The following is a 55,748-nucleotide window of genomic DNA, read 5'->3' as shown; positions in this document are numbered from 1 at the left end:
CCAGTGGTTGAAAAAGATCCACGTTTTCCAGAAGGTGTAAATGTTGAATTTGTAGAGATTATGAATGAATCGGAAATGCATTTCCGCGTTTGGGAAAGGGGTTCAGGTGTAACGCAAGCTTGTGGAACCGGTGCTTGTGCAGCAGTTGTTTCTTCTGTTTTAAATAATCTTACGCAAAAAAATACTCCCACAATTGTTCATTTAGCAGGTGGAGACTTAACTATTACATGGAAAGAAAACAACCATGTACTAATGAAAGGTCCAGCAGTTGTGATTTGCGATGGAGTTTATTACTATTAAGAACTGAAAGCAGAGTAGTTGTTCATCATTTACTCACAGCGTATACTTATAGGAAAAAGGAGGTCATCTAATTATGAGTCAAGATATCCTAGAAATTACAGAAGCGGCTAGCTTTCAAATAAAAGATATGATGAAAGAACATGAAGAAGAGAATGCTTACCTTCGCGTAACGATTAATGGAGGAGGCTGTTCAGGTTTATCATACGGAATGGGCTTCGCACACGAAGTTAGTGAAAACGATATGCAGTTTGAACAACATGGCATTCAAATTCTTGTTGATAAAGAAAGTGCCCCAATTTTAAAAGGAGTTAAGATTGATTATAAGCAGTCTATGCTTGGTGGAGGATTTACAATTGATAATCCGAATGCCATTGCATCATGCGGCTGTGGATCTTCATTCCGCACGGCAGCGAACGCTGGTACACCGGAAGAGTGTTAAGCGATATATCAACGTTTTAAGCTACCGAGATATTATTTCGGCAAGCTAATCGGAAGCATGGACGATGGTTGTGTATTACGTTTGAAATATGCGAGAACTCAATCGCATACAAGCGTATTAACAACCCCAGTTTCCTATTCGAAGGATTGAAAATAACGACTTTCTTAACGGTGAAAAACACATCGTTAGGGAGGTCGTTTTTTTTATGGCGTTAAAGAAGCGAAAGAGAAGAAGTCCAGTAAGAGAGCGCATTGGTTCGAAAGAGTACCCGCAATTAACGTTAGAGCAAGGACTCGATATGGTTATCGCCGGTAAGAAAATAGAAGGCGTTAGAGAAAGAACGCTAAGAGACTACATAAAGACTTGGCGATACTTTACCGACTGGCTCGCAGATAACTATCCGGAAGTAGCACTGATGGAAGAAGTAACGGCGGAGATGGTTCGCAACTACGTTAATTACCTCAAATACGAAGCTAAAAAATATGATGGCCATAAGTATATTGACTGCGATAAACAAGGAGTAGGATTAGCAGAAACGACGATTAACATTAGGTTGCGCGTATATCGAGCATTATTTAACTACTTAGAGCGTGAAGAACTAATCGAAGTCAATCCGATGGATAAAGTAAAGCTACTGCGCCATGACTTAGACCTAACGAATTGCTTTACGGAAGAAGAGATAAAGAAGATATTAATGCAGCCGAATCAAAAAGATTTTGTAGGATTTCGTGACTTCGTTGCTATGAACTTACTACTGGATAGTGGGTTGCGTATAGGAGAGCTTATTAATTTACGTATTTCTGATATCGACTTTCAGACTCGCTTTATAACGTTGATTGGCGAGAAGAATAAGAATCGAAAGCCTCGTTTGGTACCGATATCAGCTTATGTATCGAAGTTATTAATGCAATTAGTTACCGAAAACCAAACGCACTTTAAATTAGATCGTATATTCCTTTCGTGCTTTGGTGAGCCGATTAGTGAAAATCACTTCAATAAACGTTTGAAATATTACGCTGATAAAGCCGGAGTAGCAGGTAAGAAGGTTACAGCGCATGTTTATCGCCATACATGGGCCAAAAACATGATTTTAAACGGTTGTGACGCCTTTACATTACAGAAAATGGGCGGTTGGGCTGATATACGTACCATGCGCCGTTATATCCAAATGGATACGGAAGAGATGCGTAGGAGCCACGATGATTACTCACCGATTAATGGCATTCGCCAAAGACGTAACTGAACCGAAAAAAGACAAAAAAAGAGGACACCTGCACAAAGCAGACGCCCATCTAATCGCTAATTAAATGGTATCGAAAAAAGCGTAAAAAGTCAACGCTTATTCAAATGCGTCCAAAAGTGCTTGTATGTGTCCCAAACGGGGGAATATATGATGTTAAATGCAGCTAATTATAGCGAAATGAAGCAATTGCAATCGTTCGCTAACGTAAATGAAATGAACGAAGCTATTCGCGGCTTTCTATATACATACAAGCACGAACTAACGCCGTCAGCTATTCGTATTCTTAAAACGTTATCTCGTTACGCATGTAAAATCGTTGGCGTAGCGTTCTTAAAGGTGGAAACTATCGCTAACTTAACGGAATGCAGTAAGCGTACGGTACAACGCGCATTAAAAGTGCTGGCATCTTACGGTGTCATTGAGCGGAAATCAACTATTCGAGCGAAAGGAGGATCGGGCCACAACGTATATGTGATCCGAACTGTGGACGGCTGTGTCACTCCGCCTGTCACTGCGGAAATGTCGCCCCGTGAAGATGCGCCAAAGCCTGCCGTATCAAGCGTTGAACAAGCGAAAGGTAGCTCCGAAACAGAGATTTCTAAAACATTGCCTTCTAAGAGAATTAATAAACGAATTAACGTTAAAGAGGTCGAGTTAGACGAATCATTTACGCCTTCTAATGTACCGGAAGCTTTCGTAGACGCCACTGCGCCTTTTTATGGATCGGCCGATACTATTTATCGTTTATGGAATCGAGTATTAGTTGCCTATAAAAAGAGCGAAGTGACTCTGCCGTTAGAAGAGACGGAAGTGTTAGCAGATGTTATACAGGCGTTTAAAGAGACTATTTTCGCTAAGAAGTTGAGTAAGATACGTAATACATTCGAAGGATATTTTTATCGCATAGTGGAGGCAAAGCTGGCGGTGTGGAAGCGCAGGGAAAATCCGTTGTTTAATTGGCTAAATAACGTGTAATCTTTCGTTGGTTTATTTCGCAAAAGAGTCCGCAACTATATAGCGTATTACTCCGTCAGTACGTTTATGTACGTACTCGTAAGTATAGCTAGTTATAGCTACGGACTCTCCATGTTATTTATTTTTTAGATTTTCATTTGTTGGACTCTGTAAATGGTTTTATAAGCAACCAGTAAAGCTGATAATTCTAGTTTTATATCTAAACCTAAATTCTTATTTTGGTAAGCGTATTCGATTAATATCATTTGCTCCTTAGCACATTCAGTATAACTAATTTTCCCATCTTCGTAAGTAGTATCGATTAAGGTCCCAAACCGTTTAATTCGTTCACTTAGCGTTGATTGAGGAATTTTTAGTTCTTCTGAAAGCTGTTTTTGATTGTACATTTTTTTCTCCTTAATGGGAGAGTCCGTAAACCAATATTATTTTAACGTTTTTGTAGTCGCATTTCAATTTTAAGCTATCTACTTACCGGAAGTGAGAGTTCGATAGAATTTGAGACGTACTTATTTTACGCATCATATAGAAGAAACTCGATCTATAACGTGATATTACGTCGAACTGAATCGGACGATATCTTCCGGTTTTATAGTACGTTTAACCAGCCGAGCCAGTGTTACGCGCGACCCTCAAAATGCTTTGACATTACGTTAAGCCTATACAGTCGTACATATAGAAGGAACGTGTATTTAGCGCTAGATCGTACGTTAGTTAGCGTAAGGAATTATCAGCCTCACGTGCCTGGGACGGAAGGGGTCTTTGGAACTCAGGGGGTTTATGCAGTATTTTATTCATTACGAAGGACGATCGGTAACATTATACGGGTAAGAAACCGCGTCATATCAAGCATGCATAAATAATGTATAGCGTATAATTCTTCGGAAGTTAACAAACGTTGATGTATCAAGGGTTATTCTAAGTGCTAGTTTACATAAGATATGTTACAGGAACTGATAATGTATATCAAATACATTGATAATGAATGGGCGGGGTAGGCATAAATGGAAACCTTCCACCTAAGCTGCGACATTTTCTTACGAAATTTTAAAACTCAGGGCGTTAAGGTAGGGGGGCGGCTCTATAATCGTAATTATCCTTGCCTACCGTATCTTAAATGCGGATATCTAAAAAACACTTTGATCCTTCGATTCTATCACATTTTAAAATAGTCTTCTGGCACGTCTTTACCAAGCTTTTTTAATCCTCTGCGCACCTTTGCGAGCGTTGAATGTTTAGGTTTGTACTCTTTATCGTTACATAACCTCGAAATCGTTCCACGACTAAGCTGCGCCTTTTCTTCTAATTCAATCTGAGAAATGCCTTCACGATCTAACCAACTACCGAATTCTGTTCGCTTCTTACCTAATCCGAATAAGTTAAACATCCTTATCACCTCGTTAATAGGCTTGACCGAAATGTCATTTTTTAAACCGAGCGCAAATTAATGACATAACGGACAAACGGGCGAGAATACCATTCACTAAGCGAGTCAAAATACGTTTCACAATACGCATAGAACAGCCCGTTTCTCTCTTCGTATGAAATTTCGCGGCTAGTATTTTAAAACGTCTCTAGAAATCCTTTTCTACCAACGTCTGAAGCCATTTTGAATCGTTCTATTTGCAAGAAACTATCTTATCAGATATTAAGATTCGGAGGTGGTGTTGTGATATTCGAAATACTATCGTCAATTGCAATGAGTAGCGTCTTAGCTTCAACCTACGTCTATCAACACGGAGGAGGTAATGATGCGAAGAGGATAGAGCGAATTGCAGCGAACGCGGGTCTTGTTGCGCAGGATGGGCAAAAAATTAGAATTCACCGTAGAACTAGAGGCGCCGGTTATACGGAGTATGTCTATCAAATGCCGCAGGGAATGTCGGTAAATCAATTTAAAGAGAAGCTAGATCGTTTTCAAGACGGCTTAAATATCAAACGAAGATTAATAAATGTATCTTTCGAAGATATAAGGTCTGTCCAGTTGAACAAAGACCTTTTGACGCAGGTTCGTAGCTTATTTGAGAGAAAGCGAAGCGCGCAAAAGGAAATTGAGCTAACTTTCGACGGTATGCTACGATTCAAAGTCTATACTGAAGCGTTAACCGATCATTTTTCTTATACGGAATCCTTATCACGTAAGTTGAACGGTTGGCAGATACCGGTTGGGATTAATCGCGCTGGAAAACTAATTAAACATGATTTCGAAGCAACGCCGCATTTAGCGCTTGGAGGCGCCACACGCTACGGAAAGTCGAACTTTCTTAACGCTCTGATTAGCTCGTTGATATCTACGCAAGCCAATAACGTCAGCTTTACGTTAATTGATCTAAAAGGCGGGGTTGAATTTGGCGGTTATGAAAATGTTAATCAAGTAAAGCACATCGCATACGAACCTGAAGAAGCTCTAGTAGCGTTAGAACAGGCGTATAAAGATATGCGGACCATGCAGGAAACGTTGCGGAAATTGAATAAGCGTAAGGTCCAAGATACGCATATTACCGGACGACACTTTATTCTTATCGATGAGGTAGGAGAATTGAATCCGCAAGAGGCTGTAACGAAGGAAGAACGGCAGATTAAAGAACAATGTCAAAAGTACATGAGTCAGATTGCGAGGTTAGGCGCAGGTTTAGGCTTTAGACAGGTTTTGGCGACTCAGTATCCGACTGGCGATGTTATCCCACGACAATGTAAGCAGAATAGTGAAGCGAAATTGTGCTTTCGTGTAAGAAATGCGGTAGCAAGTCGTGTTGTGCTGGACGAAGAAGGAGCGGAAAAGTTGCCGTTAATCAAAGGAAGAGCAATATATCAAACGGATCAAACTAATATCGTGCAGACGCCATTTATTGACGATAGCTTCATTCAAAATACTATTGGTCCGTATATTAACATCACATCGCGAAAGGAGCCGTATGCAAATGCAGAAAGCCATCAAGAAGGAACAACGTCAAATCGAGATCTGCTTATCATTGAAGAGGTGTGATTATCTCAGTCGTTCACAGCTGCAGGCTATTCACAATTTAGGCAGTCCTCGAAATACATCGCGTGTGCTAAAGGACATGAGTCGATACGTAACTTATTTTCGCGACGGTGAAGCGATTTACTATTTAACGAAAGAGGGCCGAGAACTAGTTAACGCTAAGAAAGTCCGTAAAAAAACACTTCAGGCACGCCATTTTATCATGCGAAATAGCTTGTACATTGCGTATGGCTGTCCCGAGACATGGAAAAACGAAGTGAAACTTGAACTTCCTAACCGAGTAAAAGCCATTTGTGACGCTTTATTCTCACATGAGGGTCGTTATTACATTATAGAAGTAGATCACACTCAAACAATGTTGGCTAATAAAACGAAAATGAGTAAGTATCGCAAACTGATTGATCTCGGGGTATTCGATAGGGAACCAGCGTTTATTTGGATTACAACGACAGAATATAGAAGTAGGAAGCTAGAAGAGCTATGCGAAGGCCTTGACGTAAAGGTATTTACAATATCGGATTTCATCTAATGAAGAGGGGAAGCGGTATAAATGTTTAATCGCAAAGTTGAAACGGTAGGGACCATCAGTGAATTCATACGAAAGAGGGACTCGGCTGGCATAGTGAAGCAAATTAAAAAGGGAACAAGAGCTTACCAAGTAAAGCATGCATTGATCGCGCTGGCAGGCGTAACGACCATAGGATTGTCAGGTGTAAGCTCTTCTAATCATGCATATGCCGCAGGACCAGGCGAGTATGTCAAAAACCATGCAAAAGAGCAGATCGTAGATGCGCTAATGCCTCTAGTCGACATAATTCAAGCGTTGTCTTACCCTATTGCGTTAGTAATGCTGTCGTCTGGTGGCTTAATGTTTATGATAAATCAAAAAGATAAGGGGATATCATTAATACAAAATGCATCTTTAGGTTATGTATTAGTTCAGTTAATGCCAACTTTTATGAAGATTATTGTAGGGGTCGGTAATAGTATTGGTTTGATAATACCACTAGCGATTATCTAATTAAGAAGGCGCCCAAAAGGCGCTTTTATTTTGTTTCCGAAGTATCTAGCTCGATTAGCTCACCGATGTTTTGAATTTCTAACGCTGTTGCAATGATTTCTAAGTATTTTCGATTGATTAAGTTCGTGCTCTTATTATTATACATATCTGATACTGTAGCTGCGCGAAGAGTTTCGCCGGTCTTTTCTTTTATTAAAGCTAACAACTCTTTTTGCGTGTGAATACCACGGCTTTCCATAGCTTCAGCTAATTTAACATGAATCTTGTACATGACTTCACCTCTTAAGTAAATTATAAACTAAAAGTATTTTTGCGTAAATACGAAAAAGCGTATTGACGAATAAAAAAAGCTAGTCTATAATCAAATTAACTATATACGAAAAAGCGTATATTCGTAATATAAATAAAAGGCGGATGGTTTGAATGGTGAAAAACGTAAAAATTAAATGGCAGTTAGAAGGAGAAACAACATATGAAGAGGTAAAAGTTTTGTTCATAGAAAACGACGTTATCTTGTATCCGGATGTTGACGGAGGGTTGTTACTGCAGCGAGTAGCAAAGAGTTTGGATGGATCCTATGTCTTCTTAGATGAACTAGCTCATTTAAATGATTACAACGAAGATAAAGGTGTCAGAAGTTTGAAGATGGAAGAAATCGAAGATCTTTCGGCAGTGGGGATGTTTAAACTTATAGCGAAATTAGCAGGCGATGCCTTATGAAACAACGCTACTTGTACGTTTATGACGATAGCACCGAGCTAATAAAGCGGGATGTAGTTCGATTAGGCGACGAACTGTACCTGGCGAAAGGTTATGAAGGGTTGACCGTTCATAAAGTTTTGCGTAGAACGGCGGACGGTACGGTAAAAGATTGGAAAACTGTAATCGAAACACACTTGTTTGGGCCCGAGCTATTGGACGGAATGGACCTGAGTTTTATAGCGGAAATGTCAGTGGCAGATCTTTTCGCTGAATTAGCGCATAAAAAAAGAACCAACGGAGGCAACCGTTAGTTCCAGACGAAATATTACTTAGCAATACATTAACATTTAATGGGATTTAGGTCAACGGAAATCAAAAAGCTGGCAGATATCGTATATATGTAGTGACCAGGCGCACAACGGCAATTGTAGCGCTTTTTTTTGCGTTCTTTTTTGTACAACGGAGCAAATAACAGTCTTATATCAATTATAACGTCCACTTTTGCGACCTAACGCTTTATATAAAGTGTAGGCGAAATGTCCACTTTTAAAAACTCGCGGATATTATTCTGTAGAACATCCACTTTCGGAGTAGCGTCCGTTATTTGTGGTAGGCGTTGTACAAATTCCGGTTGGGAATCGTCTTTTACACTATAGCGATTGTGCAAAGCGAATTTATGTTTCGTAATATCAGTTAACGGGTGCGCGGCTGCAATACTCTTCGGCATATTATCCGATGACAATACGCTGGCAATGCCGGCTTTATATAAAAACTACTAACGAAAAGGAGCTGCTAATTTATGAAGAAACCGTTTAGTAAAAAGAAAGACGCTTATCAACGAAATTTTATTAAGTTACCGTCTGATTTATCGCACTATATCAATCACCGAAAAGTTAAAGCGGAAATGTTTTATCTGTACGCCTTAATTATCGACTATTACAACGAAGATGAATTCGGATATGCCTTTCCTAACAAAGATACGTTGGCGTTAAAGTACGGAAAGACAACGCGGACAACAGGCGATCATTTAAGCATTCTACGCGATATAGGGTTAATCGAAATAATTGAAGGGACAATTCACGGAAACGCTTATGTACCGTATGAACCTTTAACTTCGGAAGAATTTTACGAAAGGTATCCTGACGCATGGGATAACTATTTAGAGTCATTACGAAAGTTAGAGGAGTCGCGAAAGCAGGCGAGTGCACGTATGGCAAGGTATCGAGATAAAGATTAAATATGTTACGGAAAATTAAAGCGTAACGTACGGAAGAAAACAGCATAATGTTATGCCGTTATTTATACGCTAACTAGATTTATATAACGAGATTTAATAACGAGATTTAAAATGATACTGCCCCCTTTAAAACCGTAAGGAGACAGAGTCATTAAAAGATACTGTATTCGTAAACTCATACAGCTCTTCGTAATTCTAACGAATTACTTGAGTATAGTACTTGTCGAAGAATTCTTTTATTAAAAGATAAAAGATTAAGAGCATAGGGAACCGGCCTCGCGCCACGCCCGAATTAGGAGGACACAAAATGAATCAATATAAATGTATTTTTTCACTACGAGTAGCAAGGCACTTGATTAAGCAAGGGTTTAACTTAGTGGGAATTGAACCTGCACGAAAACAAAGGAAAGGACTAGTTTTTGTCTTTGAAAACACGAATGAGCTGCAATCTGAACTTGAAGGATTATTTGGAGCCGATAACGCGTGATTTAAGTCGAAAAATAGCCTTTCTAATAGGGGATTTAGAAATATAACTTCTCTTCCGAGTACCTTACTATTCGAAGTGATTCTAAGCATCTAAAACACCTATCTAATAGAGAGGAAGCTGCCAATGTTAAATAACACATATCGAGATCCAGGAAAAGGTGCAATTAGCTACGCGGATCAAATTTTCGTAGGAAAAACACGTGATGAAATTTCGGCTTTGTTACCAGCTTTTCTAAATGGAGACTTAAACGAACCAAATCAGAAGAGAATTAAGCGTTGTGACTACTGCAATTACTGGTTTTATGACGAAAGCTTACGAAATACGAAGCGGACTTGCTGTGACGACTGCAAAACATCATATAAAACGTTACAAACTGCAAAAAGGCGTGCGGAAAAAGCACTGTTTAATCCAAAACCTAAAAAAGAAAGGCTACAAGATTTATACCTTTGGTGGCTGGAGTACCCCTTTTGGGCGAACGAGTATGCAATGTTGAAAATAGGTTGGAAGTTTGAAAGGCCGATGAGCTTGTCAAGATTGGATTATATTCACAACGGAAAAGACGGTTACGGTACAGGCAATAAGCGTAAAACAAAAAGATTACCGGACTACCATGGAGATAAACTAGATGAATTTTAAATGGCGACAAAAAGGTATAGGTAGAGGGAGTTCTTAACCGGATTCCCTTATAAATAATAAAAATACCTATCTTTAAATTTATAGCGTTGGCCAGGAGGTAGCAAACATTGAAAATTGGAGAAGTAATTGATGTTTATGAGCATTGGGGCAACAATTCTGAAACGGTCCGAAAAGCAATTCTTTATCGTGATGGGACAATTGAATACCTGCCGGAACCCGAGTACGAAGAAGAAGAGGAAGAAATTATCGAAGAGGAGGAGTGGTATTGATGGGTTTTTATCCGAAAGAAGAACAGGAAACGCTATTATTATACGATGCTGTGCAAAAACAGTGGAAATTCCGTTGCACATCAAAGCAACATATCGACCAATTAACGAAAGTTGGCGAGGTTACTAGGGCGTACACAGACGATGATGGAATGGTTATTGACATCGAAGGCTATTTAGCGCCAAGTCAGGTGCGGTTGTATAATGTTCCGTCCGAAAAACAGCAGGACCATTTAGCTAAAATGAGAGCAAGACGTTTGAACGATTAGATAGACATTTTTAAGCGCTTTTGACGATCGGAGACTAATAGTATTAAAGACGACACTAAGGCGCCAAATTCGACTATCTAATAAGCCTTTTTTAGACTGAAATCTAATAAAAATGAAAAGGGGAATTAACTATGAAAACAAATATTATCCAAGCCAATGAAATCTTAAACGAATCAAGCGGGAGATATAGGGAACTAACTCAGCGATTCACGTCTGAATCTAGTAAAATCAGACAGGATATCAAGTTATCAGATGAAGGCAAACGTCTGTTACTCGATAGTTTGAAGGAAGATTACAAAGACGAAGTTAAGCGTTTGAAGACTCAAGTTGAGTGTGAATATCTCGAGGCGTTACAAAAAGCGAAGGCGGATTCGGAAAGGGTTTTAGAAAAAACGTTAGCAAAACCAAGCGAAAAAGAACTTTCGAAGTATGCCGAAGCTGTAAACGAACTTAAAACAAACGTATTACTTGCTTTAAATCCGGGCGCAGCACAGGAGACGGTCACAAAATTCGCTGCTGGAATTAATGATCCGTATATCGCAAACCAATTCAAGCAGGAATTCGGCAACATTATCGGGCCAATTATCGTAAATGCAGGCGCTTCAGCTCCTGGAATCAAACAAACATTAGCAAAAACATACGAACACTTGTCGACCGGTTTTATGACGGACGAAGCTCTAGAAGCGAGGCATTCTTTAGAGCAAGTTGAGCAAATGCAGCATGCGAAAGTGTTCAGCGGGGCAGTTCTAGATAACGTAAAAGCTACTTTTGGTGAAGACGTTGTAAAAGAACTAGAAGGAGGTAATTGACAATGCAAAAATGGACTGCTTATAATCAATACAAAAAATCAAAGACAACACCTAAAGCGCTACTGCTGGACTATCCAAACTACAGGAAGCTCGTAAAAGAGTCAGAGGTAGACCCAATCATCAAGCGTATGAAAAAAGCAAAGTCAGATTATTTTAACGCCCTTCTTGATATGGTGGAAGTTAAGCACGAATATAGCATTATCTTCCGAGACATACACGAACTAGCAATGCGAACTACAATTGATCGCGAATATCAGCACGTAGCTCCTCCCGTTGATTTTGAAAATCATACAGAAATTCCGTTAGTGACAGAGCTGGATGTAAAGCGATTTAACCGGCTAATGCACGCTGATTATCTACCGGAAGGCGTCAAGCGTATAAAATGTAAATAAATCAGAAGGCTCGGCATTGCGCCGGGCTTTTTACATTTGAAGGAGATGATGAAATGAATAAGAAGGCTGTAAACGGCAAAGGAAACGGCACTATCCCTACAACCGGATTCCCATATCTGAAAGTCGATAAGGGTGATAATCTAACCATTAGTTACGTAATTAACGGTATGACCCAATCGCGACAGTATAGCGAGGGAGAATTTATGATTGTGCCGGCCAATATTTCTCAGGTTAACGTTCAGGCATTTTCTAATAGCGAATGGGCAATTACGCAAGGGTCCTTAGTACCTGCGTTTAACCAAAGCGAGTTGCAAATGTCGACCACAGAAAGCCGAAAGCTTGTCATAACGGGCGATGAGGAGATGCAATGGCTTGGACGTAGCATTGATTTATCGAAAGTCAGTATTCAAGACTTAAGAATAACCTCGGATACTTTGGCTCAACTATTTTCGAAAGCTACAGCAACGAAAAATACGAATGACATAGGCTATTATCTAAAAATGAAGCAGGAATTAATAAAGATTTTTTATTGACCTGGCAATCTCCTGTAAATTTTAGGTGGTTTAGGGCTGATAGTAATTGGCGTAGTGCAATAGATAATTAGTACTTAAATAAAGGCGATATATAACTGAATTCATTTTCATTTTTTGGAATTTTTGTTAAAATAATTTAGGGTGAAATAATAATGAGAAATAAAATATACAATCGGCACCAAGCATTTAATAATATCTTTTCATATGATACTGATGTTTTAAGTGGTAAGAGGGAATATAATCATTATGAGGAAGCTTTACGTTACCATCCTGATCCATTAAAAATGAAAGATATAGAAAATTATAGAGCATACCTAATATGGTTTAATGAATTATATGGTATAGGGCAAGTTCTAATAAACACTTATCAAGATATTAATAAAAAAGCTAATAAAGAAAAAGCGAACATATTTACTGGTAAAAAAGGTTTAAACTTAACTTTACAGGATTTAGCTAGATATAATTATGATTTGGTCGATTTTAGAAGTGACGCAACTGAGTATCAACGTTGCTTATTAGCGACGGATATATATGAAAAGCATAGTTATTCAGCAGCAATCTCCGAACAATTATATTTTTTAGATAATGTTGAATCTAAGGCTATTGCAACAATAGAGAGAAAATTAACTGGTATTGACAATGCAAGAATGCAACTTATAGGCGTAACAATTAGCTTAGGAGCATTTGTAACTTCTTATTTAGCCTTAAAATAGATAATAAGATAGATTTCTTTTTAGCAAAGACGCTCTTTATCGAGCGTCTTTTTCGTATGCAGCCGCGCATCATCTCCTACCAAAAACAAAGGAAGTGAAAGAAATGAATGAAAAGCGATTCAACGAGATAGAAAACATCGCAGTGAATTATTTAATGAACACAATCGGGGAAATCAGTTCAAGCTTACGAACCGTCAAACAGCCGTCAGACCTTGATGCCTTCGTCCCGAATGCTATAGAACGCTTAAAAGAAGGCCTAAGAAAGCTGCACGAAACGAAGCTTACTAAGTTTGAAAACCGGTATTTCCATGCGCACAAGCTTGCGGAAGTTTTTCGTACTTACATTAAGGCTTTAACAGCCATCCAAATGAGCGATTATAAGCGAGCCAGCGCCCTTTTAGACGAAGGCGGAAAGCTACTGAACGAATATCGCGAGATTCTTATAAAAGCTGGTGAGAAGCGATGAGCCTTAATATTTCGTATCGTATCCAAGCAATCGACGATTTCAGCTCGACTATGAATTCCGTAAGTCGGAATCTTACAAGCGTCACAAACAGTATCAGCGCAAGCGTTGGCAAGTTATCCGATAGTACTGTGTCGATGGCTTCCGAAATGGCAAACGCATATAAAGAAGCCAAGCGAGATATGCAGATATTCAAGACCGAACAACTAGCCGTCGAGTACGGCTTTTTTAAGTTGGGTCAATCATCCGATCAATACGCAGGTAAAACAGGCGAGTTAATGACCGAAATCGAGAAGCTAGGTAAAACGCAAAAGACAATCACGGACAATATGATTAAAAACAACAGCATAATGAAAGGCGAATTCTTCGCTACAATTGGCGAAATGACGAATATGAGTACACAGGCGGAGAAGATTTCGTCTAATTACTCACGTATGTCAAACCCGTTACTAAGCGTTAACCAAGCCGGCTTGAAAGTAGCCGATACGATGAACAAAATCGCTAATCGAGGGCACGCATCCGTTTTAGCACTTAAAATGTTAGGTCCTACGGCAAATATGAAAGAGCTTTACGATATGCAGCAATTAATTAACCGAGGCGTAATGCGATTTCAAATGGTAGCTCTTGCGGCTGCAGCAACGTCGGTACTTGCTTACGGCGCGATGCACAAGGCAGCGATGGATAGCGTGGCAGGTTACGAAGAAGCGTTTAACCGTATGAAATCATCCGTGCGCGAAGCGTTACAGCCGATGGTGGATGTGTTCGGAGCCGTTATGATAAAAGTTTACGACTTTATCGATACCATAGCGCAAATGGCTATAGCGTTCAATAACGCCCATCCTACAATGGCGAAAGTGTTACAGGGAATCGTAATGCTGGTACCGGCGCTCACGTTATTACTAAGTCCGTTAGCTATCGGAATAGGCCTACTCGCAGGATTCAAAGCAGCGTTCGCATCCGTTTGGACGATGATCGCTCCATTAGTAACCGGTTTAGCTGCGATGAGTGCGACCGTTTGGATCGTAGCTGCAGCAATCGTAGCGTTAACAGCCGGCTTAGTATACCTTTGGAATACGAATGAAGGGTTCAAAAATTCGGTATTGACCGGATGGCAGATGATTAAGGACAAGGCGATTGAAGTGTTCCAGGGGTTAATGACGATAATTTCACCGGCGTTTGAGATAGTTAAAGCGTTCGTATTAGCTAAACTAAACGAAATCAAGGCGTTCTGGGATCAGCACGGAGCGCAAATCATGATGGCTGTGCAAAACGCATTTACAGCGATTCAAACGATTGTTATGGGAGCCTTTGCGATACTTACTCCAATCATACAGGCGGCCTGGGAAGTCATTAAAGTCGTATTCCAAACGGCTTGGGATTTAATTAAGGCGGTCGTTGATTTTGGTTTAAACGTTATTATGGGGCTTGTAAAAGTATTCGCAGGACTCCTAACCGGAGACTTTGACCTAATGTGGGAAGGCGTTAAGCAAATCGTATCGGCTGCGTGGGAGTTTCTTAAGTCTGTCGTGAACACCGGCATTAACTTCGTGAGTGGAATCGTTAAGACTGGCCTCAATCTTATCAAAACGACCTTTACAACGATTTGGGAAGCCGTCAAGACGAAGGTCAGCGAGGTGTGGGAAGCGATTAAGACGAAGGTTAAAACGGCAGTTGATAACGTCAAAACTAGCGTAGAAAATGGCTTCGAGAAGCTTAAGAGCGCAGTTGATACAAAGATGAATGCAGCCAAAGATAAAATCGAGGATATTTGGGCCAAAATTGAGGCATTTTTCGAAGGAATTGACCTTTTCCAAATCGGTAAAGACATCATTCAAGGCTTAATCGACGGTATAGGATCGATGGCAAGCGCGGCTATCACAAAAGCAAGCGAACTCGCGGGCGAGATCAAAGACACAATCGCAGGTGCCTTTAAAGTTCATTCGCCCTCTAGATGGATGCGCGATATGATCGGTAAAAACTTATTAATCGGTTTCCAAATCGGTCTAGACAAAGAACGCCGTAGCACGTTAAGTAAAGTCGCGGATATGACGCAATGGATGACGCCTTCTATGCCGACACTCCCACAAACGGACACTAGCGCACCGTACGCAGCAACACGCGCTCCACAACAGCAGCAAGTAATCTATTTAACTGTTTCGAACAACTTTGACGGTGATGATGTTTGGAATGCGGTCGAGTCTAGAAATGCGGCAGCATATATCATGAATAACGCGTTACGAGGAAAGTAGGTGAAATATGGACGCGATTATTACGAAGCTGACAGGCGAATCTACCTTTTTTGTCGAAAGAAAATATTGGATGTTAAACCTGTAAATGTTATAATTGTGGAAATAAAGGGTATAATTTAAAGAGGATTTTGATATGACTATTAATACTAAAAAGAGTACGATGGACCTCCCTGTAATTGAATTATTAACATTAGACGATTTGAACAATCTAAATGCTCGTGGAGCTTTGTTAGACGGAAAGTTTATAATGGATTGGTATGAGCCTTTCTTAATAGAGTGTTCGGTCTACGGGTTATTTACTAACAGTAAACCAAGACGACTTGAAGGGCTAGTGGCTTTTGAGCCAGAAGAGGGGTCTCTATCAATTTATCAATTAGAAGTAGCTTTTCAGAATCGATATAATAACCCTGCTCGTGAGAATAAAGGTATAGGTAAGAAGTTAACAGCGTATGGTTGTTATTTAAGTTTAAGTGAAGAGTACTATGATCAAACCAATGGAGCGTTATCAGCTCATAGTAAGAAGGAAGCGAGAAATTTTTATTCTAACTTAGGTGGAGAAGAATTGGTTGACAATGTATTCTATTTTAATGCATCATTAACAAAAAAGTTGTGTGAGGATATCTTAGGAAAGGGAGAGGTTATATGGGCAAATTCTCTAAAATGCAGAACACCCAAAGTTCATCCAGAAGGATTCGAATGACTGAATCATATGAATCAAATGTTGCAGTAGCGATGTTAGACAACAAAGCCGACTGTTATGAACCTGAAAATGGACAAATTGCTGTTCCTGCTCCAAAAGGTACTCCAAGGTATAACTTAACTAAGATGTACGAGTATTGTCTAAGAGAAAATAAAAACCCTAAAGCTTTAACTGAGGTAGAAAAAAAGATGTTTCAGCTGCCTAATAAACGACGATAGAGGTGCCTTCAAAATGGAGGTGCTTTTTTTTATTAGCACTTGTTAATTAGTAGATTTTTGGGTATTATTAAGTTAACGATATTCACCGTTAAGTAATGACGTTGAAATCAATCTGTTCGAATATAAACAGTCGTCCAAAACGGCTATAAACGTTGATATTATTGCGATTCAAGCTAACGTAAGCATGAACGCTAATTTACAATTGATAATCCGAATGCCATTGCATCATGCGGCTGTGGATCTTCATTCCGCACGGCAGCGAACGCTGGTACACCGGAAGAGTGTTAACAAGGTACTAAAAACAGCTCTATTCTAATGAATAGAGCTGTTTTTTATTTGGATATTTTGACTTTGCGTGAATAACGTCAGCTTAGCTATTTCAATTTTTTTGTTAGGAATTCTAATTCTGGTGAGCTGTATAAAGGTTATACGTATATCATGGCGCATAGAGTGTAAAATAACGTGTGATGAAACATAACACAGGATGTTATTTTAATTGACTTAATTATCAGAATTATTTATAATTTTATATGAGAAACCCGGTTTTATTTAGACTAGTTTTTTGAGGAGGTGCAAAGTTTGGTAGAAGAAAATAATACACTACGAACAAATGCCTATAGTTACGGAAGCTTTTTTAGAAAAAATCGTTTGATAAAAATGATTCAACAACTAACTGCATGGTTTATTCCGATAAAATCTCAGAAGCAAGATAAAATTGAATCGATGCTTTTTATCCAACATATCCCCACACCATTGCCAATAAAAACTACACTCCTATTTTTGGATTCCAACAAACAGATATCAATTCTATATTTAAATACTCAAGAGCAAGAAGTAGCGCAGCTCATTTTTCAAAGTGTGGGATCGCCATTTAACCTGTTGCCGTACCACACTTATATAAGTGAGTTGAAGAATTATCAGGTATCGACTAACTTAATTCGTGAAGAAGAGCTTAAATATGAAGTCCAGTTACAGACGAACGATAAAAAAGGACTACATGCATTAGCTGAAGCCCTAAAAAAAAGCGAATAACCATTCAAATGGTCATTCGCTTTTTGATTACGAGAACATTGATGTACTATGCATTGGTTGTAGGCGAGCTTTTGGATCAATGTATGCTTTTGCATTGTTAACGGCTGTAGGACCTTCACCGAACCCTGCAACAATTAGCTTTACCTTTCCTTCATATGTACAAATGTCTCCAGCTGCATAAATTCCAGGGATATTTGTTTCTTGCTTAGAGTTAACCACAATTGTATTCTTTTCTAATTCTAACTCCCACTCTTTAATTGGACCTAACGATGATACAAAGCCAAAGTTTACAATAACATCATCAACGTCTACCACAATTTTTTCTTCACCTTTTGTATTTTCAAGAACGACTTGCGTAATGCGCTCTTCACCAATAAATTCTACTGGGATGTAAGGTGTTTTTATATCCACTTTGGAGTTTTTTAATTGTTCTACGCTGTGCTCGTGCGCGCGGAATTTATCACGTCTGTGTGTCAGCGTAACTTGCTCTGCAATTGGTTCAAGCATTAATGACCAATCTACTGCAGAATCACCGCCGCCGCATACTAATACCTTGCGTCCTTTAAAGGCATTCATATCATCAACAAAATAATGTAAGTTTGCTTTTTCAAATTGCTCTGCATTCTCTAGCTCGATTTTACGAGGCTTAAAAGCACCGTTTCCAGCTGTGATAATAATTGTTTTAGAATAATGAACTTCTGAATTAGTCGTTAATCGAAAAACACCGTCCGCTTGCTTTTCTACTTTTTCAACCGCTTGTTCTAGCGCAACAGTTGGGTTAAACTGCTTCATCTGTTCTTTTAAATTATTAACAAGCTCTTGTGCACGAATTTTGGGGAATCCAGCAACGTCATAAATATATTTTTCAGGGTATAAAGCCGAAAGTTGACCGCCTAATTGAGGTAAGCTTTCAATAATCTTCACACTTGCTTGGCGCATTCCACCGTAAAATGCAGTAAATAGCCCGGTAGGTCCACCACCAATAATGGTGATATCGTATACTTGTTTATCTTCTTTCATCATTTAGTCACCTCATTCGTTAATTTAGGTTAAAGAAGTCTACTGTTATGATAGCACAATTAAAAGATAAAAATTTATTATAAAGCACTGAAGGAGAAAGAAAACTTTTTAGCACTTCTATAAATATGGAAAAAAGAAGAATATAGCTCGCGAAATTCCATTCTTTAATGAAGAGATTGAAAATTAAAAAGCTTATAAATCAATCAATAGGTATTGAAAAATAACGTGAAAAAGCATAATATGTTTTTAGATATAATATCGTTTCAGTAAGGGTTCACTATGTCATCTTACGTGAAATGGTTCACAAACTATTGGGAATACTATGAGGTAAAACCGGGAAAAGAAATGGATAGCAATCACTTTTCTTGTTTACACTAACATAAAAAAGTAGACCTTATTTATAACTTTATGACTTTTAATCCAAATATTTGATAACTATAAACTAAAAAAAGGTGGATGACCATTCAATGAAAAAGCCGAAAATTGTTGTCTTAGGTGCTGGCTACGGTGGAATTATGACAACCGTTCATTTACAAAAGAAATTAGGTACAAACGATGCTGAGATTACGCTCGTTAACAAAAATGATTATCATTATGAAACAACATGGTTACATGAGGTTTCTGCAGGTACATTACATCACGATCGTTCAAGGTTCCCAGTTAAAAGTTTAATTAATACGGGAAAAGTCAACTTTGTAAAAGACACTGTAATGGATATTAATACTGCAGAAAAGCGTGTTATTTTAGAAAACAGTGAACTTGAATATGATTACTTAGTTGTGGGATTAGGGTATGAATCTGAAACCTTCGGAATTAAAGGGTTAAAAGAATATGCATTCTCAATTGCTAATATTAACGCTGCGCGTCAAATTCGTGAACATATTGATTACGTATTTGCAACGTACAATAATGAAGCTGTAAAGCGTGATGAGTTATTAACAATCGTTGTTGGTGGTGCAGGATTTACTGGAATTGAGTTTGTTGGCGAGTTAGCAAACCGCGTCCCTCAGCTCTGCAAAGAGTTTGATATTCCGCGTGAAAAAGTACGTATTGTCTGTGTAGAGGCTGCACCAACAGCTTTACCAGGGTTCGATCCAGAATTGGTTGAATATGCAGTAACACAGCTTGAGAGAAAAGGTGTCGAATTTAAAATCGGTACAGCAATTAAAGAATGTACAGAAGAAGGCATCTTAGTTGAAAAAGATGACCAAGTTGAAGAAATTAAATCGGCAACTGTTGTATGGGCAGCTGGAGTACGAGGAAGTCATATTATTGAAAAAGCAGGATTCGAAAATAATCGTTGTCGTGTTAAGGTAAGCAACTCCCTCTTAGCACCAGGTCATGACGATGTATTTATCGTAGGAGATTGCTCATTTATGATTAATCCTGAAAATGATCGTCCATACCCTCCAACAGCTCAGGTAGCTATGCAGCAAGGTGAAACATGCGCAGAAAACATTTCACGCTTAATTCGTGGTGAAAAAGAGCTTAAAGACTTTAAAGCAGATTTAAAAGGTACGGTATGTTCTTTAGGTCATGATGATGCGATTGGCGTTGTATACGGCCGTAAGCTATTTGGTTCAAGCGCATCATTTATGAAAAAAGTTGTTGATAACCGCTCTTTATTCTTGCAAGGTGGAGCTGGTTTAGTTCTTAAAAAAGGGAAATTTAATTTCTTTTAAATAAATTAGAGCAAGGAGATTCTATAAGAATCTCCTTTTTTTTGTGCAATAAACGAAAAATTCTGTTATTGACGCTATTTGTTGACTTAAGTACACTTAAAGAAAGAAGGACGGGGAGATGGATCAAAAATGGCAATGAGTGTACCAGAATTAATTATTTCGATGTTGTTATTCTTTGTGTTGTTTTTTGGAATCGGTTTCTTATTGAATATGCTCTTAAGAATGTCATGGATTATGGCGATTACGTATCCGGTTATTGTGATTTTGATTGTAGATGAAGTACGAGCAGTTAAGTATGTTCAAGAACCTTTAACATCAATTGCTCAGCTAGGTGAACGATTTCTTTCATTAGCTACCGCAGATATCGTTATTTTGCTATCTGGATTTTTAGGTGCTCTTATGGCAGGGATGGCAATCAAAATGCTTAGGGTAAGAGGATATCAAATGTTTTAAGTGGATAATATTGAAAGCACCCTTTCTCATGAGAAAGGGGTTTTTGCTCTTTCTACGCATAATTTAACTTTCCTTTGGAAACAAATAGATTCGTGGGAGGAGTTGGAAAGAGTCATATGATTAAAACATTAATAAAGCGTATTGGTATGTCTTTGCTTGTTGTAGGAGCATTGCTGACAACCTATGAAGCTGTCACAGGAGTACCCGTTACCGTCTTGTTTGAAAGTCTGCTAAGGGTTGATTCTACACCTGTTAATCATAGTCTTCGAGCGGATGCTTCTGAGAAGGAACCATTAGCAATTGAAGAGGCTTTTGATTGGTCAGCGTATCCAAGCCATACGGTGTTAGCCACAGGGTATACAGCAGGGTATGAGTCAACGGGTAAAAACCCTACAGATCCAAGTTACGGTATCACATATTCAGGTGTAAAAGTAAAACGAGATTTATACTCGACAATTGCTGCAGACTTATCAATATTCCCAATTGGTACAATTTTATTTATTCCTGGATACGGATACGGCGTCGTAGCGGATAAAGGTGGAGCAATTAAAGGTAATCATTTAGATTTATATTTTGAAACAGTAGCTGATGTCTATAAAATGTGGGGTAAAAAAGAACTTAGTGTATACGTAGTTGAAAAAGGTAAGGGAACCCTGTCTGAACAGCAGCTAACGGCTCTTAATGAAAACAAATCGATGCAGGTATTTAGGCAAAAAGTTAATTTAGTTCGCTAACACCCATATGCTATGGGTGTTTTATTTTGGTTGCTATAAATTAGACGTAAGTGAATATATTCGTTATTTATAATTGTTCATGAGACAATATTACATATAAAGAGCTCTATAGCTTTTAAAAGGTTTTACTATGAAAGGATGATTGTAGATGATTCAGTTACATACTAATTTAAATTTAGAGAGAGAAACAGAAGCACTAGTAGTAGGGATTTTTCATAGAAATGATTCATTTGAAGGCCCTTTAGAAAAGATTAATGCGACATTTGATGATTATCTTTCGCAGCTTGTAAAAGCGGGAGATATAAACGTCAATGAAAAACAAGTCTCCACCATTCCAACGTTTAATAAGATTGGGGCAAAGCGCTTAATTTTTATTGGTTTAGGGAGAAAAAGTGGACTTACTGAAGAAATCCTAAAAGAAGCCTACGGCAATCTCTTTCAACAACTGAAGAAAGCTCAATTTAAAGAGATAACGATTGAACTTTCAACGTTTACCACGGATGCTATTAGTGAGGAAACGACGGCTCGTTTATTAGGTGAAATGAGTCAACTATCTACATACGAATTTGAACATTATAAAAAGCGTTCTAACGTGCCAACTGTTCAGCTGGAAAAAATCAATGTCATTGCTTCTGATAGCGTGGAAGATGCTTTTGAGCATGGCTATGTGTATGGTAAAGCTACCAACTCAGCACGTACGCTTGTTAATTTGCCAAGCAATATGTTAACAGCAACAGACTTAGCAGAATATGCTCAAAAGTTAGCTAATAAGTATGGATTTGAATGCGAAATTCTTGAAAAAGAAGAGATGGAAACGTTAGGGATGGGAGCTTTGCTAGCCGTTAATCAAGGTTCCATAGAACCCCCTAAGATGATTACATTAAAATATCAAGGGAAAAGTAAGTGGAAAGATGTTATTGGCTTGGTAGGGAAAGGTATCACCTTTGATACAGGTGGTTATTCAATCAAATCAAAATCCGGGATTGTTGGGATGAAAACGGATATGGGTGGAGCAGCATCAGTCTTAGGGGCAATGGAAGTGATTGGTGAAACAAAACCAAAACAAAATGTTGTAATGGTCATTCCATCTACGGATAACGTAGTTAGCGCAACAGCATTTAAGCCAGATGATGTTATTACAGCTATGAGCGGAAAAACCATTGAAGTATTGAATACAGACGCAGAAGGAAGACTAGCACTAGCAGATGCTATTACGTATGCAAAACATCACGGGGCTTCCTATTTAGTAGATGTAGCAACATTAACAGGTGGTGTGATTGTAGCTTTAGGAACAGATACAACAGGCGCAATGACGAATGATTCTACCTTTTATGAGAAGCTACAGGTTGCAAGTCAGCATACAGGTGAGACGATTTGGCAACTTCCTATTACAGAAAAAGATAAAAAGAAAGTAAGAAGCAGTAAAGTAGCAGATTTAAATAATTCGCCAGGGCGAGAGGGACATGCTATTATGGCAGGAACCTTTTTGTTGGAATTTGCAGAAAATACACCTTGGATTCACTTAGATATTGCTGGAACAGCTACAACAAATGCTGGTGGTGCATATGGTCCTTCTGGTGCAACAGGGGTCATGGTTCGAACGTTAGCTCAATTAATTCGTGATTTCTAAACAGGATAATCGTGAATAAAAAGCGTGGATAGTTCATTCATCCACGCTTTTTGTATAGTAAAAGTAATTAATCAAACGTTTGTTTAGATTTTCCATTGACATTTGATTGTAAGGCATTATAATGAGTGTATCGTTTTAATTCTCTAATTGTTTAATACACTAAAGTACGGAGGTTTCAAAATGAATGCAGTTTTAGTAGCTGTAGCTGTTATGCTTGTACTGAGTTTACTTCGTATTAACGTTGTTTTCTCTCTAGCTATCGGTGCTCTTATCGGAGGGCTTGTTGGAGGAATTAGCTTAACAGATACAGTCAACATATACACAGAAGGGCTAGGAAATAGCGCGTCTGTAGCGTTAAGCTATGGATTGCTCGGAGCGTTTGCCGTTGTGATTTCAAGAACAGGTCTTCCAGACGCAGTAGTAGCAGGCGCGCTCAAGATTGTTGGGCGTGAAGGAGATACAAAAAGAAAAGCACTTTCTAAAGTACTTATGTTATTAATTATCTTAATTATTTCATGCTTTTCACAAAATGTAATTCCTGTACACATTGCGTTTATTCCATTGTTAATTCCACCGTTATTAACAGTATTTAACCAACTGGAAATTGATCGTCGTCTTGTGGCAACTGTCATCACATTTGGATTAGTAACACCATACATGTTTCTGCCAGCGGGGTTCGGGAAAATCTATCATGATATTCTCGCAGCAAACATACAAGAGAACGGTTTAGCAGTACACAGCGGTGACATTGTTAAAGCAATGGCTCTGCCTGCGTTAGGAATGGTTATCGGTTTACTTGTAGCGGTCTTTATTTCATATCGTAAGCCTCGTATTTATAAAAATAGTAATCTCACGATGAACGAAGAAACTAGTAATACTGAACCTTCTTATACACGAAAAGGTATTATCGTTTCATTGATAGCTATTGTTGTTGCATTAGCTGTGCAAATTCCATTAAGCTCAATGATTTTCGGTTCACTTGCCGGCATTATAGTCGTATACCTAAGTGGCGTTGTGAAATGGAACGAAGCGGATACGGTTTTAACTGATGGTATGCGTATGATGGCATTTATTGGTTTTGTTATGCTGTCAGCTTCAGGCTTCGCTAAAGTGATTCAAGAAACGGGGGACGTGGAAACACTTGTTCAAGGTTCGGTTAATTTAATTGGCGGCAATCAAGTACTAGGAATATTATTAATGCTTGTAATTGGTTTATTGGTTACGATGGGAATTGGGTCATCCTTTTCAACCATTCCAATCATTGCTACAATTTTCGTGCCACTTTGTTTAGAATTAGGCCTTAGTCCTTTAGCAACTATTGCAATTATTGGAACAGCGGGTGCGTTGGGGGATGCTGGTTCTCCTGCTTCAGATAGCACGTTAGGACCAACTTCAGGTTTATCGGTAGACCGTCAGCACAATCACATTTGGGATACATGTGTGCCAACCTTTTTACATTATAACATTCCGTTAATTATTTTCGGATGGATTGCTGCACTTATACTATAAAGAAAAAAGCGGTTGAGCTATGGCTCAACCGCTTTTTCTTTAAACTTGTGATAATGTTGAAGCCGTTGAGTCACATTGGCCTAAAGCAGTTTCAACAGCCTGTAAAGACTGCTCAATACGCTCACGATTTGAACCTTTTTCAACAGTTTGAAGAGCTTGCTCAAGGCTAGCCTTAGCAGCTGTTAATGATGTACATGAATCTTGTACAAATCCTCTAGCATTTTTTTGCATGATATGTACCTCCTTTGTAATTTAGAATCCTTATGTAGTATTTGCGAATATATGGGAAATATAAGCTTTATTTTTGCACATAAAAAAGGATTAACTTTCAATAGAGAAGTTAACCCTTTTAACCTAGTTGCTTAAATTGTTCTGACCCAAGAATTCGTTCCACATTCTGATCAAGCTCTTCAATTTTTTTAACAGCTAAAGCATAATCCATTTGACGATAGTGATGCTTTCCACCGGGTTCTTCATCCGCTTCATCTGCCAATTTGACCACTTTCTGTAGAGGACGTTGATGAATGGTTCCTTCTGGTAAATAAGAATCAGTGTGAAGTAAAATAGCTAAAGCAATTTCTTTTGCTGCTTGAGGTTCTTCTCCAAGGCGTATTAATAACTTGTGGGCGCGCTCAGCTCCCTTAATTGCATGAATATCATTCTTTTTATATTTTTCATAGTCCCACTGACCATTTGTATACCATTCATAGTGACCAATATCGTGAAGTAGGGCCGCTTTAGTTGCTAAATCTGGATTGACGTTGTACTGAGTGGATAAACGAAAAGCATGATACGCCACAGAAACTGCGTGAGCAACTCCAGATCTTGTTAAATATTTTTTAGCAATTGGGTGTGTGAAGATGTCTAGCAAAGTAACATGTCTCATCATATAATCCCTCCTAAAAAAAGACAGTAAAAAATTATTTCTAACAACAATAGCATATTTGAATAGAAAAAACAACGATAATGTCAGGTGAATAAACATAGAAAACACGTTGTATATTAGTTTATTCATATCGTGAAAACATGTACGTAATATTTTATTAAAATAGAAAAATGGACAAGAGGGGTCATTTGAAAGGAAAGGGTTTTAAAGCTTTTATGAAGAAGATAACCATTGTAAAATAAAAAGTATGAAGGTGAAATGATATAGCGGAGGGATAAGATGAATACCGATAATACGTTATTAAGTACACTAGGCATTGAAATAATTTATGCTAGCAAAGATCAAGTAGAGGCGACAATGCCAGTAGATGAACGAACAAAGCAACCTTTTGGTTTACTACATGGTGGTGCATCGGTTGCATTAGCAGAGACAGTTGCGAGCTTGGGAGGGTTTCTAAGTATAGATCAAGAGAAGGAAATATGCGTGGGCTTAGAAATTAATGCAAATCATATTAAAGGAAAAAGAGATGGGCTAGTGACTGCTATTGGTAGACCTATACATAAAGGAAAAAAAACAGCTATCTGGGAAGTTAAGATTACGGACGAGAAAAATGAACTCATTTGTATTTCTCGCTGTACGTTAGCAATACTGCCCAAAAAATAGGAAAAGACAGTCTGTAGAAGTAAAAATAAATTGTAAAAGATATGGCGGATATCCTAATCATAGAGACATGCTTTGGAATATAGTAATAACAAAGCATTCTTTTTTTATTGTCCAAAAGAATATTCATAATATTATAAAATATCAATAGAAATAAACCTATCTTTTGCATAAGCGTGCTATAATTATAATAGCAGTCTCGTAGGCAGGTTTATCTAAAAAGGGGTGATAAAGATGAACAATTATGAACAATATGTCTTTATTGACTTTGAATTTACAATGCCCGAATACAAAGGGTATCCCAAAGGCTTTTTTCCTGAAATTATTGAAGTAGGGTTAGTTGCTGTAAGAAACCAAGAAATACAAGACCGCTTTTCTTCATATGTTAAACCCACTAGTTTTCCAAAGTTAACGGATCGCTGTAAAAGCTTTCTTCACATTCAGCAAAAACAAGTAGATGATGGAATTACATTTGAACAATTAATTCAGCAGCTAGCTCAGTATGAAAACAGTACAATTATCACTTGGGGAAATATGGATATGAAAGTACTCAAGCAAAACTGTCAAAAGCAAAGTTTGAAATTTCCTTTAAAAGGAAAAGAAGTAGATTTATCTATGGAATATAAGCGTTTCTTTGGCGACCAAAACCAAACAGGTTTATGGAAAGCTGTTCAGGAATATGGAAAAGAAGGAACAGGTAAGCATCACTGTGCGCTTGATGATGCTATGACTACTTTTAATATTTTTAAGTTAGTAGAAAAAGACAAACGTTATTTACAAAAGCCTGAACCTACTACAATTGGCGATCGGGTCGACTTCTCAAAGCTGTTAAACAAATTTGCATTATAAAAGCCAAGTCACCGTAATGTGAATTGGCTTTTTGTTTAAAGTGCATAATCCTTTTGAAGTTGTTCGAGGCATTCAATGCTTCGTGTTGCGTAAGGATTATCTTTTAAAGAGAGCTCATTTATCAGTGATGTTAAAGCAGTCTTTAATGAATCTCTGTATGGTGGAATTTCACTTGTATATGCTTTAACCATTGGTTTGGGAATATTAGCTTGCTCGTTAAAGGCTAGTGCACGACGTTCATGAAAGAATGGAACATCTACTTGTTGAGGGTTATGTAAATCTCCTTGTTGAGGATGTTTGATAACAGCTTTTACTCGCACTACGTAGTGCTGGTCACGTACTTGTGTAATTTCCCCAATGTATTTTCCAGTCTTGTATAAAGCAGTTACGGAATCACCGATTTCTAAACTCATATTTATCTCTCCTTTAAGTAATGTTCTACTCATTATTATAAGTCATTATAGTTTAAAGTTCATAGGGAAAGGATGAAATTGATGCAAGCATTAATCATGAATCTATATCTTTATTTTCCAGAAGATAAAACAGAGTATATTCCAGCATTTATATGGATGTTGGTGTTTTTTATAGGAGCATTTCTGACATGGAGGTTTGTTATTAAAATTTCAAAAAAAGAAGAAGAGAAAATAAAAGAGCAAGAGCGAAAACATTCAGCAGAGTAACTGTTTGCTCGGATCAAAATGAAAGCGTTTAAAAATGAAAGTTGCTGGACAATCTATGGGAAGGTAACCATAAGGGAATCTGAGATTGGAGGGCAACATGAAGAAGTTACTACTAATTGGCTGCATACCATTAGTAATGTTAGTGGGGTGTGGTGAAAAAGACATTTCGAATAAAGAAGTAAAAGTATATAACGCTGATGGAGATAGCTTAGGTAACATAAAGTTAAAAGAGGTATCTGACGGCGTAGAGATTACGTATAAATTAAAAGGATTACCTCCTGGTGAACACGGTGTACATATACATGAAAAAGGCGTGTGCAAAGCCCCTGCGTTTAAGACAGCAGGTAATCATTTAAATCCAGACGATAAAAAGCATGGATTACTTCATCCAGATGGTCCAGAGGCAGGTGACTTAAAGAACATTATCGTAAAAGATGATGGAACTTTTGATGGGACAGATATGGCGCCTGAAGTCACTTTAAAAGAGGGAAAAGGTTCCTTAATTAAAACGATGGACGGCTCTTCAATCATTATTACGGAGAACAAAGATGATGGTATGTCTCAACCATCTGGAGATTCTGGTACGCGAATTGCTTGCGGTGTCATTGCTAAGAAACAAGAAAAATAAACTGAAAGGACGCAATCAAGCGTCCTTTTTTAGGTTAAGATAGAGCAACCTGTAGTTTCTTTAAGCCTTCTTTTAGTTGTTCTCGAGGACAAGCAATATTTAACCGAATAAAGCCTTTCCCTTCAGCTTCACCGTATTTCATACCGCTTTCAACAGCAATTTTCCCTTTCGTTAATAATAGATTGTGCAGGTCTTCATCAGGTATATTTAATGTTCGACAATCAATCCATAATAAGTAAGTACCTTCAGGGTTAATTAACTTGAGCGCAGGTAGATTTTCTTTAATAAAGCTTCTAGTAAAGTCAATGTTCTCTTTTAAATATGCTAAGAGTTCTTCTAGCCAACTTTCTCCATGTGTATAGGCAGCCTCTAGACCAATCGTACCGAATGTATTTAATGCGAAAAAGCCTTGTTTATGCTGCTGCTGTTGATATTTTTCACGTAATTCATTATTTGGAATAATAATAGCTGAAGCTTGTAAGCCAGGAACATTGAATGTTTTGCTTGGTGCTATGCACGTAATAGTACGATTTTTAGTATCTTCATTAAGAGAGCTAATTGGAATATGAACAGACGGTGTATACACTAAGTCCGAATGAATCTCATCAGATAAAATTAATACATCATACTTTTTGCAAAGATCAGCAATCTTCTCTAGTTCACCACGAGTCCATACCCGACCTACAGGGTTATGGGGACTGCACAAAATAAACATTTTCACTCCAGAAGCAAGCTGCTTTTCAAGAGCTGAAAAATCAATTGAGTAGCAATCTCCCTTTAAGAGCAGAGGACTTTCTATCAATTTACGTTCGTTTACTTTCACCATTTCAAAGAAAGGTGTGTATACGGGCGGTTGAATCAAAATTGAATCTCCTTTTTGTGTATAAGCCTGTATAGCCATACTAATAGCAAAGACAATTCCTGGACTGTATGTAATCCAATCTGTTTCAATGCTCCACTGATGGCGCTTTTGGACCCAAGAACGAATAGATTCATTTGTTGATTCAGTTGGCGTTGTATATCCAAAAACGCCGTGCTCTACACGCTTAGTGATTTCGTTAACCACTTTTTCTGGAGCTGCAAAATCCATATCAGCTACCCAAAATGGTAATAGATCTTTTTTACCAAAGAGACGTTCCATCCCGTCCCACTTTACGGAGTTAGTGTTCATGCGGTTAATTCTATTGTTAAAGGAATAGTTCTTCATAATATAAGCCTCCATATAAACTGATTTTTAAATCTATAAGAGAGAATTTAATTACCTGTATGATATCTTTTATTTTGAACATTTTATGTTTAAAAAGTCAAAGATGTTGCTGTTTAAAGAGTAAGGGAAGAACAAAAATTATTATATTCCTTTTTATAAATGATAATAGTCCTGCCTCTTTGACAGGACTATAGTTTGTTGCAGAAAATTAGCTTGTTAAGAAATCCATCATATAATTTCGAATATCGTCCGGGCATTCTTCTGGTAACAGATGCCCAGTGTCTTTTAATGAAATAAAAGTAGAGCTTGGCAAATCTTGTTGAAGCTTTTTTCCTAAATGAAGAGGAACAACTCTGTCTTCTTCTCCCCATATTAATAAACTTGGCTTATCAATTGCTCTCAGGTCTTTTTCTGTTAGGTCTCCTTCACGATCACGAATCATCTTTGATAATGACATGAAGATACGATCATCTAAAAAAGGAGCAGTATAGCCTTCAATCATTTCTTCATCAATGAGATCGTGATTAAATACGACATTCTGAAGGTTAGCTTTAACACCTTTACGAGCTAGCCAAGTCTTGACCCACAGATAGAAAAAAGGTAAATGTGACGACATGACGAGGCCAGAATGCAATCGTCCTAGGTAAGCGGAGCTACAAAGTAAAACTAGCTTAGATACGTATTGGGGCTGCAACTTTGCGATATTCAGGCAAATTTGACCACCCATTGAGTGACCAGATAAAATGACTTGTTCTAACTTCAAATGTTCGATAACTTCTAAAACAGTTTTTGCTAAATTTTCATAAGAATAATGAAAGGTTAATGATTTTTCACTTCGTCCAAATGGTGGTAAGTCTATTGCAACAATTGAGAATTTCTGTTTCAATAATGGAATGAGTCTTCTAAAGCTAAAGCTAGATGATAGAAATCCGTGTATGAATACAATTGTTGGCTTTTTAGGATCAAAATGATGTAATTCATAATATACGTGTACATTGTTAAAAGAACGATAGTGTGCAGTCTCTATTTGAATCATTGGTTTCTTCACTCCAGCAATCTTTTTTAACAGTTTGCCCAGCTATCTTATTTAGTTACATGCAAAATATAGAAGATGAATATGAAATCTCAATGACTTATGAAATTTGTTATAATGTAAAAAGTGAGAATATTTGATCATTTTCAGGAGGTTATTTACATGTTTTTAGATGAAAAAGAATTAGAAATACTTGAGATCTTAGAAAAAAATAGTCGAATCTCAATAGATACAATTGCTAAAATGGTTGACTTACCCCTAGATGAAGCGACGCTTATTGTGAAAAAGTTAGAGCGTGAAAAAGTAATTGTTCAGTATTCTACTGATATCAACTGGCGTCGAGTGGATGGACATGAAGGCGTAACGGCTATGATTGACGTGAAGGTTGCTCCTAAAAGAGGTGTCGGATTTGATGAGATTGCTGAACGAATTTATCGATTTCAAGAAGTTAAATCTGTTTATTTGATGTCTGGAGCTTATGATTTATCTGTTATTATCGAAGGGAAATCAATGTCTGAAGTAGCATTCTTTGTTTCAGAAAAGCTGTCAACATTAGATTCCGTATTGTCCACAACGACGCATTTTATTTTGAAAAAGTACAAACACGACGGAACGATTTATGAACAAGGTGATGAAGACCGTAGAATCGTGGTGTCTCCGTAATGAAAGAACGCTTGTCTAATACAGTACAAGAATTACAACCATCAGGAATTAGACGTTTCTTTGATTTAGCAGCTAGTATGGATAACGTTATCTCCCTTGGTGTTGGAGAACCAGATTTTGTTACATCTTGGTCTGTGCGTGAAGCCAGTATCTTATCCCTTGAAAGAGGCTATACATCCTATACAGCGAACGCAGGCTTGCTTGAGCTTCGTCAAGAATTAATGAACTATATGAAGAAGCAGTTTGGTGTTTCTTATGATTATCAAAATGAGATATTAGTTACAGTTGGAGGTAGCCAAGCATTAGATGTGGCAATGCGTGCTATTATTAATCCTGGGGATGAGATTATTGTGGTAGAGCCAAACTTTGTCTCATATAGTCCGCTTATAACTTTAGCTGGAGGAGTTCCAGTTCCTGTTGAAACAACAGCCGACACGGAATTTAAACTACAGCCAGAACAAATTGAAGCAGTTATTACCAAGAAGACAAAAGCACTGTTGCTTTGTTCTCCCAATAATCCAACAGGTAGTTCATTAACAAAGAAAGAGCTTGAAGCCATTGCTGATATTGTCATAAAACATGATTTGCTGGTGATTACAGATGAAATCTATGCAGAGTTAACCTATGATGAACCATTTACATCGATTGCTTCAATTAGTGAAATGAGAGATAGAACAATTATTGTCTCGGGTTTTTCCAAAGGTTTTGCAATGACAGGTTGGAGATTGGGGTATATTTGTGCCCCGGTAGACTTGTTACAAGCCATGTTGAAAATTCATCAATACACTATGATGTGTGCACCAACAATGGCCCAATACGGGGCAATTGAAGCATTGAAAAACGGGTCACAAGATGTAGAAGAAATGAGAAAAAGTTACAGACGAAGACGAAATTATATGGTCAAATCATTAAATGAAATTCAGCTTTCGTGCCATACACCAGGGGGAGCTTTTTATGTGTTCCCATCCATTAAAAAAACAGGCTTAACTTCTGAACAATTTGCTGAACAGCTTCTCTTAGAAGAGAGGGTGGCAGTCGTGCCTGGTAGCGTTTTTGGATTAGGAGGAGAGGGGCACGTACGCTGTTCTTATGCTTCTTCTATGGAATCTTTAGAAGAAGCTATAAAACGTATTGGCCGTTTCATGCAAAATAAGTTATAATAGAAAGACCATGCTAATGAGCCATGTCAAAAGTTAGCATGGTTTATTTTTTGCGGATAGAATCAATTTTCTATTTATAATTTAAGGGAAATATGGGAAATAATAAAGTATAATAAATATAACTAGTTTTTGATTCAAAACGTGAACTGTGCTATAATTTTAAATTGGCTATAAAGATGAAAATAAAAGGTATTTAGGAGTGTTCATATGTCAAAATTTGAAATCGGTACTGTTACAAAAGGAAAAGTAACGGGCATTCAACCATACGGTGCATTTGTTGCATTAGATGAAGAAACACAAGGTCTAGTTCATATCTCAGAAGTTAAACATGGCTTCGTAAAAGATATCAACGAGCACCTATCAGTTGGAGACGAAGTAAACGTGAAAGTTTTATCAGTAGATGAAGCAACTGGCAAAATTGGTTTATCAATTCGTGCTACAGAGCCTGCTCCAGAAAAAACAGAAGCAGCGCCTAAAAAGCAAGTAGCTAAAAAGCGTCAAGCAACTGTACAACACACTGAGTCTACTCAAGGATTCAACACATTAAAAGAAAAATTAGAAGAGTGGATTGAGCAATCAAACCGCGAAGATCTAATTAAAAAATAATGTTTAAAAAGCGCACTGCATTCTGCAGTGCGCTTTTTTCTTAGTGAGTTGTTCTTGGTTCAGTACGCTCTACTTCCGCAGATGGTTTAAATAATAAGCCTAGGTTAATTAAACCAGCTATTCCTACTAATCCGTATACAATGCGAGAAAGGGCAGCTGATTGTCCACCGAAAATGGCAGCTACTAAATCGAATTGAAAAAATCCAATAAGTCCCCAGTTAATTGCCCCAATAATCGTTAATACTAACGCAAATCGTTGAACACCACTCATTTATTCTCCTCCTTTCTTTTTGTACTCACTCATTAGCTTTAGATGTTTAAGAAAAAATATTCGTGGAAAGAACCAAAGGTGAACATAGGAAAAAACGTCAGATAAATGAAGAGTGAAAAAAAGGGTTTTCGGAAATAATCTGTGAGAAGTCACTTTGCTTTACATCTTATATATCGTTGTTCATAATGATGATTGTCAGGAGGTTTTTTTATGAAAAATTTCACTTTTTACAACCCAACAAAATTAATTTTTGGTAAAGGTCAATTAGAACAATTAAAAACAGAAGCAGCTCGCTTCGGTAAAAAAATATTAGTCGTATACGGTGGCGGAAGCATTAAGCGAAACGGTTTATATGACCAAGTAATGAATGAATTAAAAGAAATTAATGCAGAAGTATATGAATTAGCAGGTGTTGAACCTAACCCTCGTTTAACAACTGTAAAACGCGGAATTTCACTTTGCAAAGAACATGATATCGAGTTTTTATTAGCAGTAGGCGGAGGAAGCGTAATCGATTGCACTAAAGCGATTGCGGCTGGAGCAAAATATGATGGCGATGTGTGGGATATTATTAATCGTGATGCTGTAGCAAAAGAGGCTCTTCCTTTTGGAACAGTTTTAACTCTAGCAGCAACAGGGTCAGAAATGAATGCCGGTTCTGTTATTACAAACTGGGAAACAAATGAAAAATACGGATGGGGCAGCCCTGCTACATACCCGCAGTTTTCTATTTTAGATCCTGTTAACACATTTACAGTACCACAAAATCAAACTGTTTACGGTATGGTTGATATGATGAGTCACGTGTTTGAACAGTATTTTCACGATGCAACAAATACACCGCTTCAAGATCGTATGTGTGAAGGGGTTCTACGCACTGTCATTGAAACAGGTCCAAAATTAATAAATGATCTTGAAAATTATGAACTTCGTGAAACCATTTTATATAACGGTACAATCGCTTTAAATGGCATGTTACAAATGGGGCACCAAGGTGACTGGGCAAGTCATAACATCGAGCATGCAGTATCGGCTGTATATGATATCCCTCATGCAGGTGGTTTGGCTATCTTATTTCCAAATTGGATGAAGCATGTGATGGATGAAAATGTAGAACGCTTTAAGCAAATGGCTGTACGCGTATTCGACGTTGATACAGAAGGTAAAACAGATAAAGAAGTCGCTCTAGAAGGTGTTGATAAGCTTCGTGAATTCTGGTCAAGCTTAGGTGCTCCAACGCGCTTAGCTGATTATGAAATCGGTGAAGATAAATTAGACCTTATGGCTGATCGTGCAATGGCGAAAGGTGAATTTGGTCGCTTTAAAAAGCTAAATCGCGATGATGTAATGGCAATCTTACGCGCTTCTTTATAATAGAAAATGCCCTGTGCTGACTAGCACAGGGCATTTTTTTATTCAGACATGCTTCGTTTTTTTTGCTTGTCTTTTAGGTCGTCTCGAACAGTACCTTTCCAAACTGGAGATCCACTGTAATAAGCAGCTCTTCCTAATAGATGTCCGGCAACTGGCGATGTAATAAATACAAACACAATACCTAATAATAGCTGTCCGTTAATAGAACCGTCCTTAATCCAGAAAAATAGTAAACACCCTACCAGGATAAGCAGTACACCAAGCGTAGCGCTTTTAGAAGCCGCGTGGCTTCGTGTATAGGTGTCAGGTAGCCTAATGAGGCCAATCATTGTAACAACAGTCAACAGAGCGCCCATTAGAATAATAATACCGATAATTAAATCACTGATCGCGGTCATATTCAATAATCGCTCCTTTTTCTAAAAACTTACCAAATGCAACAGTACCAACAAAAGCGATAATTCCGATTAAAAGAATTACTTCTACAAATGATGTTGTACGTAGCATAATAGATAAGATGGCCGTAACGGCTATAATGTTAATACCAATTGCATCTAAAGCCATAGCGCGGTCACCCGTTGTAGGGCCTTTAACGATGCGGTATACAAAACCAATCGTTGAAATTGAAATTAAAAGAAGCGATAGATTTAGCAACATTTCTAGCATATTAGCGGCTCACCTCCATAATAGCTTTTTCAAATGAATGTTGAATATCCTTAATTACCTCATCAATGTCATCCACGTTCATCGCATGAATATAGAGCGTGGAGTTATCGTCTGAAACATCAATTACTACTGTTCCAGGCGTTAAGGTAATCAGTAGTGAGAGAGTGGTAATCTCCCAATCTTTTTCAAGCTTCGTTGGCATGGCAAAGATTGCCGGCTTTATATTTAATTTCGGACGCAACACGTCTTGAATAACCGCAATATTTGCTTTAAATAGCTCGACGAGAAAGATAAGAAGCAGCTTAATAACCGCAAATATTTTCTCTAGATAAAACCTTTGCGGGAAAAATCTTCGAAGGACAAACAGCATAACTGCTCCCCAAAAGAAACCAATAAGGAAAGAAGGCCCTGTCCAAATACCTCTTAAAAACATCCATGTAACGGCAATTACTACGTTTAATAATAGTTGAAATGACATGCAGATCTACTCCTTTAACACCGATTCGATATAAATAGAAGGGTCCATGAGTGTTTCAGCTGCCATTGAAATATAAGGGAATACAACCTCCGCACCTAATCCTAAGAACACTGAGATCGCAAGTAGAATAGCTGCTGGATACAGCATTCCTTTTGTAGACCCTTTTTCTTGCTCCTCGGTTAATTTTGGTGCGCGCCAGAAGCAGTTCATAAAGATCTTCATCGCAGAATATAACACCATTAAGCTTGATACAAGCAATACCGTAACAAACGTATAGCTCTGTGATTCTAGTCCACCTTGGACAAGAAGAAATTTACCAACAAACCCACTTAGCGGAGGTATACCAGCTAGCGAAACGACAGCCACAAAAAACATCCATCCCAACTTAGGGTGCCGCTTAATTAATCCGCCCATCTCTTTTAGCTTAGCTGTCCCTGTAATAGCAACGATGGCTCCGCCTAATAAAAACAGTGCCGCTTTGATGACCATATCGTGAATCAAGTAATAGATTGCACCTTCGATTCCGGCCTGAGTTGTTAAAGTGATACCGTATACGATAACACCAACTGCAATGACAATATTATAGATTAAAATCTTATTCATATCGTTATAAGCAATAGCGCCCACTGTACCGATGACGATTGTTAGCAGCGCCGTATAGCCAATAAGTTGATGAGTGACCTCAGGCTGATGATAAAAAATTAGCGTGAATGTACGGAAGATAGAATAAATTCCAACCTTAGTTAATAGTGCACCAAAAAGGGCTGTGACAACGGGAGGTGGTGCATTGTAGGCACTAGGTAACCAAAAATACATTGGGAATAATGCGGCTTTTAGACCGAACACAATAAAGAATAAAATCCCAATTGTTGTCAAAATCCCAGGTTGATTAACTTCCGCAACCTTTTGTGATAAATCAGCCATATTGAGGGTACCTGTAACAGAATATAGATACGCTACAGCTATAACAAATAAAGCAGAAGAAATAACGTTAATGAGTATATACTTTAACGATTCTCTAAGTTGTGCTCGTGTACCTCCGATCACAATTAAAGCGTATGAAGACATTAACATTACTTCAAAGAAAACGAACAAGTTGAAGATATCTCCAGTTAAAAAGGCGCCAAATACTCCGACCATTAAGAAATGAACGAGTGGATAGAAATAGAATCGTTCTCGTTTTTCCCCGATTGAGCGAAAAGCAAATAGTATACAGCAAAGTGCAACAATGCTTGCTGTTAATACAAGTAAAGCAGCTAACATATCAGCAACTAAAATAATTCCAAACGGAGGTTCCCAGTTCCCAAGTTTATGAGTTAGAACTCCGTTTTTATATACAAGTTGTACTAAATACGCTGCAAATCCAGTTGTAGCAATTAATGATATCGTACTGATTATCCTTTGAAGTTTAATATTGTCTTTGAAAAATATAAGCACAACACCTACAACAAACGGGATAAGCAGCGGAATGATTACAAAATTATTCATCATTTTCATGTCCCCTTAACTTGTCCATATCGTCTGTTCCAAGTTCTTGATACGCACGATAAGCTAATACAAGAAAGAAGGATGTAACCCCAAAGCTAATAACAATTGCTGTTAAAATTAATGCTTGTGGTAGGGGGTCTGTGTAAGCAGGAGCATTTTCACCAAGTAAAGGAACTGTTCCTGCTTTCAATCCTCCCATGGTTAGTACTAGCAGATGCACGCCATGACTTAGTATTCCTGTCCCAATAATTATGCGCAATATACTGCGAGATAACATCAGGTAGACGGCTACTGTAAATAAAATCCCTGATACAATTGACATTAATATTTCCATTATTCACTCTCTCCAATCGTTTGAATAATGGTCATCGTAACACCCACAACTACTAGATAAACACCGAGGTCAAATAAGACAACCGTCGCTAAAGCTGTTTTACCTAATATAGGAAGGTAAAAATAGTCAAATGTGTGAGTTAGGAAAGGAACTTTAAAAATAAAAGCTCCTAATCCTGTTAATATTGCTAAAAGCAACCCCGATGCTGCTACTTTTTTATGATCAAACGGAATTACTTTAGATACCGTTTTTATATCAAATGCTATTAGTAGCAAAACAAGAGCAGCTGCAGTCGTAAGACCTCCTATAAATCCTCCGCCTGGTGTGTAATGACCTGCAAAGAAAAGGTGAATAGCAAAAATGATAATGATAAACGTTACGACTTTAGTCGTTGTTTGCAAAATTAAATCATTTTTTTTCATTATCTATTTTCCTCCTTTGCTAAGCGTAATCTAATCATGCTGTAAATTCCAAGCGCGGCAATACATAGTACAGCAATTTCAAATAACGTATCAAAACCACGGAAATCAACGAGAATAACGTTAACCATATTTTCTCCACCGGCTTCTTTGTAGCTATTGTTAATAAAGTATTGTGAAATTGAATCGAATAGCTTTGTGCTACTAGATGCAATTCCAACCAGCGTTACCGTGACTCCTACGAGTAAAGCGATAATCAAGTTTGGTAAATGGAATTTAACTCGTACTTTTTTCGGTTTAAATTCCGGTAGGTGATAGAAACACAGTAAAAACAATGCAACAGATACTGTTTCAATTACTAGCTGTGTTAATGCTAAATCAGGTGCTCTAAATAACACGAAGAACAGAGCAAGGGTGTAGCCAACAACACCTAATGAAATGATTGCTGTTAGACGTGACTTTGCAAAAACTGTTGTAATAGCTCCTAGAACCATAATTACAGCTAGGATTGCTTCATAAATACCGATATCCGCCATATTACTAGTGTCTACTTTAAATCCACCTTGTGTAAATAAAGTGATTAAAATAGCAGTACTAATAAAGGCGAAGATAACCAATAAATAGTCACGAATAAAGCCTGTCATCATAAATTTCATAATTCCATTTGATCCCTTTTCCATACCGGCTAATCCGTTATTATACGCATTGTTTAACGTAATAGACTCAGGGAACAAGTGATAGATTTTCGTCCATTTGTGTAAGGTTAAGAATAATAGTATACCTACAGCAATGACACCAATTGTCATAAAGAGTTCAGGCGTAAAGCCATGCCAAAATGTAATGTGAACATGGAACTGTTCACCAGCATCTAGCAAGCTTGGCGCAACTGAAGCCATGGTAGGTTCAATAATGCTAGACTCTAATATATTTGGAAATAATCCAAAAATAACGACCAGTGAAGCTAAAATAACAGGTGAAATTAACATACCTACAGGAGCTTCATGTGGTTTTTTCTCTAATTTTTCAGGTTGGTATTTACCGGTAAATGTTTTAAATACCAAAATCATGCTGTAAACAAACGTGAATATACTTGCAATCCAAGCAACAACAGGGAACAAAATTCCCCATGTTTCCATGTTGTAAATATCCATCTTTGTAACGTTGACCATTCCCGTAAAGAACATTTCTTTACTTAGAAATCCATTAAAAGGTGGAAGACCAGCCATTGCAAATCCACCAATTACTGCAATTGTGAATGTTACTGGCATAAGGGTCATTAGCCCGCCTAGCTTGCGAATATCACGTGTTCCCGTTTCATGATCCACAATCCCAACAACCATAAATAGACTACCTTTAAATGTAGCGTGGTTAATAAGGTGGAATACAGCTGCTGTGATTGCGACAACATAAATGTTATCGTCTAAGAATTCATAGTGTAAAGCTGCACTTCCTACACCAAGCAATGACATAATCATTCCAAGCTGACTGATTGTTGAGAAAGCTAGGATTCCTTTTAAGTCTGTCTGCTTTACAGCCGAGAAAGAGCCCCAGAAAAGGGTTATAATCCCAACAGTTGATACGAGCGTAAACCACACTGCGTGATCTGCAAAAACCGGACTTAGTCGTGCAACTAGGTAAATACCAGCTTTAACCATTGTTGCAGAGTGTAGATAAGCACTAACAGGTGTTGGTGCTTCCATTGCATCTGGTAACCAGATGTGGAATGGGAATTGTGCAGATTTCGTAAAGGCACCAAGCAAAACAAGAATCATTGCGGGGATAAAGAGTGAACTTGACGTGACAACATCTAAGTTTGCGACAATTTCTCTAATACTAAATGTACCGCTTGGAATTGATAGTAATACGATTCCTGCTAATAAAGCCAAGCCACCAAAAACGGTAATAAGCATTGACTTTTGAGCTCCATAGCGTGACTTCTCTCGTTGATACCAATAGCCAATCAGTAGGAAGGACGAAAGACTTGTTAATTCCCAAAAGCTATAAAGAACAATTAGGTTATCAGACAAGACCACTCCAAGCATAGCTCCCATAAACATTAAGAGATATACATAAAAGGTATGAAGTGACTCTTTCGTTTTTGATAGATAGTAGATGGAATACAGGACAACTAGCGTTCCAATCCCTGTAATTAGCAAAGCAAATAATAAGCCCAGTCCATCAATATAAGCATCAAAATTAATCCCTAAGCTAGGTATCCATTTCAATGAATATAAATACGAATTTCCGTTTGCAACCCCGCTTATATACTTCGTAAAGTAAATGAACAGCACAAGCGGTAATGGCAACACAAACCACCCTGTATGAATCTGTTTAAATGATTTATACAGAAGTGGAATAAGGAATGCTAATAAGAATGGTGAGATGATCACCAGATGTAACCAAGACAAAACACAAACCTCCTTGTGACATCCAATAGATTAGATTTTCTATGAATGATTATATAATACTTTAACAGTGCGTGCATCCTTGCTACTCAGTAGTATCAACGTTTTTTACCTGTCTTATTAAATAAATAGAAACTCGTCCACACAACCGTAAAAAAATTTTTTTTTTTGAATAAAACTCGTCGAGTTTTGTCACCCTAATAGTGAGGTGATAAATGTGTATCTCAGACAAATTATAGCGAGTGGCTCAATATTTGGAATTTTAGTCACTGGAGGGTATATGGTGAATAATCATCTAACGGTTAAAGAACAGCAAAAGTTCAACATGTCTCCGGTTCAATATGAACAAATGTCTACATCCGCTGATACGGCTATTATTGAAAGGCCGGTTGAGCTACCAACTTATAAGCCAAGAGAATATGTAAAGATTGGGGCAACCAATTATGTCATTTCTGAAGGGAAATCAATTCTTGAAGAAAATGAATAAATATTGAATAGGGAAGAATTGAAAACGGTTTTAAGAATACGCTCTTTAAACCGTTTTTTATTGTGATGAAAAATGGTATTATGAAAAGCAAAAATCTTCTATTAGAAGGTTGTTTTATGAAAGAGAAAAAGTGTATAGTGAAAAAAGAATTGTAAAAGACTGAGGTAACAACATTTTTATTGATGTCTTTTACTTGAATTCATGGCATCCTTTCGATAAAGTGGAGGGAAAGAACAATTTAATGGAGGAAAAGAATATGACACATGTTCGTTTTGATTATTCAAATGCTTTATCTTTCTTTGGTGAACACGAACTTACATACCTTCGCGATGCTGTTAAAGTAGCGCATCATTCAATTCATGAAAAAACAGGGGCAGGTAACGACTTTCTAGGATGGGTAGACCTACCAACTAACTATGATAAAGAAGAGTTTGCTCGCATTCAAAAAAGTGCTGAAAAAATTAAAAGTGATTCAGATGTTTTAATTGTAATTGGAATTGGTGGTTCTTATCTAGGAGCACGCGCTGCAATTGAAATGCTACAACACTCATTTTACAACACGCTATCAAAAGAACAGCGCAAAACTCCACAAGTAATTTTTGCTGGAAATAATATTAGCTCAACATACATGAAAGACTTAATGGATGTCCTGCAAGATAAAGATTTTTCTATCAATGTTATTTCAAAATCAGGTACTACAACAGAACCTGCTATCGCTTTCCGTATTTTCCGTAAACTATTAGAAGAGAAATATGGTAAAGAAGAAGCACGTGGACGTATTTATGCTACAACAGATAAAGCACGTGGAGCATTAAAAACGCTAGCGGATGAAGAAGGATATGAAACATTTGTTATTCCTGATGATGTTGGGGGACGTTATTCTGTTTTAACAGCAGTAGGTCTTTTACCGATTGCAGCTGCTGGTTTAAATATTGAAGATATGATGAAAGGTGCAGCAGCAGCACAAAATGATTTTGCAGCTTCTGAACTTGAGCAAAACCCTGCATATCAATATGCAGTTGCTCGAAACGTTCTTTACAATAAAGGTAAAACAATTGAAATGCTAATTAACTATGAGCCAGCTCTTCAATACTTTGCAGAATGGTGGAAACAGTTATTTGGCGAAAGTGAAGGAAAAGACCAAAAAGGTATTTACCCTTCTTCAGCAAACTTCTCTACTGATCTTCACTCATTAGGGCAATATGTACAAGAGGGTCGCCGTGACTTATTCGAAACAATTGTACAAGTAGAAAAGTCGCGCCATGAGTTAACAATTGAGTCTGATGCAGCAGATTTAGACGGCTTAAACTACTTAGCTGGTGAAACAGTTGATTTCGTAAATAAAAAGGCGTTCCAAGGCACAATGCTTGCTCATACTGATGGTGGTGTACCAAACTTAGTTGTAAGCATTCCAGCTTTAGATGAGTATACGTTTGGCTATTTAGTATACTTCTTCGAGAAAGCTTGTGCGATAAGCGGCTACTTATTAGGTGTAAATCCATTTGATCAGCCTGGTGTAGAAGCATACAAGGTAAATATGTTTGCACTTCTTGGTAAACCAGGGTTTGAAGAGAAAAAAGCAGAGTTAGAAAAACGCTTAAAATAATGTAGCAAGTAAAAGTGCGGAATTCGTTTCCGCACTTTTTTTGTGGATAATTTATAGTGAAAAGGAGATGTTAACAAATGAGGAGGCGAGGTAATGATTGAATTAGCTTCAAAATTAGAAGGCGAACTATTTAAACTATACGTGTTGGAACAAACATTAAAACCGTTAGGATACGTTATAGGAGGAAACTGGGATTACGATCACGGTTTTTTTGATTATAAGATAAATGATGAAGTTGGATATCAGTTTTTACGAATTCCCTTTCAAGCTATGGATGGTCAGCTAGATTCACAAGGGACAACAGTTCAAATTGGAAAGCCCTATTTGCTTTCACACAAATATCAAATTGGGCTAGATGATAATGTTCACGTAGGAAATGCTAATGCATCCTTTAACCAATTTGCAGAGCCTCAGGACCCAGATGCACAATTTCCTGAAGAATACATTTCGTTAGGAAAAGAACTGTTAAAAGAAGCAGAAGCAGCCTTACAAAGCTAAAAGAAGATAGCAGACGCTCATTACTCTTTTAGCTTTGTAACAAAAATATTCTCATGCATTAATTGGCTGATGATTTCATTCGTTTTAATAATTTCATTAACCCCAATTGTTTCTGCATTCCGGATATGCTTTTCAGTTAAAAGCTCAGCAATGAGATAGACGGAAGGATGAACGCCTTTAATTGCTACTAGTGTCACAATTGTTTGCATATCAGCTTGTTCTTCTGTTGTATGTTGGTCAGCAGTAATTAATACTTTTTTGGCGTTTGAAAGATTGGCTAAGGATAACGTATTAGAATCAGAAGCGCTGCCTTTAATGAAGTGTAATCTGTCACAAATCATTGGGTTTTTCTTTAGGCTACTATCAATTAAGACAATAACTTCTTCGTGAAAAGCCTTCTTATATTCTTCAATAACCAATCTAGCTCTTTCATTCCAGCCAATAATAATAAGGTGACCTTTACCTAAAAACTTTAAATTTCCTTCTAGATAGGCGTTTTCCTTTGACACTGCGATTGTAGCTAGTGAGACAAAATAGGTAGTAATAAAACCTGTACCAATCAAAATTAAAAGCATAGCAATTAACTTACCAATAACCGTGTCGGGTACAAAATCTCCATAGCCAATTGTTGAAATGGTAATGACTACCCACCAAATCCCATCAAAAACTGTAGAAAAGGTTTGCGGTTCAGTTATATGCATAATAGTGCCAAATAAAATAACTAAGCACGTAATAATAAATAGTAAACGTGTTATGACAGAACGGCGAAAAAAACGAAACAGAAGCCAATCGACCATAAAAAAACCTCCAAGCATAAGGGTCTAGTTACTAGTATGACCAACTTATGAAAGAGGTATAAGAACTTATCTTGTTTTTACTTCCATATATTCAATCCATTCACCGTCAGGCCCGTAAAAGAACAAATATTTTGCCCCGTTAGGCAACGTCACAATTTCTTCGTCTACAAAGGAAACGTTAAGTTTCTTTAAGCGAGAACGCTCTGCTTCAATATCATCTACTGTCAGTGCAAAGTGGTGAACTTTCCCTTCTGCTGGTAGAGTAGAGTTATATCCTTCAATTAATTCAACAATGATGTTGTTGTCTATTCCTAAAAAAGCTAGCTTTAAAGAAGGATCTGTATGTGGAAACTTGTCTAAAAGTTCTAATCCAACAATTTCTGTATAAAATGTAATCGATTTTTGAATGTCTTTTACCTGAATACCTACGTGCTCAAACCCTAGAATTGCCATAAATTATCACCTTTTCTTATTAGTTTCTGTATGATAGTTTAAATTTTCTGTTAAATATAGTCAAATAAAAAAGCAGCATAATAGCTGCTTTTTTATTATTTATCGATTTCTCGAGAACGCTCCCAGAAATCTAAATTATCTAACCCTTTAACAGAATCTTTATAGAAAACCGGATCTTTTCCTGCTTTACGCTGAGATAGGTAATCGTTCAGGACTGCAATTGCCACCTTACCTAATAAAATAATTGCAACTAAGTTTGTAATTGCCATTAGAGCCATAAATAAGTCTGCAAGTCCCCAAACAACGCCCAAGCTTGCAACTGAACCGAATAATACCATTAAGATAACGCCGAATCGGTAAAGGTTTAACCAAATTTTATTTGATGTTAAAAATTCAATGTTTGTTTCTCCATAATAATAGTTAGCTACTAATGAGCTGAATGCAAACATAAATAAAATGATAGCAATGAATTGAACAGCCCATCCACCGATATGTGTACTTAACGCAACTTGAGTCAATTGAATTCCTTCAAGTCCAGGCGTTGCGTATGCACCAGATAATAACACGATGAATGCAGTACAGCTACAAATGATTAGCGTGTCGTTAAAGACAGCTAAAGCTTGAATGAAACCTTGTTTAGCCGGGTGACTAACAGATGCCGCTGCGGCCGCGTTAGGTGCACTACCCATACCAGCTTCGTTAGAGAACAATCCACGCTTGATACCATTCATGATGGCAGCACCGACAGCACCGGCAAATGCTTCTTCAAATCCAAAAGCGCTTTTTATAATTAATGCAATCATATGTGGAATTTCTGTAATATTAATAGCTAGAACCACTAATGCTAATCCAATATATACAACGGCCATTACTACTACAATTAATTCTGATGCTTTGGCTACTCGTTTAATACCACCAAAAATGAGAACACCCACAATGGCTGTAACGACAATACCAACAATTAAGCGATCAACGCCAAAAGCTTCTTCGAATGCAAGTGAAATCGTGTTTGCTTGTACAGAGTTAAAAACTAATCCGAATGAAATGGTGATTAAGATAGAAAACAAAACGCCCATCCAACGTTTGTTTAAACCTTTTTCCATGTAATAAGCAGGACCACCACGAAATCCGTCTTTATCTTTTACTTTATAAACTTGAGCAAGTGTACTTTCAATAAAAGCTGATGCTGATCCAACTAAAGCAACAACCCACATCCAAAATACTGCTCCAGGTCCCCCGAGAGCAATTGCAGAAGCAACACCGGCAAGGTTTCCAGTACCTACACGAGCTGCTGTACTAATAGCAAAAGCTTGAAAGGATGTAATTCCTTTTTTATCGCTTCCGTCGGTCTTAGCGCCTTCACCTAACAAGCGAACCATTTCTTTGAACTGACTAAATTGAACGAATTTTGTACGAATTGTAAAATATAATCCAACTAATAAAAGAAGCGCAATCAATATGTAAGTCCATAAAAAATTATTGGCCTCATTCACAAAGTTGCTGAATAGAGTCGATATGGTTTCCATCCTAAAAGTTCTCTCCCTTAATTAATGATTAACCTTAGCTGTTCATAAAAAGTGTCATTTTAATAATGATTTTTCAAATGTGTAAGGTTTTCTGACATTAGTGATTATAGCGCGTTAGACGTATAAAAGGCAACCTGTAATAAGTTTTTTTTATCGTTTAATCTCTTTTTTTATAACTATAAGGTATGATGTCAGACAGGTGCAGCCGCTTACAAATTATTTTTACTGGAATGAATTGGATATAAACTTCCATCTAAAGCAAAAGAGATTCGACCGCTTTCTTCCGATACTACTAAGATAAGTGCGTCGCATTGTTCAGACATGCCAAGAGCGGCACGGTGACGTGTTCCAAGTTTTTTTTGCAGTACCTTTGTGGAGAGTGGTAATACGTTAGCTGCTGAAATGATTTGATTCTTTCTAATTACAACGGCACCATCATGCAATGGATTTCCAGGATAAAAGATGGTTTCAACGAGCGTCGAGGTAACAGGAGCATGGATAGGAATTCCTTTTTGAATTAGATGCTCCACGGAGTCATCCCTCTCAATAACCATTAAGGCTCCGTGATGTTTCTCAGATAAATTATGTATCGCGAGTGAAAGAGCTGCGTATTCGTGAGTATAAGGAGACAAGTAGTGTCTTAAATAATAAGATGCAGCTGTGGACTGGACGCTTTGAAATAATTTTCGTAAGTCTTCAAAATCACATAAAACACAGTGGTCACTGCTTTCTAGATGTTGCTGAATTTTCATTGCTTCCGCTGCTATTTGATTTAAATGATCTTGTAAACTTTGTTTGATTACATCATCTAATTGAAAAGAGTGACTTTCTATCATTGAACATAGCTCCAATCTAAAATAATCATTATGTTTTAATGTGTACGAAAGATATAAATCTATACTATAGGGATTTGAGTTAAGAGTGACGCCCAAAAAAACTGTGCATATAATAAAAAAATAATAGATATTTCTGTTAATTTAAAGTATAGTTTTCTTATCGGATAAATAATTTTTTTGTTGTTGACAAATATTCTAAATATGCTAAAATTTTTAAAAAATACTTATCCAGAGTGGTGGAGGGAACTGGCCCTTTGAAACCCAGCAACCTGCACATTGTGCAAGGTGCTAACTCCAACAAAATGATTTTCATTTTGAAAGATAAGGTGAATTTGTTGCCTAATCAGTCTTTCAAGTGTGAAAGACTTTTTATTTTTTATGAAAAAACAGAAGCCTGTTGAATATATTGTTAACAAATAAGGAGGGACTGTGATGGCACAAAACTCTGACTTAAATTCTGTTTTTGCAAGTGTAGAAAAAATGCTAAGCGACATGAAGTTTGGTTCAATCACGCTTGTGGTTCAAGATGGGAAAGTAGTTCAACTTGAGAAAAATGAAAAAGTAAGAATTAAATAAATAGCTGACTAGACAAACTAGAGGCGGTTTTATCCTTCACCACTGGGATAAAACCGTCTTTTTTGATTGGATAACAAAGTATTGGAGTGAAAATCATGAGTGTATATACGTATGAGAATTGGCCAAATCAATTTCCAAATTTTGATGAGCAAGATGAAACAAAAGGAGCTTTAAAGGCTTTAGAGTGGGCATATAACCACTACGGTGATTCTCTTATTTATGCATCTAGCTTTGGAATTGAAGGAATTGTATTAATTGATTTAATTTCAAAAGTGAAAAAAGATGCGCATATTGTTTTTTTAGATACAGGTGTTCATTTTAAAGAAACGTACGAAGTTATTGAAGCAATTAAAGCGAAATTTCCAGACTTACGTATCCAAATGAAAAAACCTAACCTATCGCTACAAGAGCAAGCTGAAAAGCATGGTGATGAGCTTTGGAAAACTGAGCCTAACCTATGCTGTCAAATTAGAAAGATTATCCCCTTAAAAGAATCACTTGCGCCTTATGATGCTTGGATCTCAGGGTTAAGAAGAGAACAGTCTGAGTCAAGAAGTAAAACAGAATTCTTTAATAAGGATGAGAAATTTAAGAAGGTTAAAGTTTGTCCATTAATTCACTGGTCTTGGAAAGAGATTTGGCGATATGTATATAAGCATAACTTGCCTTATAACAAGCTTCACGATCAAGGATATCCAAGCATTGGGTGTGAGCCCTGTACGCTACCTGCCTATAACATGGATGATTTGCGATCTGGAAGATGGGCAGGTACTAAGAAAGTAGAATGTGGCTTACATGAATCTTAAATGAAAGAGCTGAAAATTTATGCTTGTTTACATTGCTTTTGCGATCGCTCTCTTTTTTGCAATGAATATTGGTGCAAGTGGTGCAGCAGCTGCTATGGGAGTTTCTTACGGTTCAGGTGCTATTAAGCATCGCAAAGTAGCACTAGCTATATGTGCATTAGGTATTTTACTAGGTGCTGTTATTGGCGGAGGAGAAGTTGTTAAAACAATTGGTTCTGGTATTATTCCAGAAAGCATCCTAACAGTTGAGCTAGTTATTATTATTTTAGCTTCTGCAACTCTATCATTATTCTTTGCTAATTTAATTGGAATACCTCTATCAACTAGTGAGGTAACAGTAGGGTCAGTTGTAGGTGTTGGAATTGCCTATCAATCTGTTTATATCCAAAAGCTATTGGTTGTTATGAGCTTTTGGATTATTGTACCGATTGTTTCGTTTGTGATTGCCTTTGTATGTGGGTGGCTATTAAAAAAGAAAAAAAAGCCTACTCAACAAAAGTGGAAAAAACCACTTGCAGCTTTAGTAATAGCTACTGGCTTTTTTGAAGCTTTTTCAGCGGGTATGAACAACGTAGCAAATGCTGTAGGACCACTTGTTGGGGCTGGTATGATCAGTACATCAACTGGTGTTATAGCAGGGGGATTAGCCGTTGCAATAGGCGCCTTACTTTTAGGAGATCGAGTAATTGAGACAAATGGAAAGAAAATTACGGATTTCACAGTGGGTGAAGGGTGTATTATTTCTGGGACAGGAGCATCGTTGGTTACCGCAGCTTCCATATTTGGGCTTCCTGTTCCCCTAACACAGGTTACAACCTCTTCTATTATTGGCATAGGAGCAGCTAAATCTGGTTTTACTTCGGATCAAAGACGGGTTATTGTTCAGATGTTAAAAGTATGGGTTGTATCCCCAGTCTTTTCTCTTGTTATCTCTTACGGTTTAGTGAAATTAGTGGTTGAAACAGATTTTTATGCATTTGTGGTATTAATGAGCGGTTGTATTGCAACTTATGGCATTCTTAGTTTAATTAAAACAACAAAACAAAAACAAGAAAACCAAAAGATGACTGCTTAAATATAAATATTAGTTATTCATTGAGGAGGAATTTTAGGATGAGTTCAATTCAAGCACATGGTGGAGAATTAGTTAATTTGTATCAACCTGACTATGATTATACAGGTGTTACTAAAGAGATTGAATTAGATAATATTGCATTAAGTGATTTAGAGTTAATTGGAATCGGCGGATATAGTCCTATTAAAGGCTTTTTAGGACAGCGTGATTATGAATCTGTTGTGGAAAGCATGAGATTAGCTGATGGTACAGTTTGGAGTATTCCAATTACTCTTCCAGTTACAGAAGAAAAAGCGCAGGAGCTACAAGTAGGAGATCAAGTCAAACTTGTGCAAAATGGTGTGGTTTATGGTGTCTTAACAGTATCTGAAACGTACAAACCAAATAAGGAAAAAGAAGCAGAACACGTTTATCGTACAGCAGAACTAGCTCATCCAGGCGTGCGCAAATTATTTGAACGTCCCAATGTATATGTAGCAGGTTCGATTATACTTGTAAATCGTACGCAAAAAGATAAGTTTGAAACGTATTATTTAGATCCAGTACAAACGAGAGCAATCTTCAAAGAGCGTAACTGGAAAAAAGTTGTAGGTTTTCAAACTCGTAATCCAGTTCATCGTGCTCATGAGTACATTCAAAAATCGGCTTTAGAAATTGTTGATGGACTGTTTTTAAACCCACTTGTAGGAGAAACAAAATCTGATGATATCCCAGCGGATATTCGTATGGAAAGCTATGAAGTATTGCTTAAAAACTACTATCCAAAAGATCGTGTATTTTTAGCTGTTTTCCCAGCAGCGATGAGATATGCTGGACCTCGAGAAGCAATCTTCCATGCATTAGTGCGTAAGAACTTTGGATGTACACACTTTATTGTAGGTCGTGATCATGCTGGTGTAGGTGACTACTATGGAACATACGATGCGCAATTAATCTTTAATAACTTTACAGAAGATGAGCTTGGGATTACACCACTATTCTTTGAACACAGCTTTTACTGCAAGAAGTGTGAAGGGATGGCTTCAACTAAAACATGTCCACATGAAAAAGAAGACCATGTCATTTTATCAGGAACAAAAGTACGTGAAATGCTTCGGAATGGTGAAGTTCCACCAAGTACGTTTAGTCGAAAAGAAGTAATTGAAGTGTTAATAAAAGGATTACAGCAAACAGTAACTTCAAATTAAGGAGCGGTTGAATTGAGTAAATCAACAAATATTACATGGCACGAGTCAGGGATTGATAAAAAAGCAAGAAGGCAACAAAACGGACACTACAGCTTTGTACTATGGTTTACTGGCTTATCAGGTTCGGGTAAGTCAACCGTTGCAAATGCAGTAGCACAAGCATTGTTTGAAAAAAATATTCGCAACTATGTATTAGATGGAGATAACATTCGCTTTGGTTTAAATAAAAATTTAGGTTTTTCTGCTGAAGATCGTACTGAGAACATTCGTCGGATTGGAGAAGTTTCCAAGCTGTTCGTTGACAGTGGGCAAGTTGTATTAACAGCGTTTATTTCACCTTTTAAAGAAGACCGTACACAGGTGAGAGAACTCTTAGAAGCAGATGAATTTGTAGAAGTGTACGTAGAGTGCCCACTGGAAGAGTGTGAAAAACGAGATCCTAAAGGCCTTTACAAAAAAGCTAGAAGTGGTGAAATTCGTGACTTTACAGGTATCGATTCACCTTATGAAGCTCCGGAAAATGCTGAGCTGGTTGTAAATACATTTAATCAAACAGTCGAAGAATGCGTTGAAACAGTTTTAGCTTATTTAACAAATAAAAAATTCATTTAAAAAGTAAGAAATAAGGGCCCTCACATCGCAAAAGCAAAGCTGTGCTTTGCATAGTGAGGGCCTTTGCTTTATTCGTTAATAAGAGTAGATTAACAGTATTGAGAGGGTGAATTGGAAGAATGGGCAAAGTGTATTTGGTTGGGGCAGGTCCGGGAGATCCAGAATTGGTTACGGTTAAAGCAATAAAAGCTATTCAAAAAGCAGACGTAATCTTATACGATCGCTTGGTGAATAAAGAGTTGTTAGAGTATGCTAAATCAGAAGTAAATATCATTTATTGTGGTAAATTACCTAATTATCACACGTTGAAGCAAGAAACAATTAATAGTTTTCTAGTGAAATTTGCTAAAAAAGGTAAAGTTGTCGTGCGTTTAAAAGGGGGAGACCCTTTTGTATTTGGACGAGGAGGAGAAGAAGCAGAGGCGTTGGTAGAGAATAATATTGATTTTGAGATTATTCCTGGTGTTACATCGGGAATTGCTGCAGCTTCGTATGCGGGAATACCTGTTACACATCGTGATTATAGTGCGAGCGTCGCTTTTATAACAGGACATCGCCAAGACGAGCCTTGTAAAGCTGTTAAGTGGGAGCAGTTATCAACAGCTGTTGATACATTGGTGATTTATATGGGGGTTAAAAATCTTTCTTATATCTGTGAATCGCTTATTGAGCACGGGAAATCAAAAGATACGCCCATTGCACTTATTAATTGGGGAACGTATGGTGAGCAGCGCACAGTTAGTGGTAAACTAGATACAATTGTTGATATTGTAAAAAAAGAGAAGATAGGAAACCCAAGCATAATTGTTGTAGGCGAGGTTGTCCGCTTTCATGAAAAACTAAATTGGTTTGAACAGTTGGCTTCTACACAATATGCTTGTGTAGAAGAAGCTTAATAAAGAGGTGAATGATATGGATGCAGTATTGTATATTTGTCACGGTAGCCGAGTGAAAAAAGGCTGTGATCAAGCCATTGAATTTATTGAAAGAAGCAAAGTGAAAGTTGATGTTCCAATTCAAGAAGTGTGTTTCCTGGAGTTAGCAAATCCTACAATTGAACAAGGTTTCAAGAAGTGTGTGGAGCAAGGAGCTACTAGAATTGCAATTGTTCCTGTCTTATTGTTAACAGCGGGTCACGCTAAAGTGGATATTCCAGAAGAAATACACAAAGTTTATCAACACTATCCACATGTCAAAGTCGCTTATGGTACCCCTTTTGGTGTTGATGATCAAATTGTGGATATCTTATTAGAGAGAATTAAGGAGACTGAAGTCCCCATTCAAAAAGACGCAATGGTTTTATTAGTAGGCCGTGGAAGCAGCGATCCTGAAGTCAAAAACGATTTCCGTGAAATTGCCAAACGCTTGGCATATAAAGGTGGATTTGAGCATGTAGACACTTGCTATTTAGCTGCCACAACACCCAAGCTTTTAGATGGCTTAAAACAAGCAAGTGAATCTGGATATTCACAAGTGTTTGTATTACCATATCTTTTATTTACAGGGATTTTGATGAACGAAATTCGAACAGAGTTAAAAAGATGGAATAAAGCTGACCAAGAATTTATCTTAGCAAATTATTTGGGTTATCATAATGCCTTAAGTAATATTTTACAAGATCGAGTGAATAGCTTATTAAACAGTAAGGGAAATGAATACGATGTTTACCGTTACTCTTAATCTAGAAGGGGAAACGGTCCTAATTGTTGGGGGAGGAAAGGTGGCAGTTAGGCGTGTTCGAAAGCTGCTGGAACAAAAAGCGAAGATTATTGTCGTATCGCCACATGTGGAAAAAGATATCTATGAATGGGAAGAACAAGGAAAAGTAAAGGTGAAAAATCGCTGTCTGCAAAAAGGAGATTTAGCCAACACATTTCTTATTATAGTGGCTACTCATCAAGTTGATGCTTTAGAGATAATAGAAAAAGAAAAGAGTGAGAATCAGCTTGTCAATGTGGCTAGTGCACATAAAAAAGGAAATGTTTATATTCCTGCAAATTTCTCTAGGGGAGAATTGTCTATCGCTGTATCCACAAATGGAGCAAGTCCGTTGTTAACAAAGAAGATTATTAGAGATTTGCAAGTTCAGTTTGACGATAGTTATACACAATACACATATTTTTTGAAGCAGTGCAGAGAAATTATTCACAGTATGGACTTGCCATATGTGGAGAAGTATGAGTTATTAACAGAAGCGACAAAAGATGAGTTTCGGTTATCTGAAAAGTCTCGAGAGTGGTTTTTAAAACATTTAAAAAATGTCTAAAAGGCATTGTGCCTTTTAGACATTTTCAATTTCGATGCTTCGAATACCTGAAATCTTCTGTATTTCGTAATAAACTTCAGTGGTAGGGCGCTTTTGGTGAACAGACACTTTCATTCGAATATATAGTTGCCCCGTATCTAAATCTTTAATACGTATATTCTTTATCGTAATATCTTTTTCTTTAATACTGGCTGTTGTCTCAACAATATTATGTTTGTTCGCCAGTTTCAATTGAAGGATGAGATCTTTTTCACGCAGCTGTTTTGGTCCGAAAACGGTAATTAAAAACGGGAGGAGCTCAACGCTAATAATGAGCAAAATAACCCCTACAAAGGCCTCCATATAAAAGCCTGCGCCTACAGCAATACCAATACCGGCAGCTCCCCATATAATAGCAGCCGTTGTTAACCCTGAGATACTGTCATTTTCTTTGCGTAAAATAACTCCTGCACCAAGAAATCCAATACCAGACACAATTTGTGCTGCTAAACGCAATGGATCCATAGTAATGTTATCACCATCATTAAGGATATGGGAGGATTCGATTGAGACAATGGTTAACAAGCAGCTGATAATTGAAATAACAAGGGAAGTCTTTAAACCTACAGGCTTACGCTTTAATTCTCTCTCTAATCCGATAATAAGTCCTAATAGAGCAGATATACCAAGCTTTAATAACATTTGATGATCCATTTTATTCACCTATTTCACTAAACTGTGTTGTTTATATCTGTATGATAAGGTTTGAACAGATATGTATAGTTAGTATAGTAAACTATTTTTAGTGTTTAGAGGCGAAAAATATCATTTTTTATGAAAAATTTTGAAGTTGTTCCCGTAATTTGTATTTTTGGATTTTTCCAGATGCAGTCATTGGAAATGTTTCTACGAAATAGATAGATTCAGGTATTTTAAAGTGTGAAAGTTTGTTTTTACAATATTCTTTGATTTCAGATGCTGTTGCTTCTATACCTGGCTTTAACTTAATGCAAGCCACAACTTTTTCTCCGTAATGTCTATCAGGGACACCAATCACTTGAATGTCTTCAATTTTTGGGTGAAGATATAAAAACTCTTCAATTTCACGTGGATAGATATTTTCTCCACCCCTAATAATCATATCTTTTAAGCGACCGGTAATTTTAATATAGCCTTCATTATCAATGACGGCTAAATCACCAGTATGAAGCCACCCATCATCGTCAATGGTATTAGCCGTTTCCTCTGGCATTTTGTAATATCCCTTCATAATTAAGTAACCTTTTGCGCAAAGTTCCCCCTGTACACCTGTCGGTAACGCATGTCCATTTACTGGATCGATAATCTTTACTTGTACATAAGGGTGAGCTTTGCCTACAGTTGTTACCCGCCTTTCTAAGGAGTCGGTAGTAGTTGTTTGAGTAATAACAGGTGAGCTTTCAGTTTGTCCATAAGCAATGGTGATTTCATGAATTCCCATATCATTCATTACTCGTTTCATGACTTCAGTAGGGCAATTTGATCCAGCCATAATTCCTGTGCGTAAACTTGATAAATCGTAATTGTGGAAATTTGGAAGGTTTAATTCAGCGATAAACATAGTTGGTACACCATGTAAAGCGGTGCATTTTTCTTTTTCAATAGTTTCTAATACAGCGGTAGGATTAAACTCAACAATGGGCACCATGGTTGCTCCAACACATACTGATGCTAATAATCCCATAACGCAACCAAAACAATGAAAAAAAGGTACTGGGATGCAAAGTCTGTCTTGGTGAGATAACTTCATTGCGTTAGCTACTAAAAGAGCATTATTGACTATATTATTATGACTGAGCATAACACCTTTCGGAAATCCTGTAGTGCCAGAGGTATATTGCATATTAATTACTTCTTCAGGATAAACGTCTTGCTCAGCAAGAGCGAGTGCTTGATCTGAAATGTTCATGCTATATAGTAGAAATTGGTTCCAGTCCATTTGGTGTTTTTTATTATCAATGCTAATCAGATGTTTTAGTCTTGGAAGTTTATGAACAATAGATGAAATGATTGATGAATATGAAGTTGTTTTAAAGGAATCAATATAGAAAAGGGCAGTTGTATCAGAATGATGTAAAAGGTATTCTACTTCAGCTTCTTGATAACTTGTGTTTACCGTAACTAATACGACACCAATTCGAGCGGAAGCAAGTTGAAGTAAAATCCATTCCAAACGATTAGTAGACCATACTGCAATATGTTCTCCTTTCTTAATCCCTAATCCTAGGAGAGCTTTTGCAACTTTTGTTGTTTCGTTATACAATTCGTTATACGTATAGTGAATATTCTCTTGAGAGTAGATAACCGCTGAATGATCTTTAAATAAAGTACTGGTTTCTTTTAATAATTGGCCAATTGTTAAGTTTTTTAGCATCAGTATTGGTTCCCCCTAACTTAATGATTGCGCTTACATTTAATATTGTACCAGCACTTTCTTTATGTTTCATAAAAAAACTTCGACAACCTGCCTGGGGAGGTTTGTCGAAGTGTAGAGAAATTTGTTAAT

The 55,748-nt window shown here is 37.4% G+C and carries 70 protein-coding genes, 1 pseudogene and 1 riboswitch (1 of these 72 running past the window's edge); of the genes and pseudogenes, 48 read left to right on the top strand and 23 right to left on the bottom strand.

The window, feature by feature from the left end:
* The 4 genes from dapF to V2145_RS17715 form a co-directional block, all read left to right on the top strand.
* Positions 1-300, top strand: partial view of a diaminopimelate epimerase gene (gene dapF, locus V2145_RS17730; RefSeq protein WP_131887463.1) — the end only. Its footprint begins 555 nt before the window's first position; 300 of the gene's 855 nt are visible here — the last part of the coding sequence; its start codon lies beyond the left edge, outside the window; the stop codon is at positions 298-300.
* Positions 301-373: 73 nt separating this feature from the next.
* The gene (locus V2145_RS17725) at positions 374-739 is read left to right on the top strand and encodes a HesB/IscA family protein (protein WP_131887462.1); all 366 of its coding nucleotides are present in this window, start codon (positions 374-376) and stop codon (positions 737-739) included.
* Between the two features lie 205 nt (positions 740-944).
* Positions 945-1,982: a tyrosine-type recombinase/integrase gene (locus tag V2145_RS17720; RefSeq protein WP_330988052.1), complete on the top strand. Its 1,038-nt coding sequence runs from the start codon at positions 945-947 to the stop codon at positions 1,980-1,982.
* 147 nt (positions 1,983-2,129) lie between these two features.
* Positions 2,130-2,957 carry a helix-turn-helix domain-containing protein gene (locus V2145_RS17715; protein ID WP_330988051.1) on the top strand — a complete coding sequence of 276 codons (828 nt, stop codon included), beginning with the start codon at positions 2,130-2,132 and terminating at the stop codon, positions 2,955-2,957.
* 125 nt (positions 2,958-3,082) lie between these two features.
* On the opposite strand, the gene V2145_RS17710 is transcribed toward V2145_RS17715, so the two are convergent.
* Both V2145_RS17710 and V2145_RS17705 read right to left on the bottom strand, forming a co-directional pair.
* Positions 3,083-3,343 (bottom strand): hypothetical protein, encoded by a 261-nt coding sequence (locus tag V2145_RS17710; protein ID WP_061786272.1) that lies wholly within the window; start codon positions 3,341-3,343, stop codon positions 3,083-3,085.
* A 767-nt stretch (positions 3,344-4,110) separates the two neighbouring features.
* Positions 4,111-4,341: a helix-turn-helix domain-containing protein gene (locus V2145_RS17705; RefSeq protein ID WP_330988050.1), complete on the bottom strand. Its 231-nt coding sequence runs from the start codon at positions 4,339-4,341 to the stop codon at positions 4,111-4,113.
* Positions 4,342-4,623: 282 nt separating this feature from the next.
* Between V2145_RS17705 and V2145_RS17700 the strand changes: the two genes are divergently transcribed.
* Genes V2145_RS17700 through V2145_RS17690 form a run of 3 tightly spaced genes read left to right on the top strand, consistent with a single transcriptional unit; the run spans position 4,624 to position 6,958 of the window.
* A complete protein-coding gene (locus V2145_RS17700) occupies positions 4,624-5,940 on the top strand; it encodes an FtsK/SpoIIIE domain-containing protein (protein ID WP_330988049.1) in 1,317 nt (438 codons plus the stop codon).
* Positions 5,876-6,466 carry a replication-relaxation family protein gene (locus V2145_RS17695; protein ID WP_061786269.1) on the top strand — a complete coding sequence of 197 codons (591 nt, stop codon included), beginning with the start codon at positions 5,876-5,878 and terminating at the stop codon, positions 6,464-6,466. The genes V2145_RS17700 and V2145_RS17695 overlap by 65 nt, the downstream gene beginning before the upstream one ends.
* 21 nt (positions 6,467-6,487) lie before the next feature.
* Entirely contained in the window at positions 6,488-6,958 is a 471-nt protein-coding gene (locus V2145_RS17690; protein ID WP_131887459.1) for a hypothetical protein, read from the top strand.
* A gap of 25 nt (positions 6,959-6,983) precedes the next feature.
* Here the strand turns inward: V2145_RS17690 and V2145_RS17685 are convergent, their stop codons facing one another.
* Positions 6,984-7,229, bottom strand: a complete 246-nt coding sequence (locus tag V2145_RS17685) for a helix-turn-helix domain-containing protein (protein ID WP_061786267.1) — start codon at positions 7,227-7,229, stop codon at positions 6,984-6,986.
* A gap of 152 nt (positions 7,230-7,381) precedes the next feature.
* Between V2145_RS17685 and V2145_RS17680 the strand changes: the two genes are divergently transcribed.
* From V2145_RS17680 to V2145_RS17600, 17 genes and pseudogenes are all read left to right on the top strand, one after another.
* The gene (locus V2145_RS17680; RefSeq protein ID WP_078989135.1) at positions 7,382-7,678 is read left to right on the top strand and encodes a hypothetical protein; all 297 of its coding nucleotides are present in this window, start codon (positions 7,382-7,384) and stop codon (positions 7,676-7,678) included.
* On the top strand, positions 7,675-7,971 hold the full coding sequence (locus V2145_RS17675; RefSeq protein WP_078989136.1) for a hypothetical protein: 297 nt from the start codon (positions 7,675-7,677) through the stop codon (positions 7,969-7,971). The genes V2145_RS17680 and V2145_RS17675 overlap by 4 nt, the downstream gene beginning before the upstream one ends.
* A 488-nt stretch (positions 7,972-8,459) precedes the next feature.
* Entirely contained in the window at positions 8,460-8,897 is a 438-nt protein-coding gene (locus V2145_RS17670) for a hypothetical protein (protein ID WP_330988048.1), read from the top strand.
* Between the two features lie 307 nt (positions 8,898-9,204).
* Positions 9,205-9,384 (top strand): DUF5659 domain-containing protein, encoded by a 180-nt coding sequence (locus tag V2145_RS17665; protein WP_239429236.1) that lies wholly within the window; start codon positions 9,205-9,207, stop codon positions 9,382-9,384.
* 123 nt (positions 9,385-9,507) lie between these two features.
* On the top strand, positions 9,508-10,020 hold the full coding sequence (locus tag V2145_RS17660) for a hypothetical protein (RefSeq protein WP_330988047.1): 513 nt from the start codon (positions 9,508-9,510) through the stop codon (positions 10,018-10,020).
* A gap of 107 nt (positions 10,021-10,127) precedes the next feature.
* Complete coding sequence (locus V2145_RS17655) at positions 10,128-10,289, top strand: hypothetical protein (protein ID WP_330988046.1); 162 nt, start codon at positions 10,128-10,130, stop codon at positions 10,287-10,289.
* Positions 10,286-10,555, top strand: coding sequence for a hypothetical protein (locus tag V2145_RS17650; RefSeq protein WP_153301127.1), 270 nt, complete (start codon positions 10,286-10,288; stop codon positions 10,553-10,555). Before V2145_RS17655 ends, V2145_RS17650 begins: the two co-directional genes overlap by 4 nt.
* A gap of 131 nt (positions 10,556-10,686) precedes the next feature.
* Positions 10,687-11,364, top strand: coding sequence for a hypothetical protein (locus tag V2145_RS17645; protein ID WP_330988045.1), 678 nt, complete (start codon positions 10,687-10,689; stop codon positions 11,362-11,364).
* 2 nt (positions 11,365-11,366) lie between these two features.
* Complete coding sequence (locus V2145_RS17640) at positions 11,367-11,756, top strand: hypothetical protein (RefSeq protein WP_330988044.1); 390 nt, start codon at positions 11,367-11,369, stop codon at positions 11,754-11,756.
* 53 nt (positions 11,757-11,809) lie between these two features.
* The gene (locus tag V2145_RS17635) at positions 11,810-12,289 is read left to right on the top strand and encodes a hypothetical protein (protein ID WP_330988043.1); all 480 of its coding nucleotides are present in this window, start codon (positions 11,810-11,812) and stop codon (positions 12,287-12,289) included.
* Positions 12,290-12,441: 152 nt separating this feature from the next.
* The gene (locus V2145_RS17630; RefSeq protein ID WP_330988042.1) at positions 12,442-13,002 is read left to right on the top strand and encodes a hypothetical protein; all 561 of its coding nucleotides are present in this window, start codon (positions 12,442-12,444) and stop codon (positions 13,000-13,002) included.
* Positions 13,003-13,105: 103 nt separating this feature from the next.
* The gene (locus tag V2145_RS17625; protein WP_330988041.1) at positions 13,106-13,468 is read left to right on the top strand and encodes a hypothetical protein; all 363 of its coding nucleotides are present in this window, start codon (positions 13,106-13,108) and stop codon (positions 13,466-13,468) included.
* Between the two features lie 146 nt (positions 13,469-13,614).
* Positions 13,615-15,714 carry a phage tail protein gene (locus V2145_RS17620; protein WP_330988040.1) on the top strand — a complete coding sequence of 700 codons (2,100 nt, stop codon included), beginning with the start codon at positions 13,615-13,617 and terminating at the stop codon, positions 15,712-15,714.
* A 133-nt stretch (positions 15,715-15,847) separates the two neighbouring features.
* Entirely contained in the window at positions 15,848-16,414 is a 567-nt protein-coding gene (locus V2145_RS17615; RefSeq protein ID WP_330988039.1) for a hypothetical protein, read from the top strand.
* Complete coding sequence (locus V2145_RS17610) at positions 16,411-16,632, top strand: hypothetical protein (protein ID WP_330988038.1); 222 nt, start codon at positions 16,411-16,413, stop codon at positions 16,630-16,632. Before V2145_RS17615 ends, V2145_RS17610 begins: the two co-directional genes overlap by 4 nt.
* A 195-nt stretch (positions 16,633-16,827) precedes the next feature.
* Positions 16,828-16,920 (top strand): annotated as a pseudogene (locus tag V2145_RS17605) (iron-sulfur cluster assembly accessory protein); the annotation flags it as partial.
* 291 nt (positions 16,921-17,211) lie between these two features.
* On the top strand, positions 17,212-17,664 hold the full coding sequence (locus V2145_RS17600) for a hypothetical protein (protein ID WP_330988037.1): 453 nt from the start codon (positions 17,212-17,214) through the stop codon (positions 17,662-17,664).
* Positions 17,665-17,691: 27 nt separating this feature from the next.
* Here the strand turns inward: V2145_RS17600 and V2145_RS17595 are convergent, their stop codons facing one another.
* Positions 17,692-18,684, bottom strand: a complete 993-nt coding sequence (locus tag V2145_RS17595) for an NAD(P)/FAD-dependent oxidoreductase (RefSeq protein ID WP_094911184.1) — start codon at positions 18,682-18,684, stop codon at positions 17,692-17,694.
* A 467-nt stretch (positions 18,685-19,151) separates the two neighbouring features.
* On the opposite strand from V2145_RS17595, the gene V2145_RS17590 reads away from it, so the two are divergent.
* The 5 genes from V2145_RS17590 to V2145_RS17570 all read left to right on the top strand — a co-directional run bounded on the left by V2145_RS17590 (position 19,152) and on the right by V2145_RS17570 (position 24,692).
* Complete coding sequence (locus V2145_RS17590) at positions 19,152-20,366, top strand: NAD(P)/FAD-dependent oxidoreductase (protein ID WP_330988036.1); 1,215 nt, start codon at positions 19,152-19,154, stop codon at positions 20,364-20,366.
* A 129-nt stretch (positions 20,367-20,495) separates the two neighbouring features.
* Complete coding sequence (locus tag V2145_RS17585; RefSeq protein WP_094911186.1) at positions 20,496-20,819, top strand: YuiB family protein; 324 nt, start codon at positions 20,496-20,498, stop codon at positions 20,817-20,819.
* A 116-nt stretch (positions 20,820-20,935) separates the two neighbouring features.
* Positions 20,936-21,553, top strand: a complete 618-nt coding sequence (locus tag V2145_RS17580) for a 3D domain-containing protein (RefSeq protein WP_330988035.1) — start codon at positions 20,936-20,938, stop codon at positions 21,551-21,553.
* A gap of 148 nt (positions 21,554-21,701) precedes the next feature.
* Positions 21,702-23,183 (top strand): leucyl aminopeptidase, encoded by a 1,482-nt coding sequence (locus V2145_RS17575; RefSeq protein WP_330988034.1) that lies wholly within the window; start codon positions 21,702-21,704, stop codon positions 23,181-23,183.
* Between the two features lie 180 nt (positions 23,184-23,363).
* Positions 23,364-24,692, top strand: coding sequence for a Na+/H+ antiporter family protein (locus V2145_RS17570; RefSeq protein ID WP_311856231.1), 1,329 nt, complete (start codon positions 23,364-23,366; stop codon positions 24,690-24,692).
* Between the two features lie 39 nt (positions 24,693-24,731).
* Here the strand turns inward: V2145_RS17570 and V2145_RS17565 are convergent, their stop codons facing one another.
* Entirely contained in the window at positions 24,732-24,923 is a 192-nt protein-coding gene (locus tag V2145_RS17565) for a hypothetical protein (RefSeq protein WP_094911190.1), read from the bottom strand.
* A 118-nt stretch (positions 24,924-25,041) separates the two neighbouring features.
* Positions 25,042-25,578, bottom strand: coding sequence for an HD domain-containing protein (locus V2145_RS17560; RefSeq protein ID WP_094911236.1), 537 nt, complete (start codon positions 25,576-25,578; stop codon positions 25,042-25,044).
* Positions 25,579-25,857: 279 nt separating this feature from the next.
* On the opposite strand from V2145_RS17560, the gene V2145_RS17555 reads away from it, so the two are divergent.
* On the top strand, positions 25,858-26,241 hold the full coding sequence (locus tag V2145_RS17555; protein ID WP_094911191.1) for a hotdog fold thioesterase: 384 nt from the start codon (positions 25,858-25,860) through the stop codon (positions 26,239-26,241).
* Between the two features lie 231 nt (positions 26,242-26,472).
* Complete coding sequence (kapD, locus tag V2145_RS17550; RefSeq protein WP_094911192.1) at positions 26,473-27,087, top strand: 3'-5' exonuclease KapD; 615 nt, start codon at positions 26,473-26,475, stop codon at positions 27,085-27,087.
* Positions 27,088-27,122: 35 nt separating this feature from the next.
* Here kapD and V2145_RS17545 read toward each other — a convergent pair whose 3' ends face one another.
* Complete coding sequence (locus V2145_RS17545) at positions 27,123-27,506, bottom strand: kinase-associated lipoprotein B (protein ID WP_210610926.1); 384 nt, start codon at positions 27,504-27,506, stop codon at positions 27,123-27,125.
* Positions 27,507-27,581: 75 nt separating this feature from the next.
* Here V2145_RS17545 and V2145_RS17540 point away from each other — a divergent pair, with 75 nt between their 5' ends.
* Positions 27,582-27,767: a hypothetical protein gene (locus V2145_RS17540; protein ID WP_094911194.1), complete on the top strand. Its 186-nt coding sequence runs from the start codon at positions 27,582-27,584 to the stop codon at positions 27,765-27,767.
* 97 nt (positions 27,768-27,864) lie between these two features.
* The gene (locus tag V2145_RS17535; RefSeq protein WP_094911195.1) at positions 27,865-28,395 is read left to right on the top strand and encodes a superoxide dismutase family protein; all 531 of its coding nucleotides are present in this window, start codon (positions 27,865-27,867) and stop codon (positions 28,393-28,395) included.
* 34 nt (positions 28,396-28,429) lie between these two features.
* On the opposite strand, the gene V2145_RS17530 is transcribed toward V2145_RS17535, so the two are convergent.
* Together V2145_RS17530 and V2145_RS17525 are read right to left on the bottom strand one after the other, a co-directional pair.
* Positions 28,430-29,602 carry a MalY/PatB family protein gene (locus V2145_RS17530; RefSeq protein ID WP_330988033.1) on the bottom strand — a complete coding sequence of 391 codons (1,173 nt, stop codon included), beginning with the start codon at positions 29,600-29,602 and terminating at the stop codon, positions 28,430-28,432.
* 208 nt (positions 29,603-29,810) lie between these two features.
* A complete protein-coding gene (locus tag V2145_RS17525) occupies positions 29,811-30,638 on the bottom strand; it encodes an alpha/beta fold hydrolase (RefSeq protein ID WP_094911197.1) in 828 nt (275 codons plus the stop codon).
* Positions 30,639-30,797: 159 nt separating this feature from the next.
* On the opposite strand from V2145_RS17525, the gene V2145_RS17520 reads away from it, so the two are divergent.
* The 3 genes from V2145_RS17520 (at position 30,798) to yugI (ending at position 33,064) form a co-directional block, all read left to right on the top strand.
* Positions 30,798-31,298, top strand: coding sequence for an Lrp/AsnC family transcriptional regulator (locus tag V2145_RS17520; RefSeq protein WP_094911198.1), 501 nt, complete (start codon positions 30,798-30,800; stop codon positions 31,296-31,298).
* On the top strand, positions 31,298-32,458 hold the full coding sequence (locus V2145_RS17515) for an aminotransferase (protein ID WP_094911199.1): 1,161 nt from the start codon (positions 31,298-31,300) through the stop codon (positions 32,456-32,458). The genes V2145_RS17520 and V2145_RS17515 overlap by 1 nt, the downstream gene beginning before the upstream one ends.
* A 207-nt stretch (positions 32,459-32,665) precedes the next feature.
* The gene (yugI, locus tag V2145_RS17510; RefSeq protein ID WP_094911200.1) at positions 32,666-33,064 is read left to right on the top strand and encodes a S1 domain-containing post-transcriptional regulator GSP13; all 399 of its coding nucleotides are present in this window, start codon (positions 32,666-32,668) and stop codon (positions 33,062-33,064) included.
* 40 nt (positions 33,065-33,104) lie between these two features.
* Here the strand turns inward: yugI and V2145_RS17505 are convergent, their stop codons facing one another.
* Entirely contained in the window at positions 33,105-33,335 is a 231-nt protein-coding gene (locus V2145_RS17505) for a DUF378 domain-containing protein (protein ID WP_094911201.1), read from the bottom strand.
* 210 nt (positions 33,336-33,545) lie between these two features.
* On the opposite strand from V2145_RS17505, the gene V2145_RS17500 reads away from it, so the two are divergent.
* Positions 33,546-34,709, top strand: a complete 1,164-nt coding sequence (locus V2145_RS17500; RefSeq protein ID WP_094911202.1) for an iron-containing alcohol dehydrogenase — start codon at positions 33,546-33,548, stop codon at positions 34,707-34,709.
* 38 nt (positions 34,710-34,747) lie between these two features.
* Here the strand turns inward: V2145_RS17500 and mnhG are convergent, their stop codons facing one another.
* From mnhG to V2145_RS17465, 7 genes are read right to left on the bottom strand one after another with little or no spacing between them, the layout of a single operon-like run.
* Positions 34,748-35,107: a monovalent cation/H(+) antiporter subunit G gene (gene mnhG / locus V2145_RS17495; RefSeq protein WP_131887443.1), complete on the bottom strand. Its 360-nt coding sequence runs from the start codon at positions 35,105-35,107 to the stop codon at positions 34,748-34,750.
* On the bottom strand, positions 35,091-35,375 hold the full coding sequence (locus V2145_RS17490) for a Na(+)/H(+) antiporter subunit F1 (protein WP_094911204.1): 285 nt from the start codon (positions 35,373-35,375) through the stop codon (positions 35,091-35,093). The genes mnhG and V2145_RS17490 overlap by 17 nt, the downstream gene beginning before the upstream one ends.
* A gap of 1 nt (position 35,376) precedes the next feature.
* Positions 35,377-35,853, bottom strand: coding sequence for a Na+/H+ antiporter subunit E (locus tag V2145_RS17485; protein WP_094911205.1), 477 nt, complete (start codon positions 35,851-35,853; stop codon positions 35,377-35,379).
* Between the two features lie 6 nt (positions 35,854-35,859).
* The gene (locus tag V2145_RS17480; protein WP_311856267.1) at positions 35,860-37,344 is read right to left on the bottom strand and encodes a Na+/H+ antiporter subunit D; all 1,485 of its coding nucleotides are present in this window, start codon (positions 37,342-37,344) and stop codon (positions 35,860-35,862) included.
* A complete protein-coding gene (locus V2145_RS17475) occupies positions 37,334-37,675 on the bottom strand; it encodes a Na(+)/H(+) antiporter subunit C (RefSeq protein ID WP_094911207.1) in 342 nt (113 codons plus the stop codon). Before V2145_RS17475 ends, V2145_RS17480 begins: the two co-directional genes overlap by 11 nt.
* Entirely contained in the window at positions 37,675-38,097 is a 423-nt protein-coding gene (locus V2145_RS17470) for a Na(+)/H(+) antiporter subunit B (RefSeq protein WP_094911208.1), read from the bottom strand. Before V2145_RS17470 ends, V2145_RS17475 begins: the two co-directional genes overlap by 1 nt.
* Positions 38,097-40,502 carry a Na+/H+ antiporter subunit A gene (locus tag V2145_RS17465; RefSeq protein WP_311856270.1) on the bottom strand — a complete coding sequence of 802 codons (2,406 nt, stop codon included), beginning with the start codon at positions 40,500-40,502 and terminating at the stop codon, positions 38,097-38,099. Before V2145_RS17465 ends, V2145_RS17470 begins: the two co-directional genes overlap by 1 nt.
* A 280-nt stretch (positions 40,503-40,782) precedes the next feature.
* Here V2145_RS17465 and V2145_RS17460 point away from each other — a divergent pair, with 280 nt between their 5' ends.
* The 3 genes from V2145_RS17460 (at position 40,783) to V2145_RS17450 (ending at position 43,090) form a co-directional block, all read left to right on the top strand.
* Positions 40,783-40,986, top strand: coding sequence for a hypothetical protein (locus V2145_RS17460; RefSeq protein ID WP_210610908.1), 204 nt, complete (start codon positions 40,783-40,785; stop codon positions 40,984-40,986).
* Positions 40,987-41,242: 256 nt separating this feature from the next.
* Positions 41,243-42,592, top strand: a complete 1,350-nt coding sequence (locus V2145_RS17455; protein WP_094911211.1) for a glucose-6-phosphate isomerase — start codon at positions 41,243-41,245, stop codon at positions 42,590-42,592.
* A 93-nt stretch (positions 42,593-42,685) separates the two neighbouring features.
* The gene (locus tag V2145_RS17450) at positions 42,686-43,090 is read left to right on the top strand and encodes a YugN-like family protein (protein WP_094911212.1); all 405 of its coding nucleotides are present in this window, start codon (positions 42,686-42,688) and stop codon (positions 43,088-43,090) included.
* Between the two features lie 20 nt (positions 43,091-43,110).
* On the opposite strand, the gene V2145_RS17445 is transcribed toward V2145_RS17450, so the two are convergent.
* The 4 genes from V2145_RS17445 to cdaS all read right to left on the bottom strand — a co-directional run bounded on the left by V2145_RS17445 (position 43,111) and on the right by cdaS (position 46,702).
* Positions 43,111-43,887: a potassium channel family protein gene (locus V2145_RS17445; protein WP_311856275.1), complete on the bottom strand. Its 777-nt coding sequence runs from the start codon at positions 43,885-43,887 to the stop codon at positions 43,111-43,113.
* Between the two features lie 66 nt (positions 43,888-43,953).
* The gene (locus V2145_RS17440; protein ID WP_094911213.1) at positions 43,954-44,340 is read right to left on the bottom strand and encodes a VOC family protein; all 387 of its coding nucleotides are present in this window, start codon (positions 44,338-44,340) and stop codon (positions 43,954-43,956) included.
* 95 nt (positions 44,341-44,435) lie between these two features.
* A complete protein-coding gene (locus V2145_RS17435) occupies positions 44,436-45,857 on the bottom strand; it encodes an alanine/glycine:cation symporter family protein (protein ID WP_397428313.1) in 1,422 nt (473 codons plus the stop codon).
* 218 nt (positions 45,858-46,075) lie between these two features.
* Positions 46,076-46,702: a sporulation-specific diadenylate cyclase CdaS gene (gene cdaS / locus V2145_RS17430; protein WP_179289228.1), complete on the bottom strand. Its 627-nt coding sequence runs from the start codon at positions 46,700-46,702 to the stop codon at positions 46,076-46,078.
* Positions 46,703-46,923: 221 nt separating this feature from the next.
* A riboswitch (SAM riboswitch) is annotated at positions 46,924-47,030 on the top strand.
* A gap of 104 nt (positions 47,031-47,134) precedes the next feature.
* On the opposite strand from cdaS, the gene V2145_RS17425 reads away from it, so the two are divergent.
* The 8 genes from V2145_RS17425 to V2145_RS17390 all read left to right on the top strand — a co-directional run bounded on the left by V2145_RS17425 (position 47,135) and on the right by V2145_RS17390 (position 53,224).
* Positions 47,135-47,278: a YezD family protein gene (locus tag V2145_RS17425; protein ID WP_076512348.1), complete on the top strand. Its 144-nt coding sequence runs from the start codon at positions 47,135-47,137 to the stop codon at positions 47,276-47,278.
* 95 nt (positions 47,279-47,373) lie between these two features.
* Positions 47,374-48,084, top strand: coding sequence for a phosphoadenylyl-sulfate reductase (locus V2145_RS17420; protein WP_179289229.1), 711 nt, complete (start codon positions 47,374-47,376; stop codon positions 48,082-48,084).
* Positions 48,085-48,103: 19 nt separating this feature from the next.
* Positions 48,104-49,159, top strand: a complete 1,056-nt coding sequence (locus V2145_RS17415) for an inorganic phosphate transporter (RefSeq protein ID WP_094911215.1) — start codon at positions 48,104-48,106, stop codon at positions 49,157-49,159.
* 38 nt (positions 49,160-49,197) lie between these two features.
* Positions 49,198-50,346 carry a sulfate adenylyltransferase gene (gene sat, locus V2145_RS17410; RefSeq protein ID WP_094911216.1) on the top strand — a complete coding sequence of 383 codons (1,149 nt, stop codon included), beginning with the start codon at positions 49,198-49,200 and terminating at the stop codon, positions 50,344-50,346.
* Positions 50,347-50,358: 12 nt separating this feature from the next.
* Positions 50,359-50,958, top strand: coding sequence for an adenylyl-sulfate kinase (cysC, locus tag V2145_RS17405; RefSeq protein ID WP_094911217.1), 600 nt, complete (start codon positions 50,359-50,361; stop codon positions 50,956-50,958).
* Positions 50,959-51,077: 119 nt separating this feature from the next.
* Complete coding sequence (gene cobA, locus V2145_RS17400; protein ID WP_094911218.1) at positions 51,078-51,854, top strand: uroporphyrinogen-III C-methyltransferase; 777 nt, start codon at positions 51,078-51,080, stop codon at positions 51,852-51,854.
* 16 nt (positions 51,855-51,870) lie between these two features.
* Entirely contained in the window at positions 51,871-52,638 is a 768-nt protein-coding gene (locus V2145_RS17395) for a sirohydrochlorin chelatase (RefSeq protein WP_311856283.1), read from the top strand.
* Between the two features lie 40 nt (positions 52,639-52,678).
* A complete protein-coding gene (locus V2145_RS17390) occupies positions 52,679-53,224 on the top strand; it encodes an NAD(P)-dependent oxidoreductase (RefSeq protein ID WP_256993327.1) in 546 nt (181 codons plus the stop codon).
* A gap of 15 nt (positions 53,225-53,239) precedes the next feature.
* Here V2145_RS17390 and V2145_RS17385 read toward each other — a convergent pair whose 3' ends face one another.
* Together V2145_RS17385 and V2145_RS17380 are read right to left on the bottom strand one after the other, a co-directional pair.
* Positions 53,240-53,917, bottom strand: coding sequence for an MgtC/SapB family protein (locus V2145_RS17385; RefSeq protein WP_094911221.1), 678 nt, complete (start codon positions 53,915-53,917; stop codon positions 53,240-53,242).
* A 118-nt stretch (positions 53,918-54,035) separates the two neighbouring features.
* Entirely contained in the window at positions 54,036-55,622 is a 1,587-nt protein-coding gene (locus V2145_RS17380; protein WP_442956799.1) for an AMP-binding protein, read from the bottom strand.
* Positions 55,623-55,748: the final 126 nt, after the last annotated feature.

The sequence above is a fragment of the Priestia sp. GS2 genome (assembly GCF_036409025.1).
GTDB lineage: Bacteria > Bacillota > Bacilli > Bacillales > Bacillaceae_H > Priestia > Priestia aryabhattai_A.
The sequence above is the reverse complement of the archived record's forward strand: the minus strand, read 5'-3'. Positions and strand labels throughout refer to the sequence as shown.

Excerpts from the sequence above, each read along its gene's own strand:
- V2145_RS17515 (WP_094911199.1), top strand. The coding sequence starts at position 31,298 with ATGAAAGAACGCTTGTCTAATACAGTACAAGAATTACAACCATCAGGA.
- V2145_RS17635 (WP_330988043.1), top strand. The coding sequence starts at position 11,810 with ATGAATAAGAAGGCTGTAAACGGCAAAGGAAACGGCACTATCCCTACA.
- V2145_RS17645 (WP_330988045.1), top strand. The coding sequence starts at position 10,687 with ATGAAAACAAATATTATCCAAGCCAATGAAATCTTAAACGAATCAAGC.
- V2145_RS17675 (WP_078989136.1), top strand. The coding sequence starts at position 7,675 with ATGAAACAACGCTACTTGTACGTTTATGACGATAGCACCGAGCTAATA.
- V2145_RS17615 (WP_330988039.1), top strand. The coding sequence starts at position 15,848 with ATGACTATTAATACTAAAAAGAGTACGATGGACCTCCCTGTAATTGAA.
- mnhG (WP_131887443.1), bottom strand. The coding sequence starts at position 35,107 with ATGACCGCGATCAGTGATTTAATTATCGGTATTATTATTCTAATGGGC.
- V2145_RS17455 (WP_094911211.1), top strand. The coding sequence starts at position 41,243 with ATGACACATGTTCGTTTTGATTATTCAAATGCTTTATCTTTCTTTGGT.
- sat (WP_094911216.1), top strand. The coding sequence starts at position 49,198 with ATGAGTTCAATTCAAGCACATGGTGGAGAATTAGTTAATTTGTATCAA.
- V2145_RS17415 (WP_094911215.1), top strand. The coding sequence starts at position 48,104 with ATGCTTGTTTACATTGCTTTTGCGATCGCTCTCTTTTTTGCAATGAAT.
- V2145_RS17725 (WP_131887462.1), top strand. The coding sequence starts at position 374 with ATGAGTCAAGATATCCTAGAAATTACAGAAGCGGCTAGCTTTCAAATA.
- V2145_RS17665 (WP_239429236.1), top strand. The coding sequence starts at position 9,205 with ATGAATCAATATAAATGTATTTTTTCACTACGAGTAGCAAGGCACTTG.
- V2145_RS17595 (WP_094911184.1), bottom strand. The coding sequence starts at position 18,684 with ATGAAAGAAGATAAACAAGTATACGATATCACCATTATTGGTGGTGGA.
- V2145_RS17685 (WP_061786267.1), bottom strand. The coding sequence starts at position 7,229 with ATGTACAAGATTCATGTTAAATTAGCTGAAGCTATGGAAAGCCGTGGT.
- V2145_RS17470 (WP_094911208.1), bottom strand. The coding sequence starts at position 38,097 with ATGAAAAAAAATGATTTAATTTTGCAAACAACGACTAAAGTCGTAACG.
- V2145_RS17640 (WP_330988044.1), top strand. The coding sequence starts at position 11,367 with ATGCAAAAATGGACTGCTTATAATCAATACAAAAAATCAAAGACAACA.
- V2145_RS17485 (WP_094911205.1), bottom strand. The coding sequence starts at position 35,853 with ATGTCATTTCAACTATTATTAAACGTAGTAATTGCCGTTACATGGATG.
- V2145_RS17660 (WP_330988047.1), top strand. The coding sequence starts at position 9,508 with ATGTTAAATAACACATATCGAGATCCAGGAAAAGGTGCAATTAGCTAC.
- V2145_RS17710 (WP_061786272.1), bottom strand. The coding sequence starts at position 3,343 with ATGTACAATCAAAAACAGCTTTCAGAAGAACTAAAAATTCCTCAATCA.
- V2145_RS17720 (WP_330988052.1), top strand. The coding sequence starts at position 945 with ATGGCGTTAAAGAAGCGAAAGAGAAGAAGTCCAGTAAGAGAGCGCATT.
- V2145_RS17445 (WP_311856275.1), bottom strand. The coding sequence starts at position 43,887 with ATGGTCGATTGGCTTCTGTTTCGTTTTTTTCGCCGTTCTGTCATAACA.
- V2145_RS17440 (WP_094911213.1), bottom strand. The coding sequence starts at position 44,340 with ATGGCAATTCTAGGGTTTGAGCACGTAGGTATTCAGGTAAAAGACATT.
- V2145_RS17395 (WP_311856283.1), top strand. The coding sequence starts at position 51,871 with ATGGATGCAGTATTGTATATTTGTCACGGTAGCCGAGTGAAAAAAGGC.
- V2145_RS17490 (WP_094911204.1), bottom strand. The coding sequence starts at position 35,375 with ATGCTAGAAATGTTGCTAAATCTATCGCTTCTTTTAATTTCAATTTCA.
- cdaS (WP_179289228.1), bottom strand. The coding sequence starts at position 46,702 with ATGATAGAAAGTCACTCTTTTCAATTAGATGATGTAATCAAACAAAGT.
- V2145_RS17500 (WP_094911202.1), top strand. The coding sequence starts at position 33,546 with ATGAAAAATTTCACTTTTTACAACCCAACAAAATTAATTTTTGGTAAA.
- cobA (WP_094911218.1), top strand. The coding sequence starts at position 51,078 with ATGGGCAAAGTGTATTTGGTTGGGGCAGGTCCGGGAGATCCAGAATTG.
- V2145_RS17610 (WP_330988038.1), top strand. The coding sequence starts at position 16,411 with ATGACTGAATCATATGAATCAAATGTTGCAGTAGCGATGTTAGACAAC.
- yugI (WP_094911200.1), top strand. The coding sequence starts at position 32,666 with ATGTCAAAATTTGAAATCGGTACTGTTACAAAAGGAAAAGTAACGGGC.
- V2145_RS17695 (WP_061786269.1), top strand. The coding sequence starts at position 5,876 with ATGCAGAAAGCCATCAAGAAGGAACAACGTCAAATCGAGATCTGCTTA.
- V2145_RS17505 (WP_094911201.1), bottom strand. The coding sequence starts at position 33,335 with ATGAGTGGTGTTCAACGATTTGCGTTAGTATTAACGATTATTGGGGCA.
- V2145_RS17630 (WP_330988042.1), top strand. The coding sequence starts at position 12,442 with ATGAGAAATAAAATATACAATCGGCACCAAGCATTTAATAATATCTTT.
- V2145_RS17680 (WP_078989135.1), top strand. The coding sequence starts at position 7,382 with ATGGTGAAAAACGTAAAAATTAAATGGCAGTTAGAAGGAGAAACAACA.
- V2145_RS17625 (WP_330988041.1), top strand. The coding sequence starts at position 13,106 with ATGAATGAAAAGCGATTCAACGAGATAGAAAACATCGCAGTGAATTAT.
- V2145_RS17690 (WP_131887459.1), top strand. The coding sequence starts at position 6,488 with ATGTTTAATCGCAAAGTTGAAACGGTAGGGACCATCAGTGAATTCATA.
- V2145_RS17425 (WP_076512348.1), top strand. The coding sequence starts at position 47,135 with ATGGCACAAAACTCTGACTTAAATTCTGTTTTTGCAAGTGTAGAAAAA.
- V2145_RS17575 (WP_330988034.1), top strand. The coding sequence starts at position 21,702 with ATGATTCAGTTACATACTAATTTAAATTTAGAGAGAGAAACAGAAGCA.
- V2145_RS17570 (WP_311856231.1), top strand. The coding sequence starts at position 23,364 with ATGAATGCAGTTTTAGTAGCTGTAGCTGTTATGCTTGTACTGAGTTTA.
- kapD (WP_094911192.1), top strand. The coding sequence starts at position 26,473 with ATGAACAATTATGAACAATATGTCTTTATTGACTTTGAATTTACAATG.
- V2145_RS17525 (WP_094911197.1), bottom strand. The coding sequence starts at position 30,638 with ATGATTCAAATAGAGACTGCACACTATCGTTCTTTTAACAATGTACAC.
- V2145_RS17565 (WP_094911190.1), bottom strand. The coding sequence starts at position 24,923 with ATGCAAAAAAATGCTAGAGGATTTGTACAAGATTCATGTACATCATTA.
- V2145_RS17580 (WP_330988035.1), top strand. The coding sequence starts at position 20,936 with ATGATTAAAACATTAATAAAGCGTATTGGTATGTCTTTGCTTGTTGTA.
- V2145_RS17670 (WP_330988048.1), top strand. The coding sequence starts at position 8,460 with ATGAAGAAACCGTTTAGTAAAAAGAAAGACGCTTATCAACGAAATTTT.
- V2145_RS17385 (WP_094911221.1), bottom strand. The coding sequence starts at position 53,917 with ATGGATCATCAAATGTTATTAAAGCTTGGTATATCTGCTCTATTAGGA.
- V2145_RS17590 (WP_330988036.1), top strand. The coding sequence starts at position 19,152 with ATGAAAAAGCCGAAAATTGTTGTCTTAGGTGCTGGCTACGGTGGAATT.
- V2145_RS17620 (WP_330988040.1), top strand. The coding sequence starts at position 13,615 with ATGGCAAACGCATATAAAGAAGCCAAGCGAGATATGCAGATATTCAAG.
- V2145_RS17535 (WP_094911195.1), top strand. The coding sequence starts at position 27,865 with ATGAAGAAGTTACTACTAATTGGCTGCATACCATTAGTAATGTTAGTG.
- V2145_RS17705 (WP_330988050.1), bottom strand. The coding sequence starts at position 4,341 with ATGTTTAACTTATTCGGATTAGGTAAGAAGCGAACAGAATTCGGTAGT.
- V2145_RS17715 (WP_330988051.1), top strand. The coding sequence starts at position 2,130 with ATGATGTTAAATGCAGCTAATTATAGCGAAATGAAGCAATTGCAATCG.
- V2145_RS17450 (WP_094911212.1), top strand. The coding sequence starts at position 42,686 with ATGATTGAATTAGCTTCAAAATTAGAAGGCGAACTATTTAAACTATAC.
- V2145_RS17475 (WP_094911207.1), bottom strand. The coding sequence starts at position 37,675 with ATGGAAATATTAATGTCAATTGTATCAGGGATTTTATTTACAGTAGCC.
- V2145_RS17530 (WP_330988033.1), bottom strand. The coding sequence starts at position 29,602 with ATGAAGAACTATTCCTTTAACAATAGAATTAACCGCATGAACACTAAC.
- V2145_RS17480 (WP_311856267.1), bottom strand. The coding sequence starts at position 37,344 with ATGATGAATAATTTTGTAATCATTCCGCTGCTTATCCCGTTTGTTGTA.
- V2145_RS17555 (WP_094911191.1), top strand. The coding sequence starts at position 25,858 with ATGAATACCGATAATACGTTATTAAGTACACTAGGCATTGAAATAATT.
- V2145_RS17520 (WP_094911198.1), top strand. The coding sequence starts at position 30,798 with ATGTTTTTAGATGAAAAAGAATTAGAAATACTTGAGATCTTAGAAAAA.
- V2145_RS17540 (WP_094911194.1), top strand. The coding sequence starts at position 27,582 with ATGCAAGCATTAATCATGAATCTATATCTTTATTTTCCAGAAGATAAA.
- V2145_RS17420 (WP_179289229.1), top strand. The coding sequence starts at position 47,374 with ATGAGTGTATATACGTATGAGAATTGGCCAAATCAATTTCCAAATTTT.
- V2145_RS17585 (WP_094911186.1), top strand. The coding sequence starts at position 20,496 with ATGGCAATGAGTGTACCAGAATTAATTATTTCGATGTTGTTATTCTTT.
- V2145_RS17560 (WP_094911236.1), bottom strand. The coding sequence starts at position 25,578 with ATGAGACATGTTACTTTGCTAGACATCTTCACACACCCAATTGCTAAA.